The organism is Limobrevibacterium gyesilva (genome assembly GCF_025989185.1).
Taxonomy (GTDB): Bacteria; Pseudomonadota; Alphaproteobacteria; order Acetobacterales; family Acetobacteraceae; genus Limobrevibacterium; species Limobrevibacterium gyesilva.
On the sequence record NZ_JAPDNT010000022.1, the window covers coordinates 1 to 55002 of the forward strand.

Consider the following 55002-nt stretch of genomic DNA (forward strand, 5'->3'; position numbering starts at 1 on the left):
TCTCCGGCCTGCGCGCGCTCGACCTCACCCGCGTCATCGCGGGTCCCGTCTGCGGCCGCGCGCTCGCCGCCCACGGCGCGGACGTGCTGCACATCACCGCGCCGCATCTGCCTTCGATCGGCCCGCTGGTCAGCGACACCGGCCGCGGCAAGCGCTCCGCCCAGCTCGACCTGCGCGACCCCGCCGGCCGCGCCACCCTGCGCCGGCTGCTGGCGGATGCCGACCTGTTCGTGCAGTCCTACCGCCCCGGCGCGCTGGCCGCCCACGGCTTCGGCCCCGAGGACGCCGCCGCCGCCCGCCCGGGGCTTGTCTATGTCGCCCTGTCCGCCTACGGCCACACCGGCCCCTGGGCCGGGCGGCGCGGCTTCGATTCCCTGGTGCAGACCGCCAGCGGCTTCAACCACGCCGAGGCCGAGGCGGCCGGCGCCCCCGGCCAGCCGAAGCCGCTGCCCTGCCAGGCGCTGGACCACGCCTCCGGCTACCTGATGGCGTTCGGCGCGCTCGCGGCCGTGCTGCGCCGGGCCGAGGAGGGTGGAAGCTGGCTGGTGCGCGTGTCGCTGGCCGGCACCGGGCGCTGGCTGCGCGGCCTCGGCCGGGTGCCGAACGGCCTCGCCTGCCCCGATCCCGACCAGGACGCCGTGGCCGACCTGCTGGAGACCACCGACAGCGGCTTCGGCCGCCTCAACGCGATCCGCCACGCCGCCGCGCTGAGCGAGACGCCGGCGCACTGGGCGCTGCCTTCGGTCCCGCTCGGCACCCACCCGGCGGCATGGTGAGCTTGCCTCCGCCGCCCCGCGTCGCTATACGCCCCGCTTTGCCCGGGCGGTCGGATCGGCCGGGCCATCCAGCACAGGTGCGACATGAAGCCGGGCATCCACCCTGAATACCACGAGATCATCGTCATCATGACCGATGGCACGACGTTCAAGACCCGCTCCTGCGCCGGCAAGCCCGGCGAGACGCTGCGGCTGGACATCGACCCGAAGTCGCACCCGGCCTGGACCGGCGTTCAGCGCATCATGGACACCGGCGGCCAGGTGGCGAAGTTCAACAAGAAGTTCGCGGGCATCGGCGCCAAGAAGGCCTGAGATCCGAACGACCGCGCCGCCGCGCCGGCTGCGTGCTTTCTGCAGGCGCCGCCCCCTTGAACGGGGGGCGGCGCTTTCTTATTTCGGTAGCGTCCGGAGCGCCCTGCTGGGGTTCCGGGGCCTGAGCCGGGCCGGCCCATCAGGGCGGCCCACACTGGAAACCTTGCTCCTGCAGGAGGTTCGCAATGAACGCCCTCAATCTGTCCCCGTTGTTCCGCACCGCTATCGGTTTCGACCGGCTGGCGCGGCTGGCCGATTCCGCCGCCGCTTCGGCCAACGTGACCTATCCCCCCTACAACATCGAAAAGACCGGTGAGGACAGCTATCGCCTCACCATGGCCGTCGCCGGCTTCGGCCCGGACGACATCGAGCTGACGGTGAAGGACAACACCCTGCTCATCGCCGGCCAACCGTCCAACGAGGCCACGCAGACCGAGATCCTCTATCGCGGCATCGCCGGCCGCGCCTTCGAGCGCCGCTTCGTGCTCGCCGACCACATCGTCGTCGAAGGAGCGGACCTGCGAAACGGCCTGCTGCATGTCGGCCTGAAGCGCGTGGTGCCCGAGGCGCTGAAACCGCGCCGCATCCCCGTCGGCACCGCGCCGGTTGCGCCTGCGCTCGCCAACGACGCCCAGGCGCCCAGCCAGGCCGCGTAACGGCCCGGATTCGTCGCGAAGGGGGCCGGGAACGTCCGGCCCCCTTCTTCCGTACCCGCTCAGCCGGGCGGCTTGCGGAAGAACGCGTCCGCCGCGCTGCGGTGATGCTGCTTGCGGGCGATCTCCGCCTCCACCCGCGCGATCTCCGTCTGCAGCTCCACGATATATTCGCACAGCTCCTCGACTCCCATCAGGTCCAGCACCGGCGGCTGCAGCCGGGCGCGCTTCGGCCGCGGCAGGTCGTCTTCGGTGACCATCGTCGTTTTTCTCCATTTCCGTTCGTCAGGGCAGTGTTGCGCGGCTTGACCCAAATGGGGGTCGAGGTCCATATGCCCGGCTTTCCCGCAATCCTCGCCGGCTGCCCTTGCGGGACACGAGTGGCCGCCCGGGGACCTGCCCAGGGATGTGAAGGTAAAACGATATGACACTCCCGCTGATGCCGAAGGCCACCGCCGTGTGGCTGATCGAAAAGACCGCCCTGACCTTCACCCAGATCGCGGATTTCTGCGGCATGCATCCGCTCGAGGTCCAGGCGATCGCCGATGGCGAAGTGGCGCAGGGCATCGTCGGCTACGACCCCGTGGCCAACAGCCAGCTGACCGCGGCCGAGATCAAGCGCTGCGAGGCGGATCCGAACCTGCGGCTGAAGCTGCTGCCCACCACCCTGCCGCCGCCGAAGCGCTCCAAGGGTGCGCGCTACACCCCCGTGGCCAAGCGCAACGACCGCCCGGACGGCATCGCCTTCCTGCTGCGCAACTATCCGCAGCTCAGCGAGGTGCAGATCGCCAAGCTGATGGGCACCACGAAGGACACCATCCAGAAAGTGCGCGACCGCACCCACTGGAACTCGCCCAACATCAAGCCGCGCGACCCCGTGATCCTCGGCCTGTGCAGCCAGACCGACCTGAACGCCATGGTCACGCAGGCGAACGAGCGCCTGGCGCGCGAGGGTCACGCCGTCCCGCCGCTGCCGTCACCCGAGGCCGACGAGGCCGCCTGACCGTCGCGGCCGGTCAGGCACCCTCGGCCGTGGGAAGATGTGGCGAAATGCGGGGCGCGCGGATCGCGTCAGTGCCGTGGCCCGGCCTGCCTCAGCCGTTCCATTTCCTCCTTCAGTCGCAGCTTCTCGAGCTTGAGCTTGGAAAGCATCTCGGCATCGGGGCGGGGACGCTGGTCTTCCTCGGCGATCCGGGATTCCAGGCTGGCATGCCGGATTTTCAGGCTCTCGAGGCGGGACTGCAGTCTCATGGGGCCTCCTGTTCTGGCATATCGTCCGCCGGTCCGGAAGCGGCCGGCGCGGGCTCGGTGTCCGATACCGTACCAATACATGGGTACGCGATCGGCGACGGCAACTCTACGCGCATTCGCGTGACCGGTGCACGCGGACTCGCGGCACCGTCCGCGCCCGCGGATCGTGGCGGCGCTCCGGGCGCGCGTGGTAGAAGGCGCCCATGCTGACCGATCGCGACTCACTGCTGCGCAAGCTGCATGAACTGCGGAGCGAACACCGAGACCTGGACACCGTCATCGCCCGCCTCGTCGAGGCCGGCCCGGTGGACCAGTTGCACCTGCAGCGCCTGAAGAAGCGCAAGCTGCTTCTGAAAGACGAGATCTCCTGGCTGGAATCCCGCCTCATCCCCGACAGCATCGCCTAGGCCCGTTCACGATGACCAAACCGCCGCTGGTGGGAATCATCATGGGCAGCCAGTCCGACTGGCCGACCATGCGCCACACCGCCGAATACCTCGACCGCCTGGGCGTCCCCTACGAGACCCGCATCGTCTCCGCCCACCGCACCCCCGACCGGCTGGCCGAATACGCCAAGGCCGCACGGGGCCGCGGCCTGCGCATCATCGTCGCCGGCGCCGGCGGCGCCGCCCACCTGCCTGGCATGGCCGCCGCCTTCACGCCGCTGCCGGTGTTTGGCGTTCCCGTGGAAAGCCATGCGCTCAAGGGCATGGATTCATTGCTTTCCATCGTGCAGATGCCGGCCGGCATCCCGGTCGGCGCCCTGGCCATTGGCCGCGCCGGCGCGGTCAACGCCGCCCTGCTCGCCGCCGCCGTCCTCGCCACCACCGACCCCGCTCTGGCCGACCGGCTCGACGCCCTGCGCGCCGAGCAGACCGAAGCGGTGGCCGAACAGCCCGTGGACACCCCCCCGGCATGACCCGGCCGCTCGCTTCCGTTCCGCTGGCCGACGCCGCCCCCCGCCGCAACGGCGCGATCGGCCCCAATGGCGTCATCGGCATCGTCGGCGGCGGCCAGCTCGGCCGCATGTCGGCGCTGGCCGCGGCGCGCCTGGGCTATCGCTGCCACATCCTCACGCCCGAGCCGGACAGCCCGGCCGCCCAGGTCTGCGACGGCATCACCCTCGGCGACTACGAAGACCCGCAGGCGATCTGCGACTTCGCCGCCCGCGTCGACGTCATCACCTTCGAGTTCGAGAATGTCAGCGCCGAAGGGCTCGACCTGCTGGCCGCGCTGAAGCCCGTGCGCCCCGCGCCCGCCGTGCTGCGCATTAGCCAGGACCGCATCGCCGAGAAATCCTTCCTCAACGGTGCCGGCGTGCCCACCGCCCCGTGGCGCCCGGTGGAAACCCTGGCCGAGCTGCAGGCGGCCGCGGCCGAGCTCGGCCTGCCGGCGATCCTCAAGACCAGCCGCCTGGGCTATGACGGCAAGGGCCAGGCGCTGCTGCGCAGCCCCGCCGACCTCGCCGCCGCCTTCGAAGCACTGTCTCCCAAACCATTGATCCTGGAAGGTTTCGTCGACTTCGCCTGCGAGATCAGCGTGCTCGTGGCACGCGGCACGGACGGCACCACCGTGCCCTTCGACACCGTCGAGAACAGCCACCGCGACCACATCCTGGACCTGACCTACGCCCCCGCCCGCATCCCGGACGCCACCGCCGAAGCCTCCCAGGCGATGGCGCGGCGGGTGGCGGAGGGGCTGGACCTCGTCGGCCTGCTCGCGGTCGAGATGTTCGTCGCCGCCGATGGCCGGGTGCTCGCCAACGAGATCGCGCCGCGCCCGCACAATTCCGGCCACTGGACCATCGACGCCTGCCCCGCCAGCCAGTTCGAGCAGCATATCCGCGCTGTCGCTGGCCTGCCGCTGCTGCCGGCGGTGCGGCACTCCGATGCGGTGATGAAGAACCTGGTGGGCCCCGAGGAGACCGCGCTGTGGCCGCAGATCGTGGCCACCCCCGGCCTGATCCCGCATCTCTATGGCAAGGCCGAAGCCCGCCCCGGCCGCAAGATGGGCCACGTCACCCGGTTGTTCCCGCGCGGCGCCCTTCCCGGCCCCTTCGCCGTCGCCGCCGCCCTCGGCCCGCTGGCACCGACTCCGGAAGACTAGAATTTCGCATTAACAGCGGCTTGCAGCACCCAGCAGCATCCGCGACGCAGCCGCGACGCAGCGTTCGAACACGGACAGATCGACCCAGCGCGCGGCCGCCGGCACCTCTGCCGCGAACAACGCCCCGCCCGACGCCAGCACGGCGCCGTCGATCATCAGGTTGTCGGCCAACCCGAACGCCTCGATCAGCAGCCCCTCGTCGTCGCGCCACGCCCCGTCCACCCCGCGCCGCCCGCCGCCCACGAAGGCCCGCGTGCGCTCGGTGAACAACGCCGCCGTGTTCGACCACCCGAACACCGGCCGGCCCAGCGCGCGCATGAAACCCACCTCGAACACCGTCCCGGCATCGGCACTCGGTCCGCGAAACGGCGTCAGATTGGCGATCACGGCAGCGGCCCTGCGAATATGCGCCTCGTTGCACAGCGCGATCCGCCGCGCCGCGCCCAAGCCCGCCCACGCCGACGGCTCGCCCTCCAGGCAATCCAGCGGCGAGACGCCGCGCAGCCCGTGGCGCGCGCACACCGCCTTCAGCGCCGCCGCCCGCCCGGCCGCGTCCGGCAGGAAGACATCAGGACCAGCCAGATAGACCCGCATCCGCGAAGCCTGCCCGCTCCGGCGCGGGAAAGGAAGCAAGGCGGCGGGACGATCGGCCTGCGTGCCTCCGCGAGATCTACGCCGCCTGGGCCTGCAGCATGCCGCGGATCAGGCTGGTGCTCTGGTCGAGTTCGGTTTCGAGGCCTTGCAAGGCGGCGGCGGCGCCGCCCAGGTCAGCGGCGCCGGCCAGGGCCATGACCCGGCGCATGCGCCGCTCCACGGCGGTGAACCCGTAGCTGCCGGCCATGCCGGCGAGCGCGTGGGCGGCGCTGATGGCCGCCGCGGCGTCACCCATGGCCAGTGTCATCTTGAGCGGGTCCAGGCGGGCGTGGATATCCGTCAGACATTGCTCGACCAGGGTGGCGAACAGGCCGGACGGCAGGCCGCGCTGCAGCTCCGCCAGATGCGCGGCATCGACCAGCCCGCAGCCGGCGATCCCGTTCGGGATGAACGGCGCCGCCGACGGCGGCGCGGCGGCCGGTCCGATCGTCCGGGCCAGCATGTCGAACAGCTCAGCCGGGCGCAGCGGCTTGGCCAGGATCGCGGCGACGCCCAGATCCAGGCAACACGCGACATCGGCCTGGGTGGCGCTGCCGGTGAGGACGATCACCGGCACCTGGCCCGCAGGCGCCGGCAAGGCACGGATGCGCCCCACCGCCTCGCAGCCGGCGACGCCCGGCATGTTGAGGTCCATGAGCACCAGGTCGTAGGGGCGGTGCGTCACCAGGCGCACGGCCTCGGCCCCGGAGTCCGCGGTGTCCACCCGGTGCCCCTCGCGCCGCAGCAGGGCCGCGGTCAGCAGCCGGTTGGTGGCGATGTCCTCGACCAGAAGCACGGCGGCGCGGCGCAGCCGGGCCATCGGCGCCGGCCGCGCCACCGGGTTCGCCGGCGCGTCGGCCAGCGGCAGGACGAGCCAGAATTCGTTGCCGTCGCCCAGGCCGTCGCCAGCGTCGGCCGCACAGCCGGCGAGGCCGATCTTTCCACCCATCAGCCCCGCCAGCCGCTCGCAGATGGCCAGCCCCAGGCCGGTGCCGGGCGCCCCCGCGTTCACCGCATCGTCCAGCCGCACGAAGGGCTGGAACAGCTGCGCCGCCTGCGCCTCGGCGATGCGCGGCCCCTGGTCGCGCACGGCCAGCCGCACCCCCGGCTGCCCAGCCAACGGCACCATTGCCGCACGCAGCAAGACCACGCCGGGCCGCGAGAACTTGGCCGCGTTGCTGACGAAGTTCATCACCACCTGCCGCAGCCGGCCGGCGTCGGCGAACAGCAGCACCGGCACGTCCGCGGCCACGTCAAGCTGCAGCCGCACGCCGCGCGCGGCCGCTGGCGCGCGGAACATGCCGCACACCGCGGCCAGCAGCGGGCGCAGCTCGAACTCCGTGGGGCGCAGCTCCAGCCGCCCGGCATCCATCTTCGACAGATCGAGAATGTCGTTGACGAGGTCCAGCAAGGTGTCGCCGGCCTGGCGCGCGGTGTCGGCCAGCCGGCGCTGCGCGTCCGACAGGCCCTCCTCCTCCAGCAGCGCCAGGCTGCTGATCACGGCGTTCAGCGGCACCCGGATCTCATGGCTGACCATGGCCAGGGCCTGCGCCTTCTGCTCCAGCGCCGCCTCGCGTGCCCGGCGGGCCTCGCGCCGGGCCGCCTCGGCCTGCTTGCGGGCGGTGATGTCGGTGTAGAACGTCACGATCCCGCCGCCCGGCAGCGCGGCGCGGCGCAGCTCCACCGACCGCCCATCGGGGCGCAGCCGCTCGGCGACGCCGATGCCGGCGTAGCTGCGCATCAGCGCGATCCGCCGTTTCACCTCGGCTTCCAGCGCCTCGGTGCCGTCCAGTGGCCCGAACTCGCCCAGGCGGGCCTGGGCCCGGACCATCTCTTCCATCGTCACGCCGGGGCGCAGGATCTCCCGCGGCACGCCGGTCAGTTCGGGGTAGCGGTCGTTCCATTGCACCAGGCGCAGATCGGCATCGACCATCATCACGCCGTCGGCCATGGCGGACAGCGTCACCTGCAGCAGCGCGGCCTTCGCCTCGGCGCGGGCGGTCCCGTCCTGCGCCATCTGCAGCTCCCGCCGGCGCGCACCGCGCGCTTCGCGGAACAGCAGCAGCGCGCCGGCCGTCGCCATCCCCAGGCCCAGCAGCGTCACCAGCGAGGAGGCCGCACCTGGCGGCTCGGGGATCGTGGCCGATCCCTCTGCGGGCCAGGATCGCGGATGCTGCTCGGACTCCGCGATCAGCGCCGCCGATACGCCGGCGACCACCAGGCCCAGGACGAGCACAAGGCGCATGCGTCCGGTCACTGCGACTGTGCCGGAACGATGGGGGCTTGGGCCGCCAAGGAAGGGAGTGTGACCTGTCATGAACGGCGCCGAGTCTGCGCCGCCCGATGTTAATGCTCCCTTTGGATTCTATCCGGGTACCGGGAATATCCGCAACCTGGAATGGATCGCACGCCCCCGCCGCTGCAACCTGGGCGGCCCCCGTCACGATCCGGCGGCGGCATGAACAACCCGCCGCGTTTGCGCCCGCAGCCTCGCGTGGCCGCGGCTTGCCGCGCCGATGCCGGGATGCTTATGTCCGGCCGCACATCGCACGAACGGGCCGCAACGTGCGGCCGCGCAAGCTTTCAAGAGGTCGGAATGGCGAAAATCAAGGTGAAGACCCCTGTGGTCGAGCTCGACGGGGACGAGATGACCCGGATCATCTGGGGCTTCATCAAGGAGAAGCTGATCCTGCCCTATCTCGACATCGACCTGAAATATTACGATCTCGGCATCGAGTACCGCGACCAGACCGACGACCAGGTGACGGTGGACGCCGCCCACGCCATCAAGCAGTACGGCGTCGGCGTGAAATGCGCCACCATCACGCCGGACGAGGCGCGCGTGGCCGAGTTCAAGCTGAAGAAGATGTGGCGCAGCCCGAACGGCACCATCCGCAACATCCTCGACGGCACGATCTTCCGCGAGCCGATCATCTGCAGCAACGTGCCGCGCCTGGTGGGGCACTGGTCGCAGCCCATCGTCATCGGCCGCCACGCCTATGGCGACATCTACCGCGCCACCGAGACCAAGATCCCCGGCCCCGGCAAGGTGACCCTGAACTACCAGCCGGCCGACGGCGGCCCGCTGCAGGTGATGGACGTGTTCGACTTCAAGGGCCCGGGCGTGGCCATGGGCATGCACAACACCAAGGCCTCGATCGAGGGCTTCGCGCGCGCCAGCTTCAACTACGGCCTGCAGCGCAAGTATCCGGTGTACCTGTCCACCAAGAACACCATCCTCAAGGCCTATGACGGCATGTTCAAGGACGTGTTCCAGGACATCTTCGACGCCGAGTTCAAGGCCCGGTTCGATGCCCTCGGCCTGACCTACGAGCACCGCCTGATCGACGACATGGTCGCCAGCGCGCTGAAGTGGAACGGCGGCTACGTGTGGGCCTGCAAGAACTACGACGGCGACGTGGAAAGCGACGTGGTGGCCCAGGGCTTCGGCTCGCTTGGCCTCATGACCAGCGTGCTGATGAGCCCGGACGGCAAGACGGTGGAGAGCGAGGCCGCGCACGGCACCGTCACCCGCCACTATCGCGAGCACCAGAAGGGCCGCGAGACCAGCACCAACCCGATCGCCTCGATCTTCGCCTGGACCCGCGGCCTGATCTATCGCGGCAAGTTCGACAACACCCCCGACGTCACCGCCTTCGCCGAGACGCTGGAGCGCGTCTGCATCGAGACGGTGGAGAGCGGCCACATGACCAAGGACCTGGCCGTGCTGATCTCCAAGGACCAGAAGTGGCTGAACACGCAGGACTTCCTCGCCAAGATCGACGAGAACCTGCAGAAGGCCATGGCCGCCTGAGCACTGTTGCGGGTCGCATGGCGGGCACTCTCGCCGCCCGCCGCGCGACCCGCCTCGTCTTCCTCCTCGTCGGCATCGCCACCGCCACCTGGGCGCCGCTGGTGCCCGACGCGAAGCTGCGGCTCGGCCTCGACGATGCCGGCCTCGGCCTGGTGCTGCTGGGGCTCGGCGGCGGCGCGCTGGCCGCCACCACCCTCGCCGGCCTCGCCACCCACCGCTTCGGCGGCCGGGTGGTGATGCTGGCGGGCGGATTTGCCGCCTGCGCCACCCTGCCCGCCCTTGCCCTTGCCCCGTCCGCCGCGCTGCTGGCCGCCGCCCTGACCCTGTTCGGCGCCGCCCTGGGGGCGGTCGATATCGCCATGAACGCCCAGGCGGTGGTGGTGGAGCGCGCCGCCGCCCGGCCGCTGCTGTCCGGCTTCCATGGCATGTTCAGCCTTGGCGGCCTGCTCGGCGCCGCCGGGGTCAGCGTGCTGCTGCTGGCCGGCGTCTCCCCGGCGGCGGCCGCCGGCGCCGTCGCCGTGCTGCTGGCCGCCCTGCTGCTGTCCCAGGCCCGCTTCCTGCTGCCGCACCTGCCGCAGGCCGGCAACGCCCTGGTGCTGCCGCGCGGCCGCCTCGCGCTGCTCGGCGGGCTCTGCTTCATCGCCTTTCTCGCCGAGGGCGCGATCCTGGACTGGAGCGCGGTGTTCCTGCGCTTCTCCCGCGGCGCCGACGTCGCCACCGCCGGCCTGGGCTATGCCGCCTTCTCCGTCACCATGGCGCTGACCCGGCTTTGCGGTGATGCGCTGACCGCGCGCGCCGGGGCCGTGCGGATGCTGCGGCTGGGGGCGCTGGTGGCCGCCGCGGGCTTCGCCGCGGCCAGCGCCCTGCCCCAGGCCTGGGCGTCGCTGCTCGGCTTCGCCGTGGTGGGGCTGGGGCTGGCCAACATGGTGCCGCTGCTGCTGGGTGCCGCCGGAAGGCTGCCGGGCATTCCCGCGGGCCCCGCCATTTCCGCCGCCGCCACGCCGGGCTATGTGGGGCTGCTGCTCGGCCCCGCCCTGGTGGGCTTCGCCGCCAGCCGCACCGGCCTGCCGGTGGCGCTGGCGGGGCTCTGCCTGTTGCTACTCTGCGTGCTGGCCTGCGCGCGGCGCGCGATGGCGGGCCGGGCCTGATTCGTTCTCACACAAAGGGGCTCCGCCATGGCCGTCCAAGCTCGACGGGGTCGCAGCCAGGACGCCGGGACGGCGCATATCAGGGTCGTGCCCCATCGCGTGATGTAGCAGCTGTGGATAAGTGGCCCGCCGCAGCGACCGCCGCGAGTCAGGCGTAGGCGGGCCACTTACCCACAGCGGTGGCCATAGCCTGTCCAAGGTCCTCACAGCCGCCCGGACCCGGGTCACCGCCGCGCATGACCTTCATCTCCACGCGTCCCTGCGGGAGAACGTCAGGGAGGTCCAGGTGCTCATTCCGAGTTCCTGGTTGACACAGGCTGTCTTGCGGGGCGTCCCAATCAACCGTCGCGATCAACCGTCGCGCGGGAGAACCGGGATCTAGTGGCAGGATTCGGGATACCAATAGCAATAGGTCGGACGCGGCTGCACACAGCCGCTGAGTGACGCTGCGGTCGCGAGAAGAAGTACCGTGAGGATCAAGCGCTTCATGGGATGCTCCATTTTGATCGGACGCTTGCGTTCACAGTCAAAAAAAGCCCGGCCCGCCCTCGAGGGGCAACGATGAGCCCGAATATGCTGCGCCCGGCGTCCCGCAGGGTCAATCTCAATCCGGCATGACCGAGCTGGACGCCGCCCGGCTGGAGCGTGGCGCCCCCTTCACCATGGCTTGCGCGCCGCAGGGGGCGCTGAACGCCCGCGCCGGGTGCTTGCCGTGCTGGCGTAACGGCGCAGCTTGCCGAATCCCGCCCCCGCCCCCACATCGACCGCACAATCAACGGGGAGGATGCCGTGAACGACCTTCGGGAAGTGTCCGGCCTGACCAACTACAAGCTCGCGCGCCGCGGCATGATGATGACCGGGCTGATGTCCGGCCTCACGCTCGCCACCACCCGCGTCGAGGCCCAGGTGATCCACACCGACACCACCGGCATCGATGCCGGCGAGGTGAAGATCCCCACCGCCGACGGCGAGCTGCCCGGCTACTTCGCCAAGCCCCAGGGCGCCGGCCCCTTCCCCATCGTGCTGGTGAACGAGGAGATCTTCGGCGTCCACGACTACATCAAGGACACCTGCCGCCGCTTCGCCAAGCTCGGCTACGCCGCCATCGCGCCGGAGGTGTATGCCCGCCTCGGCGACCTGTCGAAGATGACCGATGTCGGCCAGATCTTCAGCCAGATCGTCAGCAAGGCCCCGGACGCCACCCTGATGTCCGACCTCGACGCCGCCGTGAAATACGCGGCGGCGCATGGCGGCGATCCCAACCGCCTGGGCGTGACCGGCTTCTGCCGCGGCGGCCGCAACACCTGGCTCTACGCCGCCCACAACCCCGCCCTGAAGGCCGCCGTCGCCTGGTACGGCCCGGTGGTTGGCACGCCCACCGCCATTCAGCCGAAAACCCCCATGGACATCGCCGGCGAGCTCAAATGCCCGCTGCTCGGCCTCTATGGCGGCAAGGACACCGGCATCAAGGTGGACGACGTGCAGGCCGCCGCCGCCAAGGCCCGCGCCAGCGACGGCATCGTGGAGATCGTGGTCTACCCCGACGCCCCGCACGGCTTCCACGCCGACTACCGCCCCAGCTACCGCGCCGAGGACGCCGCCGACGGCTGGAAGCGGCTGCAGGCCTGGTTCAGGAAATACGGCGTGGCGTAAGCAGCGGCGCCCCCCTCAGGGCGCCGGCACCACCAGGTAGTACACCCCGTTCGCCCCATAGGCGGGCGTCATCCAGGCGCGGCCGCAGAAGTAGTAAGGCTTCCCGCCATAGGGGCTGTAGCCGCAGCCGGCGGGAAGGGCCGCATAAGTGGCGCCCATGGGATAAGCCGCCGCCACAGCCGCATTCGCCGCTGCGGCATTGGCCGAGGCGGCGCCGGCCATGGCGCCCACCGCAACCCCGGCCGCGCCCGCCGCCACCGCCGCCCCCGCCGGCACGCCCCACCCGCCGCCGCCGCAATTGTAGCAGCCGGTGGCGCCGTAATGGTTCACCACCACCGGCTGATGGTAGTAGGCGCCGGACGGTGCCGTCGTGCCGTGCCAGGCGCCGCCGTAGTCGCTGACATGCGCCGCCCCCTCCGGCCCCACCGCCGTGCCATGCGCGTAGCCGCCGTAATTGCTGCCATGCGCGACGCCTTCCGGCGTGACCGACGTGGCATGCTCGAACCCGCCATAGCCGCCGGAGTGGTACCAGGCCTGGGCCTGCCGCACCGGCAAGGCGGCGACCAGCACGGCCGCCGCCGCGCGCGCCAACGTCCTCATCGCACCATTCCCCTTGTTCACGGCTGCTTCGGCGCGGCCGGCGCGGCCTGGCTCGCCCCGGGCGCCGTCCCCGGCCCCGGCGGCGCGAACGGCACCGGCATCGCATGCCGCGCGGGCTCGGAGGCGAACGCATCGTCGCTGACCGCATCGCCGAGCCGCCAGTCGGAGAAATCGGTCTGGTAGCGCGCGTGCCCCGGCTCGTTCGGATACACCACCCGCACCATGCGCGGCAGATGGTCGTCCTTCCCGATCCAGATCTCCGCCTGCACCGTCGGGCTGGCCACCGCCACCATGTCGGTCACCGTGCCGCCCACCACCTTCGACTGCCCGACGACGAAGGCCGAGGTCATCGTCTTGGCCATGTCGGCATAGGGGTCGGACATGATCACGTCGCTGAACGGGAAATAGATCGCCGCTTTCTCCCACGCCGCATCCACCAGCTCGTCGATCGAGGGCGGCGCCTCGGCCACCGCCGCCAGGTTCACCTCCGGCACGAACGCCACCATGGTCTTGCCGTCGTAGTAGAACTCGTCCGCCGTCCCGTCCCCGGGGGTGATCACCCGCAGCTTGTCCGGCCGGCGCAAGGTCACCTGGTTCAGCGTCGTGTAATACAGCGGCTGCCCGTTCACTGCCGGGCGTTCATAGGTATTGAGCGCGGTGAACGACATCGACGCCGCCTCGGCCAGCGTCTCGCCCGCCGCCTTGAGGATCGCAACGGCTTCCGGCTGCAGCGCCGGCGGCTGCCCGGCCAGAGGCGCCTGCGCCGCGGGCGGGGGCGGCTGCGCCGGCGCCTTGGCCAGCGGCACCGCACCCATCGCGAGGGCAACCACCAATCGCGTGACGCCGGGACGTGTCATCGCGGATCTCCTGCTGGCGTGGCGGAGGGCGTAACTTCGGCCGGCTCGCTTGCTGCCGCGCCGGGCAGGCGCGATCCGGCACCATACCGCCGCCATCGCCGCCGCCGCAAACCTCGCCCGTCCGCTCGCGCAGGAGTTGATGTCCCGGGTCGAGGCTTCTCGGCGCCAGGCCCGGACGCCCCCTCAGCGCGCCGCCGAGATCGCCTTCAGCGTGTCCAGCAACGGCCCGGGCGACACCTGCACCGCGCCCGCGAACGGCACCTCCTGCAACGCGATCAGGCTGAGCACCACGATCGCCCCGGCCGAGAACACCGCCAGCGCCGCCACCTGCGCGCGCACCCGCTCCAGATGCACCAGCGCGATCCCGAGCTGGGTGATCACGCCCAGGACCAGCACGCTCAGCCATTTCAGCTCGCCGGTGGAATCCGACGCGAGCGCCAGCCGGTCCGACCGCGCCGCGCCGACCTGCACGACGGCATTGAGCAGGGCCACATGCACCGCCTGCCCCGCGTCGGCGGCGACCCGAGGATCGCTGACCTCCTGCAACAGCCCGGTTATCGCCGCCTCGGCCCGCTCCGAGCGCATCTGCGCGGACATGCGCGACCATTCGTCGTTCACCACCGCATCGACATACCCCTGCAACGCCGCCCGGATCCCCGCCATGTCCGACGCCGAGGCGACGCTGAGCGCATGCACGCGCGCCACCGCGGCGGACTCCGCCACCACCGCCTGCGACGCCAGCCGGTTGCGCGTCGCCACCTCGTTGCCGAGAAACCCCGTCTGCAAGGCGAACAGGATGCCGACCGAGGCGAAGAACGGCCCGACGATGCCCTTCAGGCTTTGCGTCGCCACCCGCCACGGCGAGCCGAACGCCACCCAGCTCATCGCCGCCGCGGTCGCCGCATAGAACACGAACAGCGCCGCGAAGATGAGGACGCCGGGAAGGCCAAGCCAGAACTCGATCATGCCGCCACTCTCCGGCCGCTGCGGGCATCACACGACGATGGGGTGCGGAGCCTATGCGATTCGTGAGGCAAGGCAAGGCGAGGGCGCTGCCCTCGACCCGCAAAGGGGCAGACGCCCCTTTGATCCCGTGACGGAAGGAAGGCCAGGAAATGCCCCCCTCCCCTTGCGGGAGGGGACGGGGGAGGGGTGCGGCCGAACGACATCTGTCGGGAGTTCACAGAACACCCGAGAGCCGCCGCACAGATCGTTTCGGCTCGCCGGCATTTCACAATCAAACAAACCCGATTCAATCTCCCAATCGGGGAGGAAGTAGCTGCCGCCTCACAGCGAAGCGTGGAAACTCTAGCCACCACGGCCAGGACGCAGCGTCATCCAGCAGTGCCTAAGCCAATGCGAATTCTACGATGAGAAAATCGGCTGGATAATATATCCTAGGAAAATCTTCTCTTCGCAATCGAGTTCCGTTGTAATCTGCTGCAAATTCTGAAGTTCTTCGCTAGTCGAAAAGATCACCTGTTGATTGCGTTGCTTTGCTGACGCGGCCCTTCTGAGCAGACTTTCAAAGCTGACCTTCGCGGAGGACTGCTGTCTGGGTTCATCGAACAGCAGCATCCCCGGATGGTTCGTAGCTTCGACGCTATCCAGTTCGAGCAAACCAAGCTGGTAGGCCCATTTGAGGCGTATCGCGTCGCTCGCCGAGGTTTCGAAACCAATCTCGAATCCCTCTTTCTGCGGACGGTAGGTGTCCTCGGAGATGGTGAGTTCGTCGGGATCAAAGGTGCTGAAGCCGTAGCCTCTAGCTTGCTCTCGCACCAGTGCAGTCAGTTCTTCGAACTTGCGTTTGTCCTTGGGGCTCATCTTGTCTGCCGGCAAGGCCGCTCGCTCATTGAGCAGGTCGATATAGGACGCCGAAAGGACCTTAAGACGCTCGATTGTATCGTCGAAGGCGGACTGGATGCTCTCTAGCTCCCGAATGCGATTTTCCATGCGAACACGCTCTTCAATCGCAGCCGCCGATGGGTTGGCTCCCGGTGAGATCAAATCCGTACGCAGGGTGCGGATTCGGCCGTAGAAGTCGACGAGGTCACGGTCCATGTGGGCGATCGTCTGCTCTATAGCGCGGAGCCCCTGCTCTTCCCGCGCAAGGATATCCCCGAACATTCTCAGTTGCGAGCGCAGGTATTCGATATTGTCCTCAATCGGCATGACCGCCGTCAGCGCATCCTGTGAGAGCAAAGTGTCGATCAATGCTTGTTCGCAGGTCGGACAGTGGTCGGGTGTCAGATCGGCAACCGCGCCGGAGTAGCGTTGCAGTTTCTGAACATCCTGGTTCTTCTGTAGATCTTCCTTCAACGATTTTATCCGTCGCCTTAGAGAGGCGATGTCGGCGCTCTTCAACTGCTTTGCATTGTAGACTTTGACTCGCTCACCATTAAGGATTTCCACCTTCCCATTGAGTCGCTGCAACTGCCGCGCCGATTCATCAGCGGAGGATTCGACGTCTGGAATGGCGATGGCCATTATCTCAGCTACACGTGCCCGGAGACGGCCCAGCAGATCCCGAAGCGGCAACCAGTCTGCTTTCTCAGCGATCAGCACGTATGCTCGGGCCAGATCGTCCGCATTCCCGGTCGGATTCTGTGGCAAGGCTTCTGTCTTGCCACCGCTGCGTCGTGCAAACCTGCCGATCTCCTCCCATTGAGCGTGCCACTCACGTGCATTCGCTACGAAAAGACCATCAAGCTGCTGTCGCCGAAGCTCGAGTTTATGGACATCGAGATCCATAATGAATTCGATCGCTCGCTTGTGGACCTCACGAATTCGCAAGTAGGTCGGTATGGCGGCTGGTATGGACGACCAGCCGGCCTTCTGCTCGACCCAGAAAAGCGGGAATATCGTCTCTAAATAAAGCTTCCCATCTGGCAAGTCGTAGCGCCTAACCGTCGGAAGTTTCCAGCCGAGGAACTCTTCGAGGAAATAGTGGAAGCCGTCCTCTCGCAGAGCTGCACCCGGGTCGATGACGAAGAAGTCCTTGCGTCGCGTCGGCGTGGTCTCGTTTGTTAGCACCGCTCCGAAGTCGACGCTAATGAGCCGATTGTCAGTCTGAGACTTGATCGAACGATGGACGGTGATGATCTGGCCAGCACCATTCTCGATCTCGAGCGATACGCCGGATTCCAGAACGACATGCCTCTCTTTGCTGTCGGTCTCTAAATACCTTGTCATCGCGTGCGGCAGGGGCACTTCGCGCCGAGGACTGAGCATGCGCTCCAAGCCGAGCGCGTACAACATGCCTTGCATGCAAGTTGACTTGCCCTTGGTATTATCGGCCCAGATGACGGTCAGCCCAGGGCCGAAGCGGATGTCGGCGCCATAAAGGCCGCCGGACGTCGTAGCGCGCATGCGCAGATGTCTAAGGCGCAGCGTCACGATAAGTCCTCCATCCGCCAAACCTTGATCAACAGGGCCTCCGTCAACTTTGGAGCGACGTCGCTGAGGAACGTGCGCTCTTGAAAAAGCAGATCTTTGCTTTTGGCAATCTCATTTGCAACGTCGACACCCTTTGCCGTCAGTGAGACGGACTTGCCCTTGTCGACCGAAACCAGCTTTAACGCGTGCGCGAATGCGACCGCCCGGTTGAGCCACGGTTCGATCCGCACGGAGACCTCCGAAGGGCGCAAATCGCCCCGCAGAAGAGCCCGGACATCGTCACGACCCTCAGGAATCCGCACGGCATGCGCCAGAAACTGAAGCTTCTGGAAACTGCCTTTTTTGCCGCGGCTGCTACGCAAACTGAGGAGGAGGATCGCAATCCCCCAGGACATTCTCAGATCCCCCGCGACCGGCTCAGGCCGCGCTGCGAACAAGAATGGCCCGCTCAGAATAGCCTTCAGGGAGGTTTCAGGCGGCATTGGGTGGAAAATCCAGGGGGCACCTCATGATCCAATCTGACACCGCTCCCAACACGATCTGCTCGGCGTTGTCGTCAGAGAGATTGGGCGCCGCTGCCTTGATCGCGGCGATCAGCTTGTCGATCTCGGTGTTCAGGATGGCGCCGGGCTCCGGCCCCCCTTGAGGTCCGGCAAGACTTAGGCGTCGAGACCGGCCGGTCACCGCGGCCATGACCTTCTCGTGTAGATCAGGCGAGCCTGTGCGCAATGCATCAAGAATCGCATTGCCTTGCAAGAACGATCTCACGGCCTCGGCAACGGCGTCCTGGACTCCACTCGCACCAGTCCGCTTGATGAGCTTGTGGGTGGCGTTGGCAACAAGGTCAGGCGACCCCGCCTTCCACTGGCTCATCTCTTCAGAGGTCGGGACCGGCACGTTTAGCGCCACGGTCACCAGTGCAGCCATGGCTGCGGCCACTGCGTCGCCGGCAAAAGATTTCTGATCATGTATGCCAACTTCAAAGTAAACGTCTAAATGGGCGCACTTGTTCCCACGGACTTCGAGGGTCTTATTTGAGCAATGGAGATTGACGTCCTTGCTGTCGTGCAGCGGCGCTAAGAGGATCCAATGTTTGACCTGATTGCCGAGGAATAGTTTCGAAACCTCGTTCGCGTTCGAGACGATCTTGCCGAGATCTGTCGTGATCTTTTTCTTCTGACGATCAGCTCGCGTGGCAATGTCGATGGGTTCCTGCACGGCATAACACTGGTAGGCGACAGCCTCCGTGGTGCAGTAATAGTCGATGCCGAAGTCGCCCTTGTGGGCTGCGGGGATTTTGTGGACGTTCAGGGCGCCGTGCCGACTCTGCAATAAACTGAGCGCGAACACCTCCCAGTCATCGTGATTCCATACCTGAACCGCACTAACCACGCCGCCTCCCCCAATCAGCAAGATTTGAAAGCATAATGCTAACTTTGCATGGTTACACACCCGGCTCAACCTTGCCGCCCGTTTGCGCATGAGCGTGGAGGAACAGCAGACGCAGGCCGTCGGCGACCACGCTGACGCCTGGCGTTGGGTAAACTGCTGCTGCTGCTCGGCCCTCCAGCGAATTATGGCGCCGATTGCCTGCCGATATGCCTGCGTCGGCGAGTCGCACAGCCAAAAGCACCTCGAAACTCTGATCCGCCAAAGGTCGCCTTCGGGTTACAACCAGATCTTCACAGTTGTCAGCTCATCTTGATAAGATATCGTGCGACACTGACCATCCTGCGGATGCAGTACAATTACGTACCTAATCGATCGCGAAAAGAGTCCAGCTCTTACGAACCCTTAACGGCGAAGACCGACGACAGCGGTCCCGCCTTGTGGACCGTTATCCCACTTGCGACGAACCCACCCCTACGGCAAAACACCCCCAAGCAGACACGCCCGCCGCCTGAACGGTGTGGCCTCTGCGGCGGCAGGATCGGCCATGGCACCGCTTTTCAGGGCGCGGCGCCAGGACGAGGGAGCCGTCGCCCGGCGCGCGCCATTCGGCGGTCCGGGGGGTGGTGCGCCATTGCGCCATTCCCTCCCGGCTGAAAGCCGGAGAGGAATGGCGCAAGAGCGCACCCCGGCCGCCGGCAGCACCGCGCGGCGTCAAGGCCGCCGCCGCAACGGCGCAATGGCGCGCACCGTCTCCCTGCCACGCAGGCAACGCACCCGCTGGCAACGTACCCGCCAGGGCGGCGCGTCGATTGCGGAGCGTCCGGGGGAACTTTTCCCTTCGCTTCCTTCTTACTGGGGACAGGGCCGCTCGACGAGCGCCGCCCCGTTTCCGCAGAAGGAGTCCCCATGACACTCGATGATCTGTTCCTCACGACCCTGAAGGACATCTATTTCGCCGAGCGCCAGCTTCTCAAGGCGCTTCCGAAGATGGCGAAGGCGGCGCAGAGCGACCAGCTCAAGCAGGCGTTCACCAACCACCGCGACGAGACCGAAGTGCAGGTCGAACGCCTCCAGCAGGTCTTTGAAGCCGTGGGCAAGCGGGCGCAGGGCGTGACGTGCGAAGCGATCAAGGGCCTGATCGAGGAGTGCGACGAACTGCTCGACGACGCCACCGAGCCGAGCCCGGTGCGCGATGCCGGCCTCATCGCCTGCGGGCAGGCGGTCGAGCATTATGAGATGGCCCGCTATGGCGCCCTTGTCGCCTGGGCGAAGGCCGCGGGGAAAAAGGATGTTGCCGCCCTGCTCCAGGCCACACTCGACGAGGAGAAGAAGGCCGACACCCTGCTCAGCCAGATGGCGACCCAGGGCATCAACATGAAGGCGGCCAAGGCCGCCTGAAAGCGGCGGCCGGGACGGCAAGGCGCGCGGCACCGCCCCGCGCGCCTTGCGCGCTTGCTGGCTGCTGCAATGGCGCAATGGCGCGCATCGCCGGCGCGCGCGGCCGGGCGCGGTGCCGGGCTTACGTGCGCCGCACCCGCAGCTTGCCGTCGGTGCCGGGCTCCAGCGCCAGCCGGCCCAGCCGCACCATGTGGTTCACATGCGCCAGCACCTCGCCGAACGCGAAGCCCATCTGGTGCGCGTCCAGCGCGCGCGGGAACAGCACCGGCAGCACCTCGGCGGTCGTGCGCGGCCCGGCCGCGCAGGCGGCAACGATCTCGTCGCAGCGCAGCGCGTGGTGCCGCTCCAGGTCGGCGATGCGCTGGTGCAGGCCGTAGAACGGCAGGTTGTGCGCCGGCAGCACCAGCGCGTCGTCCGGCACCTGCTGGCGCAGGGCCGCCAATGAGTGCAGATACGCGCCCAACGGATCGGCCAGCGGCTCCCACGGCCACACCCCGATATTCGGCGAGATCCGCGCCAGCACCTGGTCGGCGGCGAGGAAGATCCCTTCGTCGCGGCACAGCAGCATCACCTGCTCGGGCGCATGGCCGCCGCCGGTCAGGATCTCGAAATCCCGCCCGCCGATGCGCAGGCGCTCGCCCGCCGCCAGCCGGTGATAAGCGGGCGGCAGGCCGGTGGTCAGCTTCAGATAGGCGTGCCCGCGGCTCATCACCGTGGCGGTGGTCGCGGGGTCCAGGCCGTGCTTCAGGTAGAAGTCCCGGTGCGAGGCGGTGCCGAGTGCGGCCGGGTTGTGGCGCAGGTTCAGCCCTTGCAGGTATTCCACCTGGCTCATGTACAGCTCGAGCCCCAGCTCCTCCGTCATCCAGCCGGCGAGGCCCAGATGGTCGGGGTGGAAATGGGTCACGATCAGCCGGGTCAGCGGCCGGCCCTGCAGCCGCTCGGCCAGCACGCTCTGCCACACCGTGCGCGTGCGCAGGTCGGCGATGCCGGTGTCCAGCACCGCCCAGCCGGGCCCGTCCTCCAGCAGGTAGATGTTCACGTGGTCCAGCTGGAACGGCAGCGCCAGCCGCAGCCACAAGATGCCCGGCGCGATCTCGGCGATTTCCCCTGGCGCCGGCGGCACAGGGCGGGGAAAGATCAAATCGGCAGCGGATGCGGTGGCGGACATGCGCCGACGTTAGGGGCCACGCTGCACTGCGGCAAGCACGGCGGACAGCGCGCGGGTCAGATTTGCCCGGGGCGCAAAGGGGGGAACGGATGGACTTCAACGGCAACGCCTTCGCGTGGTTTGTGGACCGGCACGTGAACGAGGGGCGCGGCGAGCGGCTGGCCTTCGCCGATCCGGCCCGCAGCCTCAGCTATGCCGGGCTGCAGGCGGCGTGCAGCCGGTTCGCCACCGCCCTGGCCCGCGCCGGCGTCGGGCGAGAGCGGCGGGTGGTGCTGATCATGCAGGACACCGTCGATTTCCCGGTCGCCTTCTGGGGCGCGCTGCAGGCCGGCGTGGTGCCGGTGCCCGTCAACACGCTGCTGCCGCACGAGCAGATCGGCTACATCCTCGCCGACAGCCGGGCCGAGGCAGTGGTGATCTCCGCCCCCCTGCTGGCCGCGGTGCAGCCGGTGCTGCAGGCGCAGAAGGACCTGCGCCTGGTGATCGTCTCCGGCGCCGCCGGGCCGGACCAGATCGGCTTCGAGGCGTTCCTGGCGGCCGGCGAGCCGCGGGCCGAGGCGGTGACGGCCTCGCCGGACGAGGTGGCGTTCTGGCTGTATTCCTCGGGCTCCACCGGAGCGCCGAAGGGCACGAAGCACGTGCATGGCAGCCTGCGCGGCACCTATGACAGCTACGCCCGCCAGGTGCTGGGCATCGGGCCGGACGACGTGACGTTCTCGGCCTCGAAGATCTTCCACGCCTATGGGCTCGGCAACTCCATGACCTTCCCGATGGCGGTGGGCGGTGCCGCGGTGCTGCTGCCGGACCGGCCGACGCCGGCCGCGGTGCTGGCAACCATGCAGCGGTTCCAGCCCACCCTGTTCTACGGCGCGCCGACGCTGTACGCGGCGCTGCTGGCCCATCCCGGCATCGGCCCGGGTGCGGGGTCCGCACGGCTGCGCCACTGCATCTCCGCCGGCGAGGCGCTACCGGAGGCGGTGGGGCAGCGCTGGTCGCAGGCGGTGGGCGTGGACATCCTCGACGGCATCGGCTCGACGGAAATGCTGCACATCTTCGTCAGCAACCGCCCCGGCGCGGTGCGCTACGGCACCACCGGCACCGCCGTGCCCGGCTACGCGCTGAGGATCGTGGACGAGCACGACCAGGACGTGGCGGACGGCGAGAGCGGCGAGTTGCTGGTGCGCGGCCCCACCGCGGCCGAGGGCTACTGGAACCAGCGCGCCAAGACGCGCCGCACCTTCCAGGGCGAGTGGACCCGCACCGGCGACACCTATGTGCGCGAGGCCGATGGCTGCTACCGCTACTGGGGCCGCGCCGACGACATGTTCAAGGTCAGCGGCGTGTGGGTGTCGCCGTTCGAGGTGGAGTCCGCCCTGGTCTCCCACCCCACGGTGCTGGAGGCGGCCGTGGTCGGCCATCCCGATCGCGACGGGCTGATCAAGCCCAAGGCGTTCGTGATCCTGCAGGACAGCGCCAGCCACATCGATCCCGACACTCTGTACGAGCTGCTGAAGGAGCATGTGAAGGAACGCGCCGGCGCCTGGAAATACCCGCGCTGGATCGAGGTCGTCGACAGCCTGCCCAAGACCGCGACCGGCAAGATCCAGCGCTTCCTGCTGCGGGCATGATCACGCTGGACGGCAAGCGGATCGAGACCGCCTGGTGGGGCCCCGGCCCGGACGTGGCGCCGACGCTGGTACTGCTGCACGAGGGGCTGGGCTGTGTGGCGCTGTGGCGGGGCTTCCCGGAGAAGCTGGCGGCGGCCACGGGGTTCGGGGTGTTCGCCTATTCCCGCCTGGGCTACGGCACGTCCGACCCGGTGCCCCTGCCCCGCCCCGTCAGCTACATGCACGACGAGGCGCGGGACATGCTCGGCCGGGTGCTGGACGCGGCCGGCATCCGCCGCTGCATCCTGGTGGGTCATTCCGACGGCGCCTCCATCGCCGCGCTCTATGCCGGCGGCGTGCAGGATTTCCGGGTGCGCGGGCTGGCGCTGCTCTCGCCGCATTATTTCGTCGAGGCCATCTGCCTGGACGCGATCGCCCAGGCCCGCACGGCTTACGAGACGGGGGACCTGCGGGCGCGGCTGGCGCGGTACCATGACAACGTGGACGTGGCCTTCCGGGGCTGGAACGGGGCGTGGCTCGATCCCGCTTTCCGCGCCTGGGACATCACCGACGCGCTGGCCCATATCCGCGTGCCCGTGCTGCAACTGCAGGGGCTGGACGATCCCTACGGCACCGTGGCGCAACCGCACATCGCCGAGGAAGTGGCGTATTGTCCGGTCGAGACGGTGCTGCTCGATGCGAAGCACGCTCCGCAGTTCGAAGCGCCCACGGAATCATTATCCGCCATAACGGATTTCGCGCATCGCATCTTCCGGGTTCACGAACCGTAGAGTTGCATTATATCGCATAACTCTGGTGATTCTGGCCTTGCAATATGCGATATCGGCAAGATAATACATTTCCACCACAGGAAGGCCGGAGATGGAACGTATCGATTTCCAGACGAATCCGACCCGTTACAAGCACTGGAAGCTCCGCTTCGAAGGGCCGGTCGCGCATCTGGTGATGGATGTCGATCCCGCCGGCGGGCTGTTCGAAGGCTATGAGCTAAAGCTCAACTCCTACGACCTCGGCGTGGATATCGAGTTGAACGACGCGGTGCAGCGGCTGCGCTTCGAGCATCCGCAGGTGCGCGCCGTGGTGCTGCGCTCCGGCAAGGACAACGTGTTCTGCGCCGGCGCGAATATCCGCATGCTCGGCAAGGCCACGCACGCGCACAAGGTGAATTTCTGCAAGTTCACCAACGAGACCCGCATGTCCATCGAGGACGCCACCGAGAATTCCGGCCAGACCTACATCGCCGCCGTCAGCGGCGCCTGCGCGGGCGGCGGCTACGAGATCGCGGTGACGGCCGACCACGTCATGCTGATCGACGACCGGCGCAGCACCGTGGCGCTGCCGGAAACGCCGCTGCTGGCGGTGCTGCCGGGCACCGGCGGGCTGACGCGGCTGACCGACAAGCGCAAGGTGCGCCGCGACCTGGCGGACGTGTTCTGCTGTCAGGAGGAAGGCGTGCGCGGCAAGCGCGCCATCGACTGGCGCCTGGTGGACGAGATCGTGCCGCCCTCGGCCTGGGAGGCGACGGTGGCGCAGCGGGCGGCGGAGTTCGCCGCGCACTCGGACCGGCCGGCGGATGCGAAGGGCATCGAACTCACGCCGTTGCAACGCGGCTTTTCAGAAAATGGGGTGATCTATCCGCATGTGCGCGTCGCGTTGGACCGCGCCGCGCGGCAGGCTGCCATCACCATCCAGGGACCGGGGGCGCTGCCCTCCGACCTCGCGGGCATTCATGCCGAGGGGGCGGCGTTCTGGCCGCTGGCGATGGCGCGGGAACTGGATGACGCCATCCTGCATCTGCGGCTGAACGAGCCCGAACTGGGGTTGCTGGTGTTTCGCAGCGAAGGCGATCCGGAGGCGGTGCTGGCGGCCGATGCACTGCTGGAGGCGCACAGATCCGACTGGCTGGTGCGCGAGATCCGGCATTATCTCAAGCGCGTGCTCAAGCGCGTGGACCTGACCTCGCGCAGCCTGATCGCGCTGATCGAGCCGGGCAGTTGTTTCGCGGGCACCCTGGCGGAACTGGTGTTCGCCGCTGATCGCGGGCTGATGTTCACCGGCGCGCGCAGCGGCGACAACAAGCCGCCGGCCACATTGCGGTTGAGCCCGCTGAATTTCGGCGCCTATCCCATGGCCAACGGACTGACGCGTTTGCAGACCCGCTTCCTCGGCGAGCCCGACAGCGTGGACCGGGCGCGGGCGACGATCGGGGCGGCGCTGGACAGCGCGCAGGCCGATGCGCTCGGGCTGATCACGGTGGCCTATGACGAGATCGACTGGGACGATGAGGTGCGCATGCTGCTGGAAGAACGCGCCAGCTTCTCCCCCGATGCGCTGACGGCCATGGAAGCCAATCTGCGCTTCGCCGGGCCGGAGACGATGGAAACCCGCATCTTCGGGCGGCTGACGGCGTGGCAGAACTGGGTGTTCCAGCGGCCCAACGCCGTCGGCGAGGACGGCGCGCTGAAACGCTACGGCAGCGGCATCCAGCCCAGCTACGACAAGCAACGCGTATAGGACGAGGACCGTGGCAATGCTCGAAGGCATGAACGTCGATTACGACGGCCTGATTCCGAACAATGTGGGCCTGAGCGAGGACCTTCGCGTGCGCAAGGCGCTGGAGACCTGGCATCCCGGCTATATCGACTGGTGGCGCGACATGGGCCCTGAGGGGTTCCAGCAGGCGCTGGTCTATCTGCGCACCGCCGTCAGCGTGGACCCGAAAGGCTGGGCCAAGTTCGACTACGTGAAGATGCCCGAATACAAATGGGGCATCCTGCTGGCGCCGGCCGTGGAAGGCCGCACCATTCCGTTCGGCAAGCACAAGGGCGAGCCGGTGTGGCAGGACGTGCCCGGCGAATACCGCGCCATGCTGCGCCGCCTGCTGGTGATCCAGGGCGACACCGAGCCCGCTTCGGTGGAGCAGCAGCGGCATCTCGGCGCCACCGCCCCGTCCCTGTACGACATGCGCAACCTGTTCCAGGTGAATGTCGAGGAAGGCCGGCATCTGTGGGCGATGGTGTACCTGCTGCAGAAGTATTTCGGCACGCAGGGGCGCGAGGAAGCCGAAGAGCTGCTGCGCCGCCGCTCCGGCCACCAGGACACGCCGCGCATGCTCGGCGCGTTCAACGAGGCGACGCCGGACTGGCTCAGCTTCTTCATGTTCACCTATTTCACCGACCGCGACGGCAAGATGCAGCTGGAGGCGCTGGCGCAGTCGGGCTTCGATCCGCTGAGCCGCACCTGCCGCTTCATGCTGACCGAGGAAGCGCACCACATGTTCGTGGGCGAGACCGGCGTGTCGCGCGTGGTGGAGCGGACCTGCGAGGCGATGAAGGCGGCGGGGATCGCCGATCCCGCCGACATCGAGGCCGTGCGCAAGCTGGGCGTGATCGACCTGCCGACCATCCAGAAGAAGATCAACCTGCATTTCTCGCTGACGCTCGACCTGTTCGGCAACGAGATCTCGACCAACGCGGCGAACGCGTTCAACGCGGGGCTGAAAGGGCGCTACCGCGAGGACAAGCTCGCCGACGATCACCAGCTGCTGGGCGACACCTATCCGGTATTGCGCCTGGTGGACGGGAAGATCGCGGAAGAGCAGGTGCCGGCGCTGTCGGCGCTGAACATGCGGCTGCGCGACGACTTCGTGGTGGATGCCGCGGGCGGCGTGTCGCGCTGGAACAAAGTGATCGAGAAGGCCGGGTTCGCCTATCGCCTGACGCTGCCGCACGTGGCGTTCAACCGGGCGATCGGGGAGTTCTCCGCGGTGAAGGCGGATACCATGGGAAACATCCTGCTGGCGGACGAATGGGCGGCACACAAGGACGACTTCCTGCCCTCGGCGGACGACAACCTGTACATCACCAGCCTGATGCAGCCGGTGCATGAGACCGGTGCCTATGCCGGGTGGATCGCGGCGCCGAAGGTGGGGATCGATAACAAGCCCGGCAATTTCGAGTACGTGAAGATTCATGAGTGAAGGCCAGGGCTCTGCCCTGGACCCGCCAAAGGCCGTGGGCCTTTGGAAACCCGTTACTCTCTTGGCTGAGCGCGCTTTCCTCAGTTGATATCAACTGAAGATCGTTGATACAGCCAAGAGAGTGTGGGATTGCAAAGGCTTCGCCTTTGCTGGGGTCCAGGGGCAAAGCCCCTGGCCTTGCCTTGGCAGATGGGGAGTCGGGCAATGACCGCCGTGGCGCGCGTGAAGCAGCATCTGATCGATCCGGAAATCTGCATTCGCTGCAACACCTGCGAGGCGACCTGCCCGGTGGGCGCGATCACGCATGACGCCAACAACTACGTGGTCGATGCCGCCGTCTGCAATTTCTGCATGGACTGTGTGGCCCCCTGCCCCACCGGCTCCATCGACAACTGGTTCATGGTGGAGCAGCCGTTCACGGTGGACGACCAGTTCGGCTGGAACGAGCTGCCGCCGCGGCCGGCCGAGGGTGCGACCGAATCCCTGGAGGCGATCGAGGATGAAGCATCCGCGTTGCTGGCCGAAGCGCATGCGCGGGCCGGCGGGCGGGCGCGCGCGCCGGCCACGGCGTCCAAGCCGCGGATCAATCTGTTCAATCGCGACAATCCGGCGATCGCCACGGTGACGGGGAATTTCCGCATCACCGCGGCGGATGCGGAATCCGATGTGCGGCATATCATTCTTGATTTCGGCACGGTGCCGTTTCCGGTGCTGGAAGGGCAGTCGATCGGCATCCTGCCGCCGGGCACGGATGCGGCGGGCGGGCCGCATGCGATGCGGCTGTATTCCATTGCCTCGTCGCGCGACGGCGAGCGGCCGAACACGAACAACCTGGCGCTGACGGTGAAGCGCGTGCGGGAGCCGCGGGATGGCGGCGTGTTCCAGGGCGTCGCGTCGACCTATCTGTGCGACCTGAAGCTGGGGGAGAAGGTGCAGGTGGTGGGGCCGTATGGTGCCACCTTCCTGATGCCTGACGATCCTGATGCGGACATCGTGATGATCTGCACCGGCACGGGGGCGGCCCCGTTCCGGGGCTTCACCGAGCGGCGGCGGCGCACCAGCTCGACGGTGCGCGGCAAGCTGCTGATGTTCTTCGGCGCGCGCACGCCGCAGGAGCTGCCGTATTTCGGGCCGCTGCAGAAAGTGCCGGCCGGAGTGCTGGACAAGGAGCTGGTGTACTCGCGCCGGCCGGGGGCGCCGCGCGAATACGTGCAGGACCGGATGCGCACGCGCGCCGGCGACGTGGCGGAGCTGCTGCGGCGGGAGACCACGCATGTCTTCGTCTGCGGGCTGCGCGGGCTGGAGGATGGGGTCGAGCAGGCGATGAGCGATATCGGCCGGCAATATGGGATCGACTGGCCGGCGCTGCGGGCGCGGATGCTGGAAGGCGGGCGGTATCACGCGGAGACGTACTGACGGGGCAGGACACTAGGGTGCCGCCCTGGTAGCCGCCATATCGGCGGAAGGGCGGTTGGGGAGATGGTCATGTCGCAGAACGAGCCGGTGGTAGAGCGGGAGCAATGGCCGGAGCTTTCGTATTCCGCCTGGCGGGATACGTGCGCGACTCTCCATTTATGGACCCAGATCGTGGGCAAGATCCGGCTTGCCCTGACGCCCTGGGTCAACCACTCCTGGCACAGCACATTGTACGTAACGGTGCGCGGACTGGGCACCTCGCCCATCCCGTATGGGGACCGCTCGTTCTCGATCGATTTCGACTTCATCGATCATCATCTCGTGATCTCCGACAGTCGTGGCGCCCTGCGCAGGATCGCGCTGAGGCCGCGTTCGGTTGCGGATTTCTACGCCGTCGTGATGGCGGCGCTTCAGGGCATCGGCATTCGCGTGGCGATTCACAAGACGCCGAACGAAATCCCTAACGCGATTCCGTTCGACCAGGACCAGAAGCACAGGGCCTACGATGCCGATTACGCGCATCGCTTCTGGCAGGTTCTTCTGCTCAGCGATCGCGTCATGGCGCAGTTCCGCACCGGCTTTCTGGGAAAAGTCAGCCCGGTGCACTTCTTCTGGGGCAGCTTCGATCTGGCGGTCACCCGGTTCTCGGGGCGGCGCGCGCCGCTGCATCCCGGTGGCGTGGCGAACCTTCCCGACGCCGTTGTGCGCGAGGCCTACTCCCACGAAGTCAGCAGCGCCGGGTTCTGGCCGGGCAACGATAGCGCGCCCGAGGCGGCGTATTATTCCTACGCTTATCCGGAGCCGGCCGGCTATCGCACGGCGCGCATCGAGCCTGCGGCCGCGGCCTACAACGCAGCGCTCGGCGAGTTCATCCTGCCTTATGACGCGGTTCGCACCGCCGGCGATCCGCGCGCGACATTGCTGGCATTCCTTCAGACGACCTACGCCGCCGCCGCCGATGCCGGGCAGTGGGACCGTGAAAGTCTCGAATGCACGCTGGGTCAGCCGGGCGTGCCCCGCAGCGTATAGCGATCACCATTCGGTGAATGATGTGGGGCGATCAGCGCCCGTTCGGGCCTGTGCCGGGGGTTCGGTGCGTCTCCGCGCGAACCCCCGGGCCTCTCAGGCGTCGTTCATCACGGGCGCCAGAACGGCTTGTTCGCCTCCTGGTCGACATCGGCGTAGGTCAGGCCGATATCCTTGAGCATGCGGGCATCGAGCCGTGACAGGTCGATGCGGGAACGCCGGCGCCGCCAAGCTGCGCGGATCAAGGCGAGCAGCCGGGGCTGGTCCGGTTGCTGGGGCGGATGGCTCGGCCCGACCGTCTCCGGCGTCCAGTTCGGCGCCGGGAGCTGATGCGAGGGGATGCGTGGAAAGATCATCGACATGACGGAACTCCTTCCTGCTGGATGATGGGGAGACTACGCTCCCCTTGCTGACAGCGTGCTGTCAGCAGCGTTTGGGATTGGGTCGATGCGTCGGGCGGATCGGCTGTTCGACATCATCCAGGTGTTGCGGCTCGCGCGCACTCCGATTACTGCGGCGGCTATTGCGGCCGAGCTTGAGGTCGCGCCGCGCACCGTCTATCGCGATATCGCGACGCTGCAGGCGCGGCGCGTGCCGATCGAGGGCGCGGCGGGGCTCGGCTATGTGCTGCGCCGCGGCTTCGAGCTGCCGCCCTTGATGTTCACCGACGAGGAGGCCGAGGCGATCGCGATCGGACTGCAATTGCTGCATCGGACCGGCGACCCTGGGCTGACCGCCGCGGCGCGCACCGTCGTCGCCAAGCTCGCTTCCGTCGTGCCGGAGGGGATGCGCGGGCACCTGGTGGCGGCACCCTTCCATGTCTCGCATCGCGGCGCGCCGGCGCCGGGCATTGTCGATCTCTCGGAAATCCGCTCTGCCATCCGCGATGCGCGCAAGCTGCGGATTGCGTATGTCGATGCGAATAACGCCAACACCAGCCGGACGGTGCGGCCGATCGCCGTGGAGTATTACGTCGATGCCACGCTGATTTGCGCCTGGTGCGAGTTGCGCAACGACTACCGGCACTTCCGCATCGACCGGATCGGCGCCGTGCGGGTGCTGGCGGAAAGTTTTGCCGACGAGGCCCAGCGGTTGATGGCAGGCTGGCTGGCGCTGACGCGGCCGAAGTGAGCGGCGACGGCCCGGCGGGGCGTCGTGGTGCGGCCGGGGCGTGCGTCCCTCGGCCGCACCCGGAAAGTCACGGCTTCAGCGCGCCGGCGGCGTCGACATACACGGCGTAAACCGACGTGCTGGCGGCCATGAACAGGCGGTTCCGCTTCTTGCCGCCGAAGCACAGATTGGCGCAGGTTTCCGGCAGATGGATCTTGCCGATCAGATCGCCGGTCGGGGCGTAGCACCGCACGCCGTCCTCTTTCGGATCAGCCCAGCCCATGCTGCACCAGACATTGCCGTCGGTATCGGTCCGCACGCCGTCGGTGAAGCCGGGGGCGAAATTCTCGGCGAAGATCTTGTCGTTGGCGAGCTTGTCGCCGTTCACGTCGAACACCCGCATGTTGGAGCGCCCGCCATGCGTGATGCCGCTGTCGATGATGTAGAGCTTCTTCTCGTCGGGTGAGAAGGCAATGCCGTTCGGCTTGTCGAAACTGTCCGCGACCACGGTGGCCTTTCCCGTGGCCGGGTCCAGCCGGTAGACCTGCGCGGGCAGCTCCAGCTCGGCCTTGTGGCCTTCGTAGTCGCCGAAGATGCCGTAGCCCGGATCGGTGAACCACACCGCACCGTCGGCGGCGACCACGATGTCGTTCGGTGCGTTCAGCTTCTTGCCGTTGAAGCTGTCCATCAGCACCGTGATGGTGCCGTCGGGCTCGGTGCGGGTGACGCGGCGCGCGTCGTGCTCGCAGGTCAGCAGCCGGCCCTGGCGGTCGCGGGTGTTGCCGTTGCTGTAGTTGGAGGGGGTGCGGAAGACGCTGACATGGCCGTCTTCCTCCAGCCAGCGCATCATCCGGTTGTTGGGAATGTCGCTCCACAGCAGATAGCCGCCGTCGCGGACATAGACCGGGCCTTCGGCCCAGCGGAATCCGGTGGCGATGCGCTCGATGGCGGCGTTGCCGACCTTGTACTTGAACCGCTTGTCCAGCACCTCGACGCGCGGATCGGGATAGCGCGTGCCGGTGAGGTCGCCCAGCGGCAGGCGATCGGCGGCGGCGCGTGTGGCCGCCATGGCGGCGACGGCTGTGGCCGTCGCGCCCAGCAGGGTGCGTCGTTGCATGACAGCCTCCTCCTTCGATGGGCGGGCTGAATCCCGGCGGGTTCCTGTCGCCTCAGGATGCTCCGCCGCGCGGCACCGGGAACAGGCCGGCCTTGTCAACTTAACGCAGGCCGGGCGCGCTTTCGTGAGGCATGCGCGGACCCTGCCGGGCGCGCGCCTGACGCCGCGGCGTATCCGCGTTGCGCAGGGGCGCAGGCAGCGCTACCTGGGAGCGCGCTGGCGGGAACTGGCGGTCTGGATGCGGAACGGCATGACAGGGACCACATGACAGGGACCAACGGATTGTTCGTGCATCGGCGCCGGGTGGCGTGGTGGGACACGGATGCGGCCAATATCGCCTATACCGCGCGCTTTCCGCAGTGGTGCATGGAGGCGATCGAGGAGTGGTTCCTGGACCGGCTGGGCATCGACTGGTACCGGCTGAACCACGACATGAACATGGGCAGCCCGTTCGTGCATATGAGCATGGACATGCGCTCGTCGGTGACGCCGCGCGACGCGCTGGATACGACGGTGGCGCTGAAGCAGGCGGGGCGGTCGTCGCTGGCGTTCGAGCTGGTGGGCCGGACGGTGGCGGACAGGCGGGTGTCGTTCGAGGGGCGCTATGTCTGCGTGTTCGTGGATCGGGACACCGGGAAGGCGCGGGACATTCCCGAGTGCTTTCGCGCGGCGGTGGCGCGCGAGGTGGCGTTGGCGGCCGGCGTGCGCGGGGATTGATGCCAACGGCCCTTGACGATGACCCTTCCATCGTCAGGGGCCGTTGGTATCGCGCGCCGATCCGCTTGCGGCACGCAAGCGCGTGCCTGTCGCGGGCTTGGTGGGCGGCGGTGCGCAAAATAACGACTCGTACCAGCGGTCATTCTTCATGGCCGCCGGTATGCGCCTGCGACATGTTGATCGCGGCGCGGGCCGCCTGCGCCGGGACGCGGACGGGCGGCTGTGCGAGCCTGCAAGCTCAACCGCGGAGGTCGGGAGCGATGATCTGCCGGATATGGCGTGGCTGGACCACGCCGGGAAATGCGGCCGCCTATGAGGCGGTGGTTCGGGGGCAGGTGATTCCGGGCATCGAGGAAAGGGGCATTGCGGGGTTCCGGCATATCGACCTGATGCGGCGCGCGGTCGGCCATGAGGTCGAGTTCGTGACCCTGATGTGGTTCGACGATATCGAGGCGATCAAGGCGTTTACCGGCGAGGACTACGCGGCGAGCCACGTGCCGGCGCAGGCGCGGGCGGTGCTGGCGCGGTTCGAGGCGCGCGCGGGGCATTACGAGGTGCTGGAGCGGCGGCCGCAGGCGGTTGTCGGGTAGGCCGGGCGGGTGATGGGTGGCGCGGTGGTGGCGCAGGTTGGGTGCGGGGCTATCTGGCGGTCTTCGGTAGGCACCCCTCCCCCGGCCCCTCCCGCAAGGGGAGGGGGAAGATGGTGTTTTACTTCAGGAGCGTTACGAGGGCGTTGACGCTTTCGTCCAGCGTCTGGCCGGAGGTGTCGAGGATGTGGTCGGCGCGGGCGTAGAGGGATTCGCGGCTGGCGAGGATGGCGCGGAGGTCCTTCATGGCCTGGCGGTTGTCCTGCATGGGGCGGAGGTCGCCCTGGTCGAGAACGCGTTGCATGTGTTCCTCTGGCGCGGCGCGGACCCAGACGGTGCGGCAGTGGCTCAGCAGCAGGGCGAAGGTGGCGGCGTCGGCGACGATGCTGCCGCCGGTGGCGATGACGGCGCCGGACCCGGTCGCGAGCAGGCGTTCCAGGGCGGCACGTTCCAGCCGACGGAAACCGCCCTGGCCGTGCAGCTCGAAGATCTCGCGCAGCTCCGTGCCGGCTTCGCGCTCGATCTCGCGGTCGAGCTCGTAGAAGGGCACGCGGCGCTGCTCGGCGAGCCGGCGGCCGAGGGAGGATTTGCCGGCGCCGCGCAGGCCGATGAGCGCGATGCGGGTGGCGCGGCCAGGGTGTGGCTGCGCGCCGAAATGCCGGGCCAGCAGGGCACGGGCTTCGCGGCGCTGGTCGGGGGTCAGGCGGGCGAGCAGATCGTCCAACAGCGCGGTGTCGGCGGCGTGTTCGGGCTGGTCGGCGAGCAGGTCGGTGGCGGGGACGCCGAGGGCGCGGGCGATGGCGCGCAGCAGCAGGATGGAGACGTTGCCGCCGCCGGCTTCCATCTGCGCGATGTAGCGTTCGGAGACGCCGGATTGCCGGGAGAGGATGCGGCGGGTCATGCCGCGCCGGGCGCGCAGCAGGCGCAGGCGCTCGCCTACGCCATGGAGGAAGGCGGCGTCGTCGGATGCGGGCGGGGCGCCCGGGCGCGGGCTGGCCTTCAGCGCGTCGAGGAAGCGTTCGCCTTCATCCGGCCTGGGTGCCAACGGGCATGGTCTCCTGTCTGTGCCTGCGCGTTCCTAGACCGGCAAGGCGGGTCGCGTCATGCACGATGTTGCGGGAAGGAAGATAAGGGGACACAGAGATCACGGAGGGCCACGGAGGGCACGGAGAAGAGAAATGCTTGCGCGCGCAGCGCGCCTTCCTCTCAAGCCGCATGGCAAGGCCAGCGCCCCCGCACGGCCCTTCTCCGTGTCCTCCGTGGCCCTCTGTGCTCTCCGTGTCCACTTCCCTTCCCTGCCCCGGTTTCAGCGCGCCGGTTGCAGCGGCGGGGATGCGAGGGGGCCGAGTGCGGCCACCACCTGGGCGGGATCGGGGCGCGGGCGGGGCGTGTGCGCGGCCAGGGCCTGGTGCATGGCGGCCAGGTGGGTGGCGGTGGTGCCGCAGCAGCCGCCGATGATGCGCGCGCCGGCGTCGACGGCCAGGCGGGCGTATTCGGCCATCAGCTCGGGCGTTCCGGGATGGATGAGGCGGTCGCCCTGGCGCTGGGGGAGGCCGCAATTGGCCTTGGCGATGACGACGGCGTCCGGCATCGCTTCGGTGAGGGCGAGCACGGAGCAGATCAGGTCGGCGGGGCCGGCGCCGCAATTGCAGCCGATGCCGTGGGGCGCGGGGTAGAAGGCGCCGGCGGCCTCGGCCATGGCGGCGGGGGTGACGCCCGTGCTGGTGCTGCCCGCCGCCTCGAAGCTGGCGGTGACGACGTAGGGCATGCCGACGCGGGCGGCGGCGGTGGCGGCGGCGCGCATCTCCGCGATGGCGGACATGGTCTCGATCCAGACGAGGTCGGCGCCGCCGGCGTTCAGGCCCTGGATCTGCTCGGTGAAGACCGCGACGGCCTCGTCCTCGGTGAGCGGGCCGAGGGGGGCGAGCAGATCGCCGGTGGGGCCGACGGAGCCGGCGACGATGACCTGGCGCTGGGCGGCGTTGGCGACCGCGCGGGCGTGGCGGGCGGCCAGTTCGTTCAGGGCGTGGGTGCGGTCCTCGGCGTCGTGCAGCCGCAGGCGGCGGGCGTTGGCGCCGAAGGAGTTGGTGAGGATGATGTCGGCGCCGGCGTCGATGAAGTCCTGGTGCAGGCGGCGGATGTCCCTGGGGCGGGACTCGTTCCACAGCTCCGGCGCGTCGCCGGGGGCGAGGCCGCGGTCGAACAGGTTGGTGGCGGCGGCGCCGTCGGCCAGCAGCCAGGGGCGGTCCTTGAGCCAGGCATCAAGCATCGATTCCACGGGGCCCTCGCCGATGTTGGTTGCCGGCGGGGAATGTCCCGTGACGGCGGTCGTTCCACTCGGTAGGGAAACGTATACGCGATCCGGGCGGCGCGCATCATTGTCGATTGGCGTGGCGGTCCGGCGCAGGCGATCGTGGTGAATGGGCGGCCCGGTGCCCCCCTTACGCCACCTTGGCGGGTGCGGGATCGGTGTCCTGCGCCCCGTCGGCTTTCCGGTGCGCGGCCGAGAGCGCGTCGGACAGCGTGCTTCTGAACCGGACAAGCGGCGGGCGGACGCCGTGGGTCAGCAGCACGCGGCGGATGGCCGGGCGGGCGCCGGCGAGGTAGACGGCGGCGCCGTGCCGCCGCGCCTGGCGGGCAAAGCCCTGGATCGTTGCGGCGGCGGTGGAGTCGACGACCGGCACCGCCGAGAAGTCGATCACGTAGGCTTTCGGGTGCTCGCCGATGCGATCGAGCGCGGCGGCGACGCTGGCGGCCGCGCCGAAGAAGAACGCGCCGGAAATCCGGTAGACGACCACGTCCGGGTCCGTCGCCAGCGCCACGTCATAGGGCTTGCGGCCGTTGCCGTTGATGGTGTCGGGCAGGTCCGGCTCCACGATCAACCGGGAGCCCTCGATCTCGACGGCCTGCGCCATGCGGTGGAGGAACAGCAGCGCGCCGATGCCGAAGCCGACGATGATGCCCTCGGTCAGATCGCGGAAGACGACGAGCAGGAAGGTGGCGAGCAGCACGATCGCGTCGCCGCGCGAGGCCCGGATCAGCACCGCGAACTGGTGCTTCTCGGCCATGTTCCAGGCCACGACGGCGAGCACGGCGGCAAGCCCGGCGAGCGGGATGTAGCTGGCGAGCGGAGCGGCCACGAGCATGAACAGGAACAGGAAGACCGCGTGCAGCATGCCCGAGACCGGCCCGCGCGCGCCGGTTCTGACGTTGGTGGCGGTGCGCGCGATGGTGCCGGTGACGCAGAAGCCGCCGAACAGCGCCGAAGCGACGTTCGCGACACCCTGGCCGACCAGCTCGGAATTGGAGCGGTGCCGGCGGCCGGTCATGCTGTCCGCGACCACGGCGGACAGCAGGCTCTCGATGCCGCCGAGCAGCGCGAAGGAGAGGGCCGCGGGCAGCACCGCGCTGATCTTCTCGGGCGACAGGTCCGGCAGATGCGGCGCCGGCAGCGTCTGCGGGATGCCGCCGAAGCGGGTGCCGATCGTTTCCACCGGCAGGCCGAACAGCCAGGTGAGCACTGACGCGAGGCCGACGGCGATCAGGAATCCCGGCCAGTGCGGGCGGAACCGGCGCAGGGCGATGATGATGCCGATCGACAGCGCCGCCACGCCGACCGCGGCGACGTTGATCGTCGGCAGCGCGGCACCCAGGGCCTCGAGCTTCGGGATGAACGGCCCCGGCTCCTTGCCCGGCAGGGTCAGGCCCAGCAGCTCCTTGAACTGGCTGGCCAGGATGATGATCGCGATGCCGGAGGTGAAGCCCACGGTGACCGGATAGGGGATGTATTTGATGAAGGTGCCAAGCCGCAGGAACCCGACCACGAGCAGGATCAGGCCGGAGAGCATGGTTGCCAGGATCAGGCCATCGACGCCGTGCTGCTCGACGGTCGCCGCCACCAGGACGATGAAGGCGCCGGCCGGCCCGCCGATCTGGAACCGGCTGCCGCCCAGGGCCGAGACCATGAAGCCGCCGACGATCGCGGTGTAGAGGCCCCGGTCCGGCGTGACGCCGGAGGCGATGGCGATGGCCATGGACAGCGGCAGTGCCACGATCGCAACGGTCAGGCCGGCAAGGGCGTCGGCCTTCAGGCCGGCGAGGCCATAGCCCTCGCGCAGGATGGTGACCAGCTTGGGGGTGAATTGTTCGGCGAAGGTAGGCTCACGTGTCGGCGCAACCATCACAATCCGTTCTTTCCAGCCGCGTGCGCGGCGGCATCGTCGGGTGATGAATCCGGCGGCCGCCGTCGCGGGTTTCTGTCGCTAATCGGTACCGCCGTTCGGGGTTCTGGGGATCTTGAAGCGCACGCCGCGACCGTTGCCGACGCTTCTGACGTTCTCGCCGATGAGCTCGACGCCGGCGGCATCGAACGCCTCGACCACCTTGGTCAGCGTGTCGACGACTCCCCGCACATTGCCCTCGCTCGCCTCCATCCGCTGGATGGTCGGCAGCGAGACACCCGAAAGCTCGGCAAGCTGGCGCTGGTCGATACCGAGCAGGGCCCGGGCGGCACGCATCTGGGCGGCGGTAATCATGAACGCTCCGTTTCGCAAGGGAAGGCCATACCACCCTGCAACATTGATGTCCAGAACATCACTTGCGATGTTCCGGCACGCATACCTGATGGCCCTGGCGCGTATGGCCCGGGCGCATTGCCTGCCCTGCCCTGCCGGCCCATCCTGGCGGGCGCAGAGGGGGAAGACGAAACGATGCTGACCAGCGATTTCGAAGTGCGGGACCCACGATTCCGCCGGCTCGTGATGGGCAACGTGCATGTGGAGAAGCTGTTCACCGGGTGCCGCTGGGCCGAAGGGCCGGCCTATTTCCCGGCCGGGCGCTACCTGGTGTGGTCGGACATTCCCAACAACCGGATGCTGCGCTGGGACGAGACGGACGGCTCGGTTTCCGTCTTCCGCGAGCCGGCCAATAACTCCAATGGCAACACCGTGGACCGGGAGGGGCGGCTGGTGCGCGCCACCATCGCAGCCGGGTGGTGGCGCGCACCGAGCATGACGGCAGCCGCACGGTGCTGGCGCGCGATTGGCAGGGCAAGCGGTTCAACTCGCCGAACGACGTGGTGGTGAAGTCGGACGGCAGCATCTGGTTCACCGATCCCAGTTACGGCATCGATTCCGACTACGAGGGGGATGCGGCGGCGTCGGAGATCGGCGCGTGCCACGTGTATCGGATCGATCCCGCAAGCGGCGCGGTGGCGGCGGTGGCGACGGATTTCGAGAAGCCGAACGGGCTGGCGTTCTCGCCCGACGAGTCGAAACTGTACATCGCCGATACCGGCTTCACCCATGGCGACGACCTGCCACGCCATATCCGCGTGTTCGACGTGGTGGAGGACGGAACGTCGCTGACGGGGGGCGAGGTTTTCGCCACCTGCACTGTCGGCCTGTTCGACGGGCTGCGGGTGGATGTGCAGGGCAATGTGTGGACCAGCTCCGGCGACGGGGTGCGCTGCTATGCGCCGGACGGCACCGAGCTGGGGCTGATCCGCATTCCCGAGGTGGTGGCGAATTGCTGCTTCGGCGGACCCAAGCGCAACCGGCTGTTCATCTGCGGCACCACGAGCCTGTATGCGACGTATCTGAACACGCGAGGGGCGTGATGACGTTCTGCTGGTTTGCGACGTTCCGGGGTGCGGCCGAAGCCGGCGCCGCCGAGATCGATGCGTTGGCGGGATTCCTGGCGCGGACGCCGGGGCTGGCGCAGGCGCTGATCCACACGCCGGCGACGACCAGCGACCCCTATCTGAACGACGGACCGTCGCCGGCGCTGGCGCTGCAACTGTATTTCCCAGAGATCGCGGCGCTGGAGGCGGCGCTTGCGGCCGGAGGGCATCTGCAGGCGCTGGCCGGGGCGGCGTGCCCGCCGAGCCTGGCGGGGGCCGAGGTGACGCAGCAGGCGATGCTGGCCCGCGCGTTTCCGGTGCCGGACCCGGCCTTCCGCACGCCGGCGGGCGCCCTGCCCTGCACCTATCTGGTGGCCTATGAGGGCGCGGCCGAGGACCTGAATGTGTGGCTGGCGCATTACATCGATCACCATCCGCCGATCATGGCGCGGTTTCCGGGGATACGGCAGATCGAGATCTATACCCGCATCGACTGGTGCGGGTTCGTGCCGTTCGCGCGGGTGGAACATATGCAGCGCAACAAGGTGGTGTTCGATTCACCGGAGGCGCTGACGGCAGCTTTGAACTCGCCGGTGCGGCATGAGATGCGGGCGGACTTCAAGCGGTTTCCGGCGTTTTCCGGGGGGAATACGCATTTTCCGATGCTGACGCGGGCGGTGGGTTGAGGGGGGGCGGTTTCAAGGAAGAGAAGGTGACACGGAGAACACGGAGGACCACAGAGGACACGGAGAAGAGCTGAGCCTGGATGCTTCCTTGCCGTCGGGCTGAGGAATGAAGGCGCGCTTTGCGCACTAGAATTCATTCTTCTCCGTGTCCTCTGTGGTCCTCTGTGTTCTCCGTGTCCACTTCGCTTCTTGACCGCCGCAGATCGCGCACGTCGATGCAATCGTGGCGCGATGGGCGGGTTTGGCGGTAAGGTTCCGCTGTGCGGCCGTGCCGGCCATCCATCCGGGAGAAATCTGAAGAGCGGTTGAGCGTTTTCGTCCCGCGTGCCGGTGCGTTGATCAGATGGGTGTCGCCCGCCTCTGTCGCCGAACCGTGTAGCCACCAGAAACAGGAGGAAATGATGCCGTTCTACGCGATCCGGTGGGGGCTGAAGGACAGCACCTCGCGGGCCCTGACCCAGAACCCGCATGACCGTGAGCCGCTTGCCCGGCAACTGATCGAGGGGTTCGGCGGCAAGCTGCACAACTACTTCTTCATGCTGGGCGAATATGACGGGCTGGCGATCGTCGAGTTTCCCGACAACGTATCTGCAGTGGCGACCAGCATGCGGGCGTCGGCGACCGGCGCCTTCACGCGGTTCGAGACCCATGTGCTGATGACCGCGCAGGAGGCAAAGAGCGCGATGGAGAAGGTGAAGACGAGCAACGTGGCGTATCGCCCGCCGAACGAGTGATGCCGGCGAGAGAGCAGCGTCCCCTCGCCTATTCGATCAGACTCCGAACCATGAACTCCATCGCCCGGCGCAGGAAGTAGCGGTTGTTCCACACCGTCGTGTGGTCGTCGTTCGGCAGAACGACGACGTCGAAATCCTTGTCGGCTGCGATTAGGGCGGCGATGAGCTGCATGGTCAGCGCGGGGTGGACGTTGTCGTCCATGTCGCCGTGGGCGAGCAGCAGCTTGCCTTGCAGGCGGTGGGCGAGCGGGGCGTTGGCGGCGGCGTCGTAGGTGGTGGTGCCGTCGGGGTGGCGTTCCAGCGGGCCCTGGTATTTCTCGCACCAGGAGAAGCTGTAGCCCTTCTGGTCGTGGTTGCCGGAGGTGGCGACGGCGGCGTGGAAGACCTGCGGATATTCCAGCAAGGCGCGCACGGAGGCGTAGCCGCCGCCGGAATGGCCCATGATGCCGACGCGCGCGAGGTCGATGTAGCTGTGGCGGCGGGCGAGCTCGTGCAGCACGGCAACGTGGTCGGCGAGCATGCCGGGGTCGGAGAGCTTGCCGTAGCTGGCGTCGTGGAACGCCTTGGAGCGCAACGGCGTGCCGCGGCCGTCCACGATGACGACGACGAAGCCGAGCTCGGCGAAGGCCTGCGGCAGGCAGCTTCGGGACAGCTCCGGCAGGGTGTCGGCGAGCATGGCGGTGGGCAGGTTGCCGCGCTGCGGGCCGGGATAGATGTAGTCGATGATTGGGTATTTCCGCGACGGGTCGAAATCCGTGGGCAGCCAGAGCGCGCCGAACAGCTCGGTTTCGCCGTCGGCGGCGGGGGCGCGGAATGAAGTCGGCCAGCGCCAGGCGGCTTGCAGGGCGGGGTCGAGCGTTGCTTCGGCGAGGGGGGCGACCAGGGTGCCGTCGGTGCGGCGCAGGGTGGAGACGGGCGCGCGTTCGAGGGTGGAATGGGTGTGCACGAAGAAGCGGCCGGAGGGCGACAGCCAGGCGCCGGTCTCGGCTTCCGGGCGAATGTGGTCGCGGGGCACGCGCTTCTGCTTCATGGCCAGCGCGTGGTCGCCGGGCTCGGGCGTGAGGACGGTGAGGCCGGTGCCGTCGAGGTTGATGCTGCAGAGGGTGCGCAGATAGGGGTCGGCTTCGGGGTCGATTCCGGCGGCGAGGAAGTGGATGCGGCGGGCGGCCTCGTCGATATGGACGATGTCGCGCACGACCCATTCGCCCTGGGTGATGCGGTGCTTCAGCGCGCCGGTGCGCAGGTCGTGGAGATACAGATGCGCCCAGCCGTCGCGCTGGGAGAACCAGACGATCTCGTTGCTGCGGTCGAGCACGCGGATGTTGGGCAGGCCGGTGACGGAAAGGTTGACGTCGATGAAGGTGTCGGCGGTTTCGGTGAGGATGGGGCGGACGGCGCCGGTGCGGGTATCGAGCTCGTGCAGAGTCTGGCGGCGCCAGAGGCGGTCGCGGTCGAGGAAGAAGACACGGGTGGAATCAGCACTCCACCAGGCTTCCTCCTTCTCGATGCAGGTCATGACGCCGGTGACGTGCGGGCCGGATTGCGCCGGGATGATGCTGCCGGTGATGGTGTCGATGATGATGTGCTGTTCCATCGGCAGGTCGGGGTCGCCGCTGTTGGCGACCTTGAGGGTGTGCAGCACCGGGCGTGCGGCGCCGCTGTCGGGCACGTGCTGGACCAGCGGGAAGTCGGCGACGGCGCGCTCGTCCAGCCGGGAGGTCAGCAGACGCCGCGAATCGGGCGACCACAGCACCACGGCCGGCAGGGTGATGCCCTTGCGCGCGAGCGTGACGGTGGTGAGGTTCATGTCGGCGGACTTGGCGTATTCGTGGTGCCGCGCGCCGTCGAAGGTGAGCTGCTTCTCGAAGCCGGAGATCGTGTCGCGGAGCCAGAGATCGTGGCCGCGGCGGAAGGCGGCGCGGGTGCCGTCGGGTGAGCGGACTTCGCCGGGCTGGCTGCCGGGATCACGGGCGGGATCGGGCGCGGGGTCCGGGCTGCATGTGCCGGTGGCGGGGGAATAGGTCCAGTTGGCGCCGCCGGCGGTGAAGCGGGCGGCGCCGGAGGCGTCGAGGGCCAGGCGCTCGATCGGCAGATTGGCGGGATCGGCGGGCTGGCCGGAGGCGAAGGTCAGGGCGGCGGCGAGCCGGGCGTGGTCGAAGGCGGGGGCGGTGCTGCCGTCTGCGGCGTCCACCTGCGTGAAGGTGATGCCTTCGGGGGATTCGTGGCGATACCAGAAGCGGTCGGTGTCGCCGATCCAGTGCGGGCGGATCTGCGGGTTGCGGATCCGCGCGCGCACGTTCGCAGGCAGGAAGCGCTCGGCGCGGGCCTGAAGGTCCCTGGGCAGCATCCGCATTTCTCTCCGGTTCTATGCGGGATCACGGTACTGCGATCCGGGCGATGCGCCCAGGGGGTGGCGGCGGCTTATTGCAGGAGATGGGCGCGCGAGGTCGCGAACTCCTCCACCGCATCGACCAGGCTGTCGATGTCCGCCGGGGTCAGCGGCAGGGACAGCACCATCATGCCGCGCCGCGCGATCCAGTTGCCGGCCTTCTGCAGGTCGAAGAAGAACAGGTCGCGGGTCTTGGCGTTGCCCTTGGCGGCGTCGGCGGGGCTGCGGATCGGGGTGCGCGTCATGTGCACCGCCAGCATGGAGCCGCGGCCGGTGAACTGCATCGCCACCCCATGGCGCTCGGCCACCGCGTTCAGGCGGCTGCGCAGGTCCTCGCCCATGGCGTTGAGCGCGTTGGCGGCTTCGGGGGTGTAGACCTCGGTGAGCGCCGCGATGCCGGCGGACATGGTCAGCACGTTGTTGTTGAAGGTGCCGGCATGCGGCAGCGCGTTGGGCGAGCGCGGGTCGAAGCGGGCCATCAGGTCGGCGCGGCCGCCGAAGGCGCCGAAGGACATGCCGCCGCCGATATATTTCCCCAGCGTGGTCAGGTCCGGCGTGATGCCCAGCACCGCCTGCAGGCCGCCCGGCGACAGGCGCGAGGTCATGACCTCGTCGAAGATCAGCACGATGCCGTGCTTCGCGGTGGTGTCGCGCAGCATCTGCAGGAACGGCAGCTCGGCGGAGATGCAGCCGCCGCCGCCCAGCATCGGCTCCAGGATCACCGCGGCGAGGTCGGCGGCGTTGGCCTCGATCTCCGCCTGCGTTGCCGCGATGTCGTTGTAGCTGCCGTAGATGTAGTCGAACGGGGCGTTGATGTTGGCGCCCGGCGAGAACATGAACACCGCGCCGTGGTAGCCGTTGCGGAACACCAGCACCTTCTTGCGGCCGGTGCAGGCGATGGCGGTGCTGATGGCCAGCATGTTCGCCTCGGTGCCGGAATTGGTGAAGCGCACCAGCTCCATCGACGGGAAGCGCTGCTGCACCAGGGCGGCGAAGCGCGGCTCGAAGGTGTTGTGGCCGCCCAGGCTGATGCCGGAATCCATCGCCTTCTCCACCGCGCGGCGGATGGCGGGGTGGGAGTGGCCGGCGATCCCGGCGGTGAACTCGCCGAGGAAATCGACGTATTCGTGGCCGTCGATGTCCCACAGGCGGGCGCCGGCGCCGCGGGCGAAGGTGATGGGGAACGGGTCGTAGTACAGCACCGTGCGGGTGTTGCCGCCGGGCATGGCGCCGGTTGCCGCCTGGTGGTGCGCGAGGCTTGCAGGATTGCGGTCGGTATAGGCCTGCTTCGCCTCGTCGAGGGCGGCTTCGATGGTGATGTTGCGGGTCGTCGTCATGGCGGCCATGCTCCCTTGTCGCGGCGGCATGGCAGCGCGCCGGAGCCGGACAGTCAAGCCGGCCGGTCAACACGGGAGAGAGACGAATGAGCGGACACGGCAGCAGGATCGCCATGGTGACGGGCGCCGGCAGCGGCGTGGGGCGGGCGGCGGCGCTGGCCCTGCTGGCCGAGGGCTACAGCGTGGTGCTGGCCGGGCGGCGGCTGGGGGCGCTGGAGGAGACGATCGCGCTGGCCGGCGACAACGGCCGGCGCGCCCTGGCCGTGCCGACGGACGTGACCGACCCGGCCTCGGTGACCGCCCTGTTCGCGGCGACGCATAAGGCGTTCGGGCGGCTCGACCTGCTGTTCAACAACGCCGGCGGCAACGTGCCCAGCACCAATTTCGGGGACATGACCTGGGAGCAGTGGGCGAGCGTGGTGGCGGTGAACCTGAACGGCGCGTTCCTGGTCGCCAATGCCGCCTTCCGCATGATGCGCGACCAGTCGCCGCGCGGCGGGCGGATCATCAACAACGGATCGATCTCGGCGCACACGCCCCGGCCGGGGTCGGCGGCCTATACGGCGACCAAGCACGCCATCACCGGGCTGACCAAGACGATCTCGCTGGACGGGCGGGCCTACGACATCGCCTGCGGCCAGATCGATATCGGCAACGCCGCCTCGCCGATGACCGCGCGCATGGCCGGCGGCGTGCCGCAGGCCGACGGGACGATGAAGCCGGAGCCGACCATGAACGTGGACAGCGTGGGCAGGACCATCGTCTACATGGCCGGCCTGCCCCCGGATGCGAACGTAATGTTCCTGACCGTGATGGCCACGAAGATGCCCTTCGCCGGCCGCGGCTGAAGTCGCGCCGCCCGGGCGCGGGATCGGCGGTTCACACACACGTGTCGTGCGGGATCGCCGGCGATGCCGTTGCATCGCCGCGGGGCGCCCGGGGACGGACCGGCGGCCCGGAACCGCCGCAGGCGTCACGGCCGGGCATCAACCAGGGGCAGGCGGCATGGCGCACATGCGCGAACTGGGCCTGGCAGTCATCGCGGGCCTCGGCCTCGGGGCGAGTGCCGCGGCGCAGACGCCTCCGCCGCCTTCCGTGCGCATCCCGCCGGCCGGCGCCGCCGCAAGCCCGGGTGCGGCAGGCAGTGGCGGCGCGGACGCCACCGAGCTTGCCAAGAAGCTGCAGAACCCGATCGGGGATCTCTACAGCTTCCCGTTCCAGAACAACACGAACTTCAATGCCGGGCCGCACAAGGGCACGCAGGACATCCTCAATGTCCAGCCGGTCATTCCCGTCCACGTGAACGAGGACTGGAACATCATCACGCGGACCATCCTGCCGCTGATCTGGCAGCCGTCGCTGCAGCCGGCGCCGACCGTTCCGTTCGGCACCGGGCCGATGACGTTCTCGGCCTTCCTGTCGCCGAGCAAGCCGGTGAACGGGTGGCTGTGGGGCGTCGGGCCGGTGGTGCAGGTGCCGACGATCAGCAACGCGACCCTGGGCTCCAATGTCTGGGGCGGCGGCCCGACCGCGGTCCTGGTGTTCATGCGGGGGCCGTGGGTCGCGGGCGGGCTGGCCAACAATGTCTGGTCGTTCGGCGGCACGTCCGGGCGCGGCGGCACGCGCTACAACATGTTCCTGGCGCAACCGTTCGTGAACTACAATTTCGGCGAGGGCTGGTACGTCGGCAGCGCGCCGGTCATCACCGCGAACTGGCTGGCGGCGGGGAACAAGGCATGGACGCTGCCGGTGGGCGCAGAGGTCGGCCGCGTCATCAAGCTCGGCGGCAAGCTGCCGGTGAACCTGCTTCTCGGCGCCTACTACAATGCGCTGCGGCCGCAGTTCGGCGCGACGTGGCAGTTGCGCACACAGGTCACGCTGATCTTCTAGCGGACAGGGTCCGGTCGTGACGGCAATCGCATTCCCGGCTTCGTGCTCGCGCCCTTCATGACCGGCCCTCGGTTTCTCTCACGGCAAATTGCAACGCTGCAATGGATGGCAGCAACTAGGATCACATGGCCGGGATATATCGGGGAAAACGGCCATGGAAAGACGAATGGTGCTCGCCGGCGCCGCGGCCGCCGCGGTGGGGGCCCTGTCTGACAGGGCCTCGGCGACGGACGCGTCGCCCGGCGAGATCGCGGCCGCGCTGGCCCGCTTCCGCGCCTCGATCCCGGGCAATTTCGACCGCGCCTATGTCGAGAATGTCGTCATCCCGTTCTTCCTGACCAGCTTCTATGAAGGCGAGCGGCCGGCGCTGCCGATGATCGATGTCACCTTGACGAAGGAGAACGCGCTGCCGTCCGATCTCTGGGGGCTGATCTACGAAAGCTGGAAGCCGACCCCGCAGGACGGCGTGACCGTCTTCCTGCAGGGGCTCGAGCAGCGCGGCGACAACAACCTGCGCAAGCGGATCTACATGTCGGCCGTCACGCCGGATCTGTACCGTCCGATGTACGGCGACAAGGTCGTCGCCTTCTTCGACCAGCTGATGGACAACCGGTTCGCCGGCAAGCCGTTCATGCGGCACTATCTCGACTATTATTTCGACATCTACTGGGACCTGCATCTCGGCGTGAAGGGCGACGCGGTTCCGCCCAAGGTCCGAACGATCGGCGAGAGCTTCAACACCGTCCTCGCCTTCCGCGACCCGATGCAGCCGATCGTGTACGAGAACTACATGACGGTTCGCGCGCTGCTCGGCTTCCTCAAGGCATGGATCGACGCGCGGCTCGACGATGTGGCCAGCGGGCGTGTCGCCCATCCCGAGAGAACGCTCGCCTGGTACTGGCTGAAGAACGCCGGCAACGGCGCGCATTTCAGCAAGAAGGACGTCGTCTTCGAGTGCTTCCACAATTTCGTTGCCTTCAGTCAATGGGGCAACACGATCTTCGGCATCATGTCGCGGCTGAGCCAGGACGGCGGCGATCCCGCGGTGCGTGCGTCCTTCGAGAAGACCATGAGCGGCGCCTACGACAACGCGGACGGCGGGCCGTACACGCCGCTCGAACTGTTCGTGATGGAGCTGTTCCGCACCATCTCCCCGAACGGCGGCAGCATCTCGGCCATCACGGACGCCAGGCAATCGGCCTATGGCGGATCGCCATTTGCGCAATTCGGCGTGCCGTATGAGCGGCACAGCTACATCAGCACGCCGCACACGGCGACCAGCTTCGATGCGCGGCACTGGACCAACCCGCTGCAATTCGATCCCGACCGCTACCGGAGCGTGCCGACGAGCGCCCAGATCGACGAGGCCAGGTGCCGGCAGATCGGCTTTCCCCGGTGCCCCTTCGATCCCACCACGTTCGACGTCAGCGATGGCAGGAAAGCAGGGTTGGCCAATAGCGGATTCGGCACCGTCTTCGGCGTCGTCGACGGCAAGCCGTTGCCGGTCTGCGACTATGCCGGATTTGCGCCGTTCGGCTTCGGCTATCGGCGCTGCCCCGGCGAGCAGCTGACGATCCAGGTTTTCGAGGACTTCCTGCGCAAGGTGTGGCGCGACAGGATCGCCTTTCACAAGCTCAACCTGCCGAACCCGGGACGGATTCCAATCGGACCGAATGCGGTGATCGACGACGATATCGGCTTCACCAGGCCAGCCTGACGGGCGGAGCGGCCCGGCTGGCGCCTATCGGCGATGGCCGGCCAGGCGAGACCCTTCGCAGCCGACACAGGAGAGGGATGTCATGTCAACCAGTGTAGCCGGCCACGAGGGCGTTGCTCCCCCTACATCATGGAAGTGGGGATGGTTCGTTGCTCTTGGCGTCGCGCTGATCGTCCTGGGCGTGATCGCGTGGATCGACGTCGCCTTCGTCACCGTCGCAAGCGTGATCTTCATCGGAGCGAGCCTGGTGGTGAGCGGCGTGTTCCAGATCGCGCACGCCTTCATGACCAGGCAATGGCGCGGCTTCATTACCGGCGTGCTCTGCGGCGTGCTCTATCTCGTTGGTGGCTTTCTCATCATGAACGAGCCGGTGCAGGGCGCGGTGGTGCTGACGCTGCTGGTCGCGGCGACCTTCATCGTCGGCGGGATCTTTCGCATCGTGCTCGCACTGCGGCACCGGGATGTGGCGGCCTGGGGCCTGATTCTGTTCAGCGGCGTCGTGAGCATCGGCGTCGGCTACCTGCTTTATGCGAGCCTTCCGTGGTCGGGGCTTTGGGTGCTCGGCACGCTGATCGCCGTGGAGTTGGTGGTGCAGGGCGCGAGCTGGCTTTCGTTCGGGCTGTCGCTGCGCAAGACCCAGCTGGCAGCCGGCTGAGCATGGGCGGCGTCCGGCCTGCGCGGCCAAGGCGCCGCAGATCGCGTCACATGTCCACGACGACGTAGTCCTGCTCAACCGAGACCGCGACGGTTTCCGCGACATACGGGCCTTCGACCACCAATCTGCCGGGCTCGACGTTCACGGCGTAGGCGCGCGTCCGGATCCTTTCCGGGTCGCAGTAGGACTGGCCGGTGCGGATATCGAACTCCCAGCCGTGCCAGGGGCAGCGCAGGATCTCGCCCTGGCGGGTGTAGCGGTATTCGCCGGGGCGGGACGATTCCAAGAGCCCGGTGAGGCGGCCTTCGCACAGGCTGCCGCCCTGGTGCGGGCAGCGGTTGAGCAGGCCGAAATATTCGCCGCCGATATTGAAGATGGCGATCGGCCGGCCCTTCACCGTGACCAGCTTGCGGCTGCCCGGCGGGATGTCCTGGACCGGGGCGACGATGTGGCGGCTCATGGCGGTGGTCCCGTAAGTGAGCGGACGCGGGCGCCGTCAGCCGGGCGCGCCGAGGCCGGCCGGCTGCGGCAGGCGGCGATAGGTGGCGCGCGGGTTGTCGAGCATCATCTTGCGCACCAGGCTGTCCGGCAGGCCCTCGGGCAGGGCGGCGTCGCCGTCGAACTGCCAATGCGGGTAATCCGTCGAGAACAGCAGCAATTCGTCGGATTGCATGTGGTCGATGATGCGCAGCAGGCCGTCGCGGTCGGGCGGCGCATCCACCGGCTGCAGCGACAGGCGCACGTTGCTGCGCACGATGTCGGTGGGCGCGCGATCCACCCACGGGATCTCCATGCGCAGGCCGCGCCAGTATTTCGTCAGCCGCCAGAGATGCGCCGGCAGCCAGGTGAAGCCGGATTCCAGCAGCACCACCTTGAGGTTCGGGTAGCGCGTGAACACGCCCTCGCAGATCAGGCTGGTGAGCTGGGTCTGGAACGCCTGCGCCTGGGCCACATAATCCTCGGTGTAGTACGAGGGCCAGCCGACGGGAGTCGGCGGAGTGTGGTAGGCGGAGCCTGCATGGATGCCGATGGGCAGGCCATGGCGCTCGGCCGCGGCGTAGATGGGCCAGTATCTGCGCTTGCCCAGGGGGCTGTCGCCCATCACCAGCAGCAGCACCTGCACGAAGCGCGGATCCCTGGCGCAACGTTCGATCTCGTCCACCGCCAGTTCCGGGTTCTGGACCGGAACGACGATGGAGGCGCGCAGCCGCGGCTCCCGGTCCAGCCACTCTTTGGCCATCCAGTCGTTCACGGCGCGCGCGAAGGCGGCGGCCATGTCCTCGCTGTACAGAAGCTGGACGCCGTAGAGGCAGTTGGCGATGGCGATGCTGGTGCCGAACGGGTCCAGCGCCTCGGCCCGCAGCCGCGCGAGGTCGGCGCCCGGCCGCCCCGATGGCGGCCGCCAGTCGGGCCGGGCCGTCAGCGGCGAATTGTTCGGATAGGCGATGGACGCCAGCTCGTCCAAGCCCCTGGTGACGACCTGCTCGCGCCAGTGCTCGTCGAGATAGGGCAGCAACGCCTGCAGGCTGGGGACGGCGGGGTGGATGTCGCAGTCGATGCCGCCGGCGGCGGGAGGCGTCATGGCTGTTCTCCGCAACTGGCGCCGGCGGCCGCGGGCCACGCGGTGCGCGGTCGACCGATCGGGTCAGGCTGCATCGCTTCCCCCGAGTTGCCTGCCTGCGTCACGCAGTTCGTGTCATCTAGGGGGCGCGGCGCGGGCGTTGTCAACGCCCGGAGGCGGCGCGCCGGGCCGTTATGACGCGCCGGCGGGCCGGCGCTTGAGGAAGCTCTTCGGCCAGTAGGTCACGCGGTCGCGCACCACGCCTTCGTTGAAGGCGAATCCCGGCTCTTCCGGCATGAAGTCCGGCGTGTGCGCCAGGAAGGTCTCCACCGCCGAGATCGGGTTGTTCCAGGTCCAGTCCGGCGCGGTGCGCGGGGCGCCGGCCACCTGGGCCATGATGCCGTCGCAGGCGACGATGTAGGAGCCGGGCGTGACCAGCGGCGCGTAAAGGTCGAGCTCGGCAGCGACGTGCCGGAAGCTGTGGTTGCTGTCGAGGATGACCAGCACGCTCTCGCCCGGCCCGATCTGCGCGCGCACGGCGGCGACCGTTTCCGCGGCAATGGAGCTGCCTTCGATCAGCGCGATGCGCGAGGACATCGGATGCGCCTCGATCGCCGCGCGGTTGTGCGGGCGGATCTCGATGTCCACGCCGATGACGCGGCCGTGGCCGAGGGCGGCGAACAGGCCGGCGTAGAACACCAGCGAGCCGCCATGGGCGACGCCGGTTTCCACGATCACGTCCGGCCGCAGCCGCCAGATCACTTCCTGGATGCGGATGATGTCCTCCGGCAACTGGATGATCGGCCGGCCCATCCAGGTGAAGCCGTAGACGTATTTCACGTCCCAGCCGCAGCGCAGCCAGGCGGCGGAGACCGCCTCGAAGGCTTCGGGCGAGTCCATCGGATGGACGCGGCTCGTGCCGTCCACGCCGGCCACCATGACCTGCCCGCGGGTTTCGTCGATCGTCAGCATGCGGCCTCCTGTCGCAAAATCGCCGCCAGGGCTGGAAGGTCTTCCAGCACCGCACTGGGCGGCGCACCGAATTCAACCGACAGCCGTGCCACGTCGATGCGCGGGAACCGGATCGACGCCGCATTGTCGGCGACCCGCACAGGCCAGCCGAGGCGGCGGGTCAGCACGCCCGCGATCGCGTCGTGGCTGGTGTTGGCGCCACTGGCGACGTTGTAGAGGCGTGCGCCGCCGCGTTCGGCGATGCCCAGCAGCGCCGGCGTCACGTCGGCGATGGCGATATAGTCCTTGGCGGACAGCAGGCTCTGGCGCAGCGTGACCGCGCCCTGCGCCGCGCCCTCGGCGAGCACCTGGCCCAGGAAGCTGCCGGTGCCCATGCCGGGGCCGTAGACGTTGGACAGGCGGGCCACGCGCACGGCGAGGCGAGGGTCCGACAAGCACAGCGCCTCGCCGGCCAGCTTGGTGATGTTGTAGAGGTCGGAGGCGCTGGCGGGCTGCACCTCCAGCGCCACGTCCTCGCGCGCCGGCTCGGTACGGGCGTAGACGCGGGTCGAGGACAGGAACAGGAAGGATTGCAGGTCAAGCCCGCCGAGGAAGCGCGCGACCAGGCCGACATGCGCGTCCGCCGTGGCCAGCTTGTTGGTGCGGAAACCCGCGTTCAGGCCGATGCAGTCGATGACATGGCCGGCCGGGCGGCGGGCGGCGAGGAATTCCGCAAGGGTGGCGCGGGTGACGGCGTGGACGGCGCGGCCGCAATGGCGCAGATGGGCGACGAGGGCGCGGCCGATGAAGCCGTTTGCGCCCAGGACGGTGAACGGCGTCACGGCGCGCGCCGCCAGCCGCGGATGCGCGCGGGGCTGCCCATGGCGATGCAGAACGGCGGCAGGGCGCCGCGCACCAATGAACCCGCACCGACCACGCTGCCGGCGCCGATCCGCGCGCCGTCCAGCAGCACCGTGTTGGCGCCGATCCACACATCGTCCTCGATCGCGATGCCGCCGCGGCTGGGGCGGAAGCCCTGGTCGCGGATCGGGCGGCCGGGATCGGCGAATGCGTGGTCGGTGGGCGCCAGCGTGCAGTTGGCGGCGATCAGCACGTTGGCGCCGATGCGGATGCCGTGGCCGGTGTAGAGCACGCAGCCGGCGTTGATGACGGTGCCAGGGCCGATCAGCACGTCGCCGCTGCCGCCGGCGGGCTTGATCTTGACGAAGGCGTCGATGACCGCGCCGGCGCAGACGATGATGCGGCTGCCGCGCACGGAATCCTCGATGTCGGCGAGGCGCGAGACGCGCGCGCCGGGCGCGATCTCGATCATGGCCGATGGAGTTCCGGTGCGTGCATGCCGCCAGGATGCACGCGGCGGTGCTACCAATCCGTTACCGCGATGACGATCGTGTGCGCTTCTATTCCGGCTCCGGCCTCCGGGTACGCGTCTTCTTGATGCCGGCGCGGTGCGTCTTCGCCTCCAGCCGGCGCAGGCGCGAGGCCAAGGTGGGCCTGGTCTTGCGGCGGGGCACGGGTGGCACGGCGGCTTGCCGGATCAGCTCCACCAGGCCCGCCAGCGCGTCCTGGCGGTTGCGGTCCTGGCTGCGGTGGCGTTGCGCGGTGATGACCAGCACGCCGTCATTGGTCAGGCGGTTGCCGGCCAGGCGCTCCAGCCGGGCACGCACGGACTCGGGCAATGACGGCGAGGCGCGCACGTTGAAGCGGAGCTGCACCGCCGTGGACACCTTGTTGACGTTCTGGCCGCCGGGACCGGAGGCGCGGATGAAGCTTTCCTCGATCTCGCGCTCGTCCAGGCTCAGCCGGTCGTTGATCCTGATCACCTCTGCTCCTGACGGCGGGCGCCGCTTCCTTTGTTCGGATGGCGCATCCTACACTGGCGGGCCACGCCAAGGGACGCCCCCATGATCGCGCGCAACGTGCTGACGCTGCCGGCCGACGGCTTCAACGAGCTGGCGGTGTGCCGGCACGGGCCGATGCTGTTCAACAAATATGACCAGTACGTGGGCGCGTCGCTGCGCAAATACGGCGAGTTCTCGCCCGGCGAGGCCGAGCTGTTCGCTCAGGTCATCGGGCCCGGCGCCAGCGTGGTGGAGGTGGGGGCGAATATCGGCGCGCACACGGTGGGGCTGTCGCGCCTGGTGGGACCGGCCGGCGTGGTGCACGCCTTCGAGCCGCAGCGCATCGTGTTCCAGACCTTGTGCGCGAACCTGGCGCTGAACAACTGCGCCAACGTGCACGCGCACCACGCGGCGGTGGGCGCGGCAACCGGCGAGATCCTGGTGCCGTTCCTGCCGCCGGACCGCCCGGCCAATTTCGGCGGGTTGTCGCTGCAGGGCGCCACGCAGGGCGAGGCGGTGCCGTTGCGGCGGCTGGACGACCTCGATCTTCCGGCCTGCCATCTGCTGAAGCTCGATCTGGAAGGCATGGAGCTGGAAGCGCTGCAGGGTGGCGTCCGCACCGTGGCCGCGCACCGGCCGTTCATGTATGTGGAGAACGACCGGCGCGAGCGCGCCGAGGCGCTGATCGCGCTGCTGCTGTCCTGGAACTACCGGCTGTACTGGCACACGCCGCCGCTGTTCTCGCCGCGGAACTTCGCCGGCGACAGCGAGAACATCTTCGGCGAGATCGTCTCCATCAACATGCTGTGCATCGCGGCGGAGTTGAACATTACCGTGCAGGGGTTGCAGCCGATCGCGCTTGGCTAGCGCCCCAGGCTACACACGCATGTGTTCGCGGAATCCCCACCCCGGGCGCCCGTTTTCCTGAAATTGCATAGGCAGCGGGGTAAATGGCGGCCCAAGCTGCGATCGGCGCCGAGCCGCGCACGCGGCCCGCCTCATTCGTACGACCGGCACCGCGCCGGCGTCCGTCGCAACCCGGCATCGATCGTGAACCAGCAACGTGGGGGCCTATGATGACAACCCGAGTTCCAAGGCTGATCGCCGCTTCAGCCGGTGGCCTGCTGCTTGTGACGGCGATGGCGGCGCTGCCGCCGCTTGCATCCCCCGCGTACGCGCAAGCGGCCGGCATGGCGGGCGTCGGCCAATCCGAGGTCATTGCGTTTCGCGCGAACGTGAACGCGGTCGACATGAACGCGCGGACGATCACCCTCACGGGGCCGCGGGGCAACGCCTTCACCTTCAAGGTCGGCGACGCAGTGCAGAACCTGGCGCAGGTGAAACCAGGCGACAACGTCATCGCCCATATCTTTTCGTCGCGGACCTTCGTGCTCTCGCCGCCCGGGGCGACGCTGCCGCCGAACTCGCTGACCCTTGCGGGCGCCGGTGCGCCGACGGGAAGCCTGCCGGCTGGCATGGTCGCCAGCAGGCTCGTGGTGACCGGGCTGGTGGTCAGCGTCGACACCGCCAACCACACGCTTCAGCTCGTCGATCCCCAGGGCGGCCCTGTCCGCACCGTGAATGTCGTGACCCCGCAGGTGCAGCAGGCCATGGGCATGGTCAAGCCCGGCGACACCATCACGGCAGTCATCGACGATGTGCTGCTGGCGCAATTGGAGCCCGCGACCTGATACGCGCGCTCCCTCTGCGATTCTAGTCGTCGTCCCCCCGCAGCGGGGCGCCCGCGGTGACGCCGCCATCCACCACGATGGTCTGGCCGGTCATGAAGCTGCCGGCCTGGGAGGCCAGGAAGATCGCGGCACCGGCGATTTCGTCGGGTTCGCCGATGCGCTGCAGCGGCGTGTCGCGGTTGCGCTTCTTCAGGATCTCCGGGTTCTCCCATAGCGCGCGGGCGAAGTCGGTGCGCACCAGGCCCGGGGCGATGCAGTTGGCGCGGATGTTCTTCGGGCCCCATTCCACCGCGAGGTTGCGCGCCAGTTGCATGTCGGCGGCCTTGGACAGCGCGTAGATGCCCAGATGCGTCGAGCCGCGCAGCCCGGCGATGGAGGAGACGATCACCACCGCGCCACCGCCGCGCGCGGCCATGCCGGGCAGCGCCATGTTGCACAGCCAGAAATTGCTGCGGACGTTGTAGGCCATGGTGCGGTCATAGGCCTCGTCGGACACGGTGGCGGCGGGGCCGTAATGCGGGTTCACGGCGGCATTGCAGACCAGGATGTCGATGCCGCCCCAATGGCTGGTGGTGAAGTCCACCAGCGCCTGCAGCTCCTCCTTGCGGCCGATGTTGCAGGTTTTCGTGACAGCCTGCCCGTCTTTGGCCTGAATCGCCTGGGTCACGGCGTCGCAGCCGTCCTGCTTGCGGCTGGACACCACCACGCGGGCGCCGTGCTCGGCCATGCGCCCGGCGATGGCGCGGCCGATGCCCTTGCTGGCGCCGGTGACGACGGCGACCTTGCCGGTCAGATCGAACAGTGACGACATCGAATTCCCCCAGGGCGGTATTGCCTGGGGGCACCGTGTCACAGCAAGGCGAGGCCCGCCAGGATGGTCAGCACGGTCAGCGGGGCGCCGGCGGCGAAATAGGTCCAGAACCGGATGGTGACGCCGCGGGCGCGGGCGCGCTGCACCACGATCAGGTTGGCGACGGAGCCGACGATGGAGAAATTGCCGGCCAGCGTCGAGGCCATGGCGACCACGGTCCAGGCGCGGGCCGGGTCGGGCAAAGCCGCGACGAAGGGCTTCAGCACCAGCACGGCGGGCACGTTGCTGACGATGTTGGACAGCGCCGCGGTGACCAGGGCCAGCAGCGGCATCGAGCCGAGGTGGATGCGCCCGACGAGGT

Annotated in this window: 58 protein-coding genes (1 of these 58 only partly in view); 31 read left to right on the forward strand and 27 right to left on the reverse strand. The window is 68.5% G+C overall.

Annotated features, from left to right (window positions below):
• The 3 genes from OL599_RS18855 to OL599_RS18865 form a co-directional block, all read left to right on the forward strand.
• Window positions 1-776 (forward strand): CoA transferase (locus OL599_RS18855; protein WP_264715438.1); only part of this gene is annotated, 776 nt, incomplete at its 5' end.
• Window positions 777-860: 84 nt separating this feature from the next.
• Complete coding sequence (gene rpmE, locus OL599_RS18860; protein ID WP_264715439.1) at window positions 861-1088, forward strand: 50S ribosomal protein L31; 228 nt, start codon at window positions 861-863, stop codon at window positions 1086-1088.
• Between the two features lie 185 nt (window positions 1089-1273).
• On the forward strand, window positions 1274-1744 hold the full coding sequence (locus OL599_RS18865; protein WP_264715440.1) for an Hsp20 family protein: 471 nt from the start codon (window positions 1274-1276) through the stop codon (window positions 1742-1744).
• Between the two features lie 59 nt (window positions 1745-1803).
• Here OL599_RS18865 and OL599_RS18870 read toward each other — a convergent pair whose 3' ends face one another.
• Window positions 1804-2001 carry a DUF1192 domain-containing protein gene (locus OL599_RS18870; protein WP_264715441.1) on the reverse strand — a complete coding sequence of 66 codons (198 nt, stop codon included), beginning with the start codon at window positions 1999-2001 and terminating at the stop codon, window positions 1804-1806.
• Window positions 2002-2165: 164 nt separating this feature from the next.
• On the opposite strand from OL599_RS18870, the gene OL599_RS18875 reads away from it, so the two are divergent.
• The gene (locus tag OL599_RS18875) at window positions 2166-2744 is read left to right on the forward strand and encodes a DUF1013 domain-containing protein (protein WP_264715442.1); all 579 of its coding nucleotides are present in this window, start codon (window positions 2166-2168) and stop codon (window positions 2742-2744) included.
• A gap of 68 nt (window positions 2745-2812) precedes the next feature.
• Here the strand turns inward: OL599_RS18875 and OL599_RS18880 are convergent, their stop codons facing one another.
• Window positions 2813-2992: a DUF465 domain-containing protein gene (locus OL599_RS18880; RefSeq protein WP_264715443.1), complete on the reverse strand. Its 180-nt coding sequence runs from the start codon at window positions 2990-2992 to the stop codon at window positions 2813-2815.
• Between the two features lie 203 nt (window positions 2993-3195).
• Here OL599_RS18880 and OL599_RS18885 point away from each other — a divergent pair, with 203 nt between their 5' ends.
• From OL599_RS18885 to OL599_RS18895, 3 genes are read left to right on the forward strand one after another with little or no spacing between them, the layout of a single operon-like run.
• Complete coding sequence (locus OL599_RS18885; RefSeq protein ID WP_264715444.1) at window positions 3196-3399, forward strand: YdcH family protein; 204 nt, start codon at window positions 3196-3198, stop codon at window positions 3397-3399.
• An 11-nt stretch (window positions 3400-3410) separates the two neighbouring features.
• Entirely contained in the window at window positions 3411-3911 is a 501-nt protein-coding gene (gene purE, locus OL599_RS18890; RefSeq protein WP_264715445.1) for a 5-(carboxyamino)imidazole ribonucleotide mutase, read from the forward strand.
• On the forward strand, window positions 3908-5098 hold the full coding sequence (locus OL599_RS18895) for a 5-(carboxyamino)imidazole ribonucleotide synthase (protein ID WP_264715446.1): 1191 nt from the start codon (window positions 3908-3910) through the stop codon (window positions 5096-5098). The genes purE and OL599_RS18895 overlap by 4 nt, the downstream gene beginning before the upstream one ends.
• A 9-nt stretch (window positions 5099-5107) precedes the next feature.
• Here the strand turns inward: OL599_RS18895 and OL599_RS18900 are convergent, their stop codons facing one another.
• Window positions 5108-5692 carry a nucleoside 2-deoxyribosyltransferase gene (locus OL599_RS18900; protein WP_264715447.1) on the reverse strand — a complete coding sequence of 195 codons (585 nt, stop codon included), beginning with the start codon at window positions 5690-5692 and terminating at the stop codon, window positions 5108-5110.
• Between the two features lie 76 nt (window positions 5693-5768).
• Window positions 5769-7976 (reverse strand): PAS-domain containing protein, encoded by a 2208-nt coding sequence (locus OL599_RS18905; RefSeq protein WP_264715448.1) that lies wholly within the window; start codon window positions 7974-7976, stop codon window positions 5769-5771.
• Between the two features lie 351 nt (window positions 7977-8327).
• Here OL599_RS18905 and OL599_RS18910 point away from each other — a divergent pair, with 351 nt between their 5' ends.
• The 3 genes from OL599_RS18910 (at window position 8328) to OL599_RS18920 (ending at window position 12346) form a co-directional block, all read left to right on the forward strand.
• Window positions 8328-9545, forward strand: a complete 1218-nt coding sequence (locus tag OL599_RS18910) for an NADP-dependent isocitrate dehydrogenase (protein WP_264715449.1) — start codon at window positions 8328-8330, stop codon at window positions 9543-9545.
• A 17-nt stretch (window positions 9546-9562) separates the two neighbouring features.
• Window positions 9563-10693, forward strand: coding sequence for an MFS transporter (locus tag OL599_RS18915; protein WP_264715450.1), 1131 nt, complete (start codon window positions 9563-9565; stop codon window positions 10691-10693).
• Between the two features lie 789 nt (window positions 10694-11482).
• Window positions 11483-12346, forward strand: a complete 864-nt coding sequence (locus tag OL599_RS18920; RefSeq protein WP_264715451.1) for a dienelactone hydrolase family protein — start codon at window positions 11483-11485, stop codon at window positions 12344-12346.
• 15 nt (window positions 12347-12361) lie between these two features.
• On the opposite strand, the gene OL599_RS18925 is transcribed toward OL599_RS18920, so the two are convergent.
• From OL599_RS18925 to OL599_RS18950, 6 genes are all read right to left on the reverse strand, one after another.
• The gene (locus OL599_RS18925) at window positions 12362-12946 is read right to left on the reverse strand and encodes a hypothetical protein (protein WP_264715452.1); all 585 of its coding nucleotides are present in this window, start codon (window positions 12944-12946) and stop codon (window positions 12362-12364) included.
• Between the two features lie 17 nt (window positions 12947-12963).
• The gene (locus OL599_RS18930) at window positions 12964-13803 is read right to left on the reverse strand and encodes a DUF2092 domain-containing protein (RefSeq protein ID WP_264715453.1); all 840 of its coding nucleotides are present in this window, start codon (window positions 13801-13803) and stop codon (window positions 12964-12966) included.
• A 183-nt stretch (window positions 13804-13986) separates the two neighbouring features.
• Entirely contained in the window at window positions 13987-14769 is a 783-nt protein-coding gene (locus OL599_RS18935) for a bestrophin-like domain (RefSeq protein ID WP_264715454.1), read from the reverse strand.
• A gap of 399 nt (window positions 14770-15168) precedes the next feature.
• Window positions 15169-17199, reverse strand: coding sequence for a coiled-coil domain-containing protein (locus tag OL599_RS18940; protein WP_264715455.1), 2031 nt, complete (start codon window positions 17197-17199; stop codon window positions 15169-15171).
• On the reverse strand, window positions 17196-17681 hold the full coding sequence (locus OL599_RS18945) for a hypothetical protein (RefSeq protein WP_264715456.1): 486 nt from the start codon (window positions 17679-17681) through the stop codon (window positions 17196-17198). The genes OL599_RS18940 and OL599_RS18945 overlap by 4 nt, the downstream gene beginning before the upstream one ends.
• Window positions 17671-18591: a hypothetical protein gene (locus tag OL599_RS18950; protein WP_264715457.1), complete on the reverse strand. Its 921-nt coding sequence runs from the start codon at window positions 18589-18591 to the stop codon at window positions 17671-17673. The genes OL599_RS18945 and OL599_RS18950 overlap by 11 nt, the downstream gene beginning before the upstream one ends.
• 88 nt (window positions 18592-18679) lie before the next feature.
• On the opposite strand from OL599_RS18950, the gene OL599_RS18955 reads away from it, so the two are divergent.
• Window positions 18680-18904: a hypothetical protein gene (locus OL599_RS18955; RefSeq protein ID WP_264715458.1), complete on the forward strand. Its 225-nt coding sequence runs from the start codon at window positions 18680-18682 to the stop codon at window positions 18902-18904.
• Between the two features lie 593 nt (window positions 18905-19497).
• Window positions 19498-19989, forward strand: coding sequence for a YciE/YciF ferroxidase family protein (locus OL599_RS18960; protein ID WP_264715459.1), 492 nt, complete (start codon window positions 19498-19500; stop codon window positions 19987-19989).
• A gap of 121 nt (window positions 19990-20110) precedes the next feature.
• Here OL599_RS18960 and OL599_RS18965 read toward each other — a convergent pair whose 3' ends face one another.
• Window positions 20111-21157: an MBL fold metallo-hydrolase gene (locus OL599_RS18965; protein WP_264715461.1), complete on the reverse strand. Its 1047-nt coding sequence runs from the start codon at window positions 21155-21157 to the stop codon at window positions 20111-20113.
• Between the two features lie 89 nt (window positions 21158-21246).
• Between OL599_RS18965 and OL599_RS18970 the strand changes: the two genes are divergently transcribed.
• The 6 genes from OL599_RS18970 to OL599_RS18995 all read left to right on the forward strand — a co-directional run bounded on the left by OL599_RS18970 (window position 21247) and on the right by OL599_RS18995 (window position 29209).
• Window positions 21247-22785 carry a benzoate-CoA ligase family protein gene (locus OL599_RS18970; protein WP_264715462.1) on the forward strand — a complete coding sequence of 513 codons (1539 nt, stop codon included), beginning with the start codon at window positions 21247-21249 and terminating at the stop codon, window positions 22783-22785.
• Window positions 22782-23555 carry an alpha/beta fold hydrolase gene (locus OL599_RS18975; RefSeq protein ID WP_264715463.1) on the forward strand — a complete coding sequence of 258 codons (774 nt, stop codon included), beginning with the start codon at window positions 22782-22784 and terminating at the stop codon, window positions 23553-23555. Before OL599_RS18970 ends, OL599_RS18975 begins: the two co-directional genes overlap by 4 nt.
• Window positions 23556-23646: 91 nt before the next feature.
• Window positions 23647-25299, forward strand: coding sequence for a 2,3-epoxybenzoyl-CoA dihydrolase (gene boxC / locus OL599_RS18980; protein WP_264715464.1), 1653 nt, complete (start codon window positions 23647-23649; stop codon window positions 25297-25299).
• Window positions 25300-25315: 16 nt separating this feature from the next.
• Window positions 25316-26764, forward strand: coding sequence for a benzoyl-CoA 2,3-epoxidase subunit BoxB (gene boxB, locus OL599_RS18985; RefSeq protein ID WP_264715521.1), 1449 nt, complete (start codon window positions 25316-25318; stop codon window positions 26762-26764).
• 204 nt (window positions 26765-26968) lie between these two features.
• On the forward strand, window positions 26969-28180 hold the full coding sequence (gene boxA / locus OL599_RS18990; protein WP_264715465.1) for a benzoyl-CoA 2,3-epoxidase subunit BoxA: 1212 nt from the start codon (window positions 26969-26971) through the stop codon (window positions 28178-28180).
• Between the two features lie 69 nt (window positions 28181-28249).
• Window positions 28250-29209: a DUF5996 family protein gene (locus OL599_RS18995; protein WP_264715467.1), complete on the forward strand. Its 960-nt coding sequence runs from the start codon at window positions 28250-28252 to the stop codon at window positions 29207-29209.
• 107 nt (window positions 29210-29316) lie between these two features.
• Here the strand turns inward: OL599_RS18995 and OL599_RS19000 are convergent, their stop codons facing one another.
• Window positions 29317-29568, reverse strand: a complete 252-nt coding sequence (locus OL599_RS19000) for a DUF1127 domain-containing protein (RefSeq protein ID WP_264715468.1) — start codon at window positions 29566-29568, stop codon at window positions 29317-29319.
• Between the two features lie 85 nt (window positions 29569-29653).
• Here OL599_RS19000 and OL599_RS19005 point away from each other — a divergent pair, with 85 nt between their 5' ends.
• Complete coding sequence (locus tag OL599_RS19005) at window positions 29654-30337, forward strand: helix-turn-helix transcriptional regulator (RefSeq protein WP_264715469.1); 684 nt, start codon at window positions 29654-29656, stop codon at window positions 30335-30337.
• A gap of 67 nt (window positions 30338-30404) precedes the next feature.
• Here OL599_RS19005 and OL599_RS19010 read toward each other — a convergent pair whose 3' ends face one another.
• Window positions 30405-31433: an SMP-30/gluconolactonase/LRE family protein gene (locus OL599_RS19010; protein WP_264715470.1), complete on the reverse strand. Its 1029-nt coding sequence runs from the start codon at window positions 31431-31433 to the stop codon at window positions 30405-30407.
• A gap of 264 nt (window positions 31434-31697) precedes the next feature.
• On the opposite strand from OL599_RS19010, the gene OL599_RS19015 reads away from it, so the two are divergent.
• Together OL599_RS19015 and OL599_RS19020 are read left to right on the forward strand one after the other, a co-directional pair.
• Window positions 31698-32150 (forward strand): acyl-CoA thioesterase, encoded by a 453-nt coding sequence (locus OL599_RS19015; RefSeq protein WP_264715471.1) that lies wholly within the window; start codon window positions 31698-31700, stop codon window positions 32148-32150.
• Between the two features lie 260 nt (window positions 32151-32410).
• Entirely contained in the window at window positions 32411-32740 is a 330-nt protein-coding gene (locus OL599_RS19020; protein WP_264715472.1) for an antibiotic biosynthesis monooxygenase family protein, read from the forward strand.
• A gap of 118 nt (window positions 32741-32858) precedes the next feature.
• Here OL599_RS19020 and OL599_RS19025 read toward each other — a convergent pair whose 3' ends face one another.
• The 4 genes from OL599_RS19025 to OL599_RS19040 form a co-directional block, all read right to left on the reverse strand.
• Window positions 32859-33782: a helix-turn-helix transcriptional regulator gene (locus OL599_RS19025; protein ID WP_264715473.1), complete on the reverse strand. Its 924-nt coding sequence runs from the start codon at window positions 33780-33782 to the stop codon at window positions 32859-32861.
• Window positions 33783-34043: 261 nt separating this feature from the next.
• Window positions 34044-35006 (reverse strand): betaine--homocysteine S-methyltransferase, encoded by a 963-nt coding sequence (bmt, locus tag OL599_RS19030; protein ID WP_264715522.1) that lies wholly within the window; start codon window positions 35004-35006, stop codon window positions 34044-34046.
• Window positions 35007-35178: 172 nt separating this feature from the next.
• On the reverse strand, window positions 35179-36918 hold the full coding sequence (locus OL599_RS19035; protein WP_264715474.1) for a SulP family inorganic anion transporter: 1740 nt from the start codon (window positions 36916-36918) through the stop codon (window positions 35179-35181).
• Window positions 36919-36999: 81 nt separating this feature from the next.
• Complete coding sequence (locus OL599_RS19040) at window positions 37000-37272, reverse strand: helix-turn-helix domain-containing protein (RefSeq protein ID WP_264715475.1); 273 nt, start codon at window positions 37270-37272, stop codon at window positions 37000-37002.
• 174 nt (window positions 37273-37446) lie between these two features.
• Here OL599_RS19040 and OL599_RS19045 point away from each other — a divergent pair, with 174 nt between their 5' ends.
• The 4 genes from OL599_RS19045 (at window position 37447) to OL599_RS19060 (ending at window position 39777) form a co-directional block, all read left to right on the forward strand.
• A complete protein-coding gene (locus OL599_RS19045; protein ID WP_264715476.1) occupies window positions 37447-37821 on the forward strand; it encodes an SMP-30/gluconolactonase/LRE family protein in 375 nt (124 codons plus the stop codon).
• The gene (locus OL599_RS19050; protein ID WP_264715479.1) at window positions 37731-38354 is read left to right on the forward strand and encodes an SMP-30/gluconolactonase/LRE family protein; all 624 of its coding nucleotides are present in this window, start codon (window positions 37731-37733) and stop codon (window positions 38352-38354) included. The genes OL599_RS19045 and OL599_RS19050 overlap by 91 nt, the downstream gene beginning before the upstream one ends.
• Window positions 38354-39043, forward strand: coding sequence for an EthD domain-containing protein (locus OL599_RS19055; RefSeq protein ID WP_264715480.1), 690 nt, complete (start codon window positions 38354-38356; stop codon window positions 39041-39043). The genes OL599_RS19050 and OL599_RS19055 overlap by 1 nt, the downstream gene beginning before the upstream one ends.
• 401 nt (window positions 39044-39444) lie before the next feature.
• Window positions 39445-39777, forward strand: coding sequence for a GYD domain-containing protein (locus OL599_RS19060; protein WP_264715481.1), 333 nt, complete (start codon window positions 39445-39447; stop codon window positions 39775-39777).
• 28 nt (window positions 39778-39805) lie between these two features.
• Here OL599_RS19060 and OL599_RS19065 read toward each other — a convergent pair whose 3' ends face one another.
• Window positions 39806-42124: a S9 family peptidase gene (locus OL599_RS19065; protein ID WP_264715482.1), complete on the reverse strand. Its 2319-nt coding sequence runs from the start codon at window positions 42122-42124 to the stop codon at window positions 39806-39808.
• A gap of 74 nt (window positions 42125-42198) precedes the next feature.
• A complete protein-coding gene (locus OL599_RS19070) occupies window positions 42199-43503 on the reverse strand; it encodes an aspartate aminotransferase family protein (protein ID WP_264715484.1) in 1305 nt (434 codons plus the stop codon).
• An 86-nt stretch (window positions 43504-43589) separates the two neighbouring features.
• On the opposite strand from OL599_RS19070, the gene OL599_RS19075 reads away from it, so the two are divergent.
• The 4 genes from OL599_RS19075 (at window position 43590) to OL599_RS19090 (ending at window position 47765) form a co-directional block, all read left to right on the forward strand.
• The gene (locus OL599_RS19075) at window positions 43590-44351 is read left to right on the forward strand and encodes an SDR family oxidoreductase (RefSeq protein ID WP_264715485.1); all 762 of its coding nucleotides are present in this window, start codon (window positions 43590-43592) and stop codon (window positions 44349-44351) included.
• A 157-nt stretch (window positions 44352-44508) separates the two neighbouring features.
• Window positions 44509-45393 (forward strand): hypothetical protein, encoded by an 885-nt coding sequence (locus OL599_RS19080; RefSeq protein ID WP_264715486.1) that lies wholly within the window; start codon window positions 44509-44511, stop codon window positions 45391-45393.
• Between the two features lie 154 nt (window positions 45394-45547).
• Window positions 45548-47110: a cytochrome P450 gene (locus tag OL599_RS19085; RefSeq protein ID WP_264715487.1), complete on the forward strand. Its 1563-nt coding sequence runs from the start codon at window positions 45548-45550 to the stop codon at window positions 47108-47110.
• 82 nt (window positions 47111-47192) lie between these two features.
• On the forward strand, window positions 47193-47765 hold the full coding sequence (locus OL599_RS19090) for an HdeD family acid-resistance protein (RefSeq protein ID WP_264715488.1): 573 nt from the start codon (window positions 47193-47195) through the stop codon (window positions 47763-47765).
• 46 nt (window positions 47766-47811) lie between these two features.
• Here the strand turns inward: OL599_RS19090 and OL599_RS19095 are convergent, their stop codons facing one another.
• From OL599_RS19095 to arfB, 6 genes are all read right to left on the reverse strand, one after another.
• Window positions 47812-48225, reverse strand: a complete 414-nt coding sequence (locus tag OL599_RS19095; protein ID WP_264715489.1) for a Rieske (2Fe-2S) protein — start codon at window positions 48223-48225, stop codon at window positions 47812-47814.
• Window positions 48226-48261: 36 nt separating this feature from the next.
• On the reverse strand, window positions 48262-49347 hold the full coding sequence (locus OL599_RS19100; protein ID WP_264715490.1) for an amidohydrolase family protein: 1086 nt from the start codon (window positions 49345-49347) through the stop codon (window positions 48262-48264).
• A gap of 171 nt (window positions 49348-49518) precedes the next feature.
• Complete coding sequence (locus tag OL599_RS19105; protein WP_264715491.1) at window positions 49519-50298, reverse strand: cephalosporin hydroxylase family protein; 780 nt, start codon at window positions 50296-50298, stop codon at window positions 49519-49521.
• Window positions 50292-51119, reverse strand: a complete 828-nt coding sequence (locus OL599_RS19110) for an NAD-dependent epimerase/dehydratase family protein (protein ID WP_264715492.1) — start codon at window positions 51117-51119, stop codon at window positions 50292-50294. Before OL599_RS19110 ends, OL599_RS19105 begins: the two co-directional genes overlap by 7 nt.
• Window positions 51116-51610: an acyltransferase gene (locus OL599_RS19115; RefSeq protein ID WP_264715493.1), complete on the reverse strand. Its 495-nt coding sequence runs from the start codon at window positions 51608-51610 to the stop codon at window positions 51116-51118. Before OL599_RS19115 ends, OL599_RS19110 begins: the two co-directional genes overlap by 4 nt.
• An 88-nt stretch (window positions 51611-51698) precedes the next feature.
• Entirely contained in the window at window positions 51699-52121 is a 423-nt protein-coding gene (gene arfB, locus OL599_RS19120; RefSeq protein ID WP_264715494.1) for an alternative ribosome rescue aminoacyl-tRNA hydrolase ArfB, read from the reverse strand.
• An 81-nt stretch (window positions 52122-52202) separates the two neighbouring features.
• On the opposite strand from arfB, the gene OL599_RS19125 reads away from it, so the two are divergent.
• Together OL599_RS19125 and OL599_RS19130 are read left to right on the forward strand one after the other, a co-directional pair.
• Window positions 52203-53006, forward strand: coding sequence for an FkbM family methyltransferase (locus OL599_RS19125; protein ID WP_264715495.1), 804 nt, complete (start codon window positions 52203-52205; stop codon window positions 53004-53006).
• Between the two features lie 272 nt (window positions 53007-53278).
• Window positions 53279-53830, forward strand: coding sequence for a hypothetical protein (locus tag OL599_RS19130; protein WP_264715496.1), 552 nt, complete (start codon window positions 53279-53281; stop codon window positions 53828-53830).
• 22 nt (window positions 53831-53852) lie between these two features.
• Here the strand turns inward: OL599_RS19130 and OL599_RS19135 are convergent, their stop codons facing one another.
• Entirely contained in the window at window positions 53853-54641 is a 789-nt protein-coding gene (locus tag OL599_RS19135; RefSeq protein WP_264715497.1) for an SDR family NAD(P)-dependent oxidoreductase, read from the reverse strand.
• 38 nt (window positions 54642-54679) lie between these two features.
• Window positions 54680-55002 carry the final stretch of an anion transporter gene (locus tag OL599_RS19140; RefSeq protein WP_264715499.1) on the reverse strand. Its footprint extends 880 nt past the window's final position, so 323 of the gene's 1203 nt are visible here — the last part of the coding sequence; its start codon lies off the right edge, out of view; it ends in the stop codon at window positions 54680-54682.

Bases quoted from the DNA above. Each gene is read 5' to 3' on its own strand.
- rpmE (WP_264715439.1), top strand. From the start codon at position 861: ATGAAGCCGGGCATCCACCCTGAATACCACGAGATCATCGTCATCATG.
- OL599_RS18865 (WP_264715440.1), top strand. From the start codon at position 1,274: ATGAACGCCCTCAATCTGTCCCCGTTGTTCCGCACCGCTATCGGTTTC.
- OL599_RS18870 (WP_264715441.1), bottom strand. From the start codon at position 2,001: ATGGTCACCGAAGACGACCTGCCGCGGCCGAAGCGCGCCCGGCTGCAG.
- OL599_RS18875 (WP_264715442.1), top strand. From the start codon at position 2,166: ATGACACTCCCGCTGATGCCGAAGGCCACCGCCGTGTGGCTGATCGAA.
- OL599_RS18880 (WP_264715443.1), bottom strand. From the start codon at position 2,992: ATGAGACTGCAGTCCCGCCTCGAGAGCCTGAAAATCCGGCATGCCAGC.
- OL599_RS18885 (WP_264715444.1), top strand. From the start codon at position 3,196: ATGCTGACCGATCGCGACTCACTGCTGCGCAAGCTGCATGAACTGCGG.
- purE (WP_264715445.1), top strand. From the start codon at position 3,411: ATGACCAAACCGCCGCTGGTGGGAATCATCATGGGCAGCCAGTCCGAC.
- OL599_RS18895 (WP_264715446.1), top strand. From the start codon at position 3,908: ATGACCCGGCCGCTCGCTTCCGTTCCGCTGGCCGACGCCGCCCCCCGC.
- OL599_RS18900 (WP_264715447.1), bottom strand. From the start codon at position 5,692: ATGCGGGTCTATCTGGCTGGTCCTGATGTCTTCCTGCCGGACGCGGCC.
- OL599_RS18905 (WP_264715448.1), bottom strand. From the start codon at position 7,976: ATGCGCCTTGTGCTCGTCCTGGGCCTGGTGGTCGCCGGCGTATCGGCG.
- OL599_RS18910 (WP_264715449.1), top strand. From the start codon at position 8,328: ATGGCGAAAATCAAGGTGAAGACCCCTGTGGTCGAGCTCGACGGGGAC.
- OL599_RS18915 (WP_264715450.1), top strand. From the start codon at position 9,563: ATGGCGGGCACTCTCGCCGCCCGCCGCGCGACCCGCCTCGTCTTCCTC.
- OL599_RS18925 (WP_264715452.1), bottom strand. From the start codon at position 12,946: ATGAGGACGTTGGCGCGCGCGGCGGCGGCCGTGCTGGTCGCCGCCTTG.
- OL599_RS18930 (WP_264715453.1), bottom strand. From the start codon at position 13,803: ATGACACGTCCCGGCGTCACGCGATTGGTGGTTGCCCTCGCGATGGGT.
- OL599_RS18935 (WP_264715454.1), bottom strand. From the start codon at position 14,769: ATGATCGAGTTCTGGCTTGGCCTTCCCGGCGTCCTCATCTTCGCGGCG.
- OL599_RS18945 (WP_264715456.1), bottom strand. From the start codon at position 17,681: ATGCCGCCTGAAACCTCCCTGAAGGCTATTCTGAGCGGGCCATTCTTG.
- OL599_RS18955 (WP_264715458.1), top strand. From the start codon at position 18,680: ATGAGCGTGGAGGAACAGCAGACGCAGGCCGTCGGCGACCACGCTGAC.
- OL599_RS18960 (WP_264715459.1), top strand. From the start codon at position 19,498: ATGACACTCGATGATCTGTTCCTCACGACCCTGAAGGACATCTATTTC.
- OL599_RS18965 (WP_264715461.1), bottom strand. From the start codon at position 21,157: ATGTCCGCCACCGCATCCGCTGCCGATTTGATCTTTCCCCGCCCTGTG.
- OL599_RS18970 (WP_264715462.1), top strand. From the start codon at position 21,247: ATGGACTTCAACGGCAACGCCTTCGCGTGGTTTGTGGACCGGCACGTG.
- OL599_RS18975 (WP_264715463.1), top strand. From the start codon at position 22,782: ATGATCACGCTGGACGGCAAGCGGATCGAGACCGCCTGGTGGGGCCCC.
- boxC (WP_264715464.1), top strand. From the start codon at position 23,647: ATGGAACGTATCGATTTCCAGACGAATCCGACCCGTTACAAGCACTGG.
- boxB (WP_264715521.1), top strand. From the start codon at position 25,316: ATGCTCGAAGGCATGAACGTCGATTACGACGGCCTGATTCCGAACAAT.
- boxA (WP_264715465.1), top strand. From the start codon at position 26,969: ATGACCGCCGTGGCGCGCGTGAAGCAGCATCTGATCGATCCGGAAATC.
- OL599_RS18995 (WP_264715467.1), top strand. From the start codon at position 28,250: ATGTCGCAGAACGAGCCGGTGGTAGAGCGGGAGCAATGGCCGGAGCTT.
- OL599_RS19000 (WP_264715468.1), bottom strand. From the start codon at position 29,568: ATGTCGATGATCTTTCCACGCATCCCCTCGCATCAGCTCCCGGCGCCG.
- OL599_RS19005 (WP_264715469.1), top strand. From the start codon at position 29,654: ATGCGTCGGGCGGATCGGCTGTTCGACATCATCCAGGTGTTGCGGCTC.
- OL599_RS19010 (WP_264715470.1), bottom strand. From the start codon at position 31,433: ATGCAACGACGCACCCTGCTGGGCGCGACGGCCACAGCCGTCGCCGCC.
- OL599_RS19015 (WP_264715471.1), top strand. From the start codon at position 31,698: ATGACAGGGACCAACGGATTGTTCGTGCATCGGCGCCGGGTGGCGTGG.
- OL599_RS19020 (WP_264715472.1), top strand. From the start codon at position 32,411: ATGATCTGCCGGATATGGCGTGGCTGGACCACGCCGGGAAATGCGGCC.
- bmt (WP_264715522.1), bottom strand. From the start codon at position 35,006: ATGCTTGATGCCTGGCTCAAGGACCGCCCCTGGCTGCTGGCCGACGGC.
- OL599_RS19035 (WP_264715474.1), bottom strand. From the start codon at position 36,918: ATGGTTGCGCCGACACGTGAGCCTACCTTCGCCGAACAATTCACCCCC.
- OL599_RS19040 (WP_264715475.1), bottom strand. From the start codon at position 37,272: ATGATTACCGCCGCCCAGATGCGTGCCGCCCGGGCCCTGCTCGGTATC.
- OL599_RS19045 (WP_264715476.1), top strand. From the start codon at position 37,447: ATGCTGACCAGCGATTTCGAAGTGCGGGACCCACGATTCCGCCGGCTC.
- OL599_RS19055 (WP_264715480.1), top strand. From the start codon at position 38,354: ATGACGTTCTGCTGGTTTGCGACGTTCCGGGGTGCGGCCGAAGCCGGC.
- OL599_RS19060 (WP_264715481.1), top strand. From the start codon at position 39,445: ATGCCGTTCTACGCGATCCGGTGGGGGCTGAAGGACAGCACCTCGCGG.
- OL599_RS19065 (WP_264715482.1), bottom strand. From the start codon at position 42,124: ATGCTGCCCAGGGACCTTCAGGCCCGCGCCGAGCGCTTCCTGCCTGCG.
- OL599_RS19070 (WP_264715484.1), bottom strand. From the start codon at position 43,503: ATGACGACGACCCGCAACATCACCATCGAAGCCGCCCTCGACGAGGCG.
- OL599_RS19075 (WP_264715485.1), top strand. From the start codon at position 43,590: ATGAGCGGACACGGCAGCAGGATCGCCATGGTGACGGGCGCCGGCAGC.
- OL599_RS19080 (WP_264715486.1), top strand. From the start codon at position 44,509: ATGGCGCACATGCGCGAACTGGGCCTGGCAGTCATCGCGGGCCTCGGC.
- OL599_RS19085 (WP_264715487.1), top strand. From the start codon at position 45,548: ATGGAAAGACGAATGGTGCTCGCCGGCGCCGCGGCCGCCGCGGTGGGG.
- OL599_RS19090 (WP_264715488.1), top strand. From the start codon at position 47,193: ATGTCAACCAGTGTAGCCGGCCACGAGGGCGTTGCTCCCCCTACATCA.
- OL599_RS19095 (WP_264715489.1), bottom strand. From the start codon at position 48,225: ATGAGCCGCCACATCGTCGCCCCGGTCCAGGACATCCCGCCGGGCAGC.
- OL599_RS19100 (WP_264715490.1), bottom strand. From the start codon at position 49,347: ATGACGCCTCCCGCCGCCGGCGGCATCGACTGCGACATCCACCCCGCC.
- OL599_RS19105 (WP_264715491.1), bottom strand. From the start codon at position 50,298: ATGCTGACGATCGACGAAACCCGCGGGCAGGTCATGGTGGCCGGCGTG.
- OL599_RS19115 (WP_264715493.1), bottom strand. From the start codon at position 51,610: ATGATCGAGATCGCGCCCGGCGCGCGCGTCTCGCGCCTCGCCGACATC.
- OL599_RS19125 (WP_264715495.1), top strand. From the start codon at position 52,203: ATGATCGCGCGCAACGTGCTGACGCTGCCGGCCGACGGCTTCAACGAG.
- OL599_RS19130 (WP_264715496.1), top strand. From the start codon at position 53,279: ATGGCGGCGCTGCCGCCGCTTGCATCCCCCGCGTACGCGCAAGCGGCC.
- OL599_RS19135 (WP_264715497.1), bottom strand. From the start codon at position 54,641: ATGTCGTCACTGTTCGATCTGACCGGCAAGGTCGCCGTCGTCACCGGC.